The sequence below is a fragment of the Methylobacterium longum genome, assembly GCF_022179385.1.
In the GTDB taxonomy this organism is placed as follows: domain Bacteria; phylum Pseudomonadota; class Alphaproteobacteria; order Rhizobiales; family Beijerinckiaceae; genus Methylobacterium; species Methylobacterium longum.
On sequence record NZ_BPQS01000042.1, the window covers coordinates 1 to 44571 of the forward strand.

General features: G+C 71.0%; 31 protein-coding genes, 1 tRNA gene, 1 rRNA gene and 1 pseudogene. 20 read left to right on the forward strand and 14 right to left on the reverse strand.

Going from position 1 to position 44571, the window contains the following annotated elements; genetic code table 11:
• Positions 1 to 95, forward strand: a 5S ribosomal RNA gene (gene rrf, locus MFF58_RS24400); the annotation flags it as partial.
• Between the two features lie 107 nt (positions 96 to 202).
• Positions 203 to 279, forward strand: a tRNA-Met gene (locus MFF58_RS24405).
• A 595-nt stretch (positions 280 to 874) separates the two neighbouring features.
• Here MFF58_RS24405 and MFF58_RS24410 read toward each other — a convergent pair.
• On the reverse strand, positions 875 to 3019 hold the full coding sequence (locus MFF58_RS24410; RefSeq protein ID WP_238291617.1) for a helicase-related protein: 2145 nt from the start codon (positions 3017 to 3019) through the stop codon (positions 875 to 877).
• A 123-nt stretch (positions 3020 to 3142) separates the two neighbouring features.
• Positions 3143 to 4030, reverse strand: a complete 888-nt coding sequence (gcvA, locus tag MFF58_RS24415; protein WP_238291618.1) for a transcriptional regulator GcvA — start codon at positions 4028 to 4030, stop codon at positions 3143 to 3145.
• A 93-nt stretch (positions 4031 to 4123) separates the two neighbouring features.
• Here gcvA and MFF58_RS24420 point away from each other — a divergent pair, with 93 nt between their 5' ends.
• Positions 4124 to 5347 (forward strand): MFS transporter, encoded by a 1224-nt coding sequence (locus MFF58_RS24420; RefSeq protein WP_238291619.1) that lies wholly within the window; start codon positions 4124 to 4126, stop codon positions 5345 to 5347.
• 43 nt (positions 5348 to 5390) lie between these two features.
• Here MFF58_RS24420 and MFF58_RS24425 read toward each other — a convergent pair whose 3' ends face one another.
• Entirely contained in the window at positions 5391 to 7121 is a 1731-nt protein-coding gene (locus MFF58_RS24425) for an adenylate/guanylate cyclase domain-containing protein (protein ID WP_238291620.1), read from the reverse strand.
• 251 nt (positions 7122 to 7372) lie between these two features.
• Between MFF58_RS24425 and MFF58_RS24430 the strand changes: the two genes are divergently transcribed.
• Positions 7373 to 7930, forward strand: coding sequence for a DNA-3-methyladenine glycosylase (locus tag MFF58_RS24430; RefSeq protein WP_238291621.1), 558 nt, complete (start codon positions 7373 to 7375; stop codon positions 7928 to 7930).
• Between the two features lie 6 nt (positions 7931 to 7936).
• On the opposite strand, the gene MFF58_RS24435 is transcribed toward MFF58_RS24430, so the two are convergent.
• The 3 genes from MFF58_RS24435 to recD2 all read right to left on the reverse strand — a co-directional run bounded on the left by MFF58_RS24435 (position 7937) and on the right by recD2 (position 13004).
• Positions 7937 to 10099: a molybdopterin-containing oxidoreductase family protein gene (locus MFF58_RS24435; RefSeq protein ID WP_238291622.1), complete on the reverse strand. Its 2163-nt coding sequence runs from the start codon at positions 10097 to 10099 to the stop codon at positions 7937 to 7939.
• Positions 10100 to 10266: 167 nt separating this feature from the next.
• On the reverse strand, positions 10267 to 10587 hold the full coding sequence (locus tag MFF58_RS24440) for a DMT family transporter (protein WP_238291624.1): 321 nt from the start codon (positions 10585 to 10587) through the stop codon (positions 10267 to 10269).
• A gap of 221 nt (positions 10588 to 10808) precedes the next feature.
• Complete coding sequence (gene recD2 / locus MFF58_RS24445; protein ID WP_238291625.1) at positions 10809 to 13004, reverse strand: SF1B family DNA helicase RecD2; 2196 nt, start codon at positions 13002 to 13004, stop codon at positions 10809 to 10811.
• A 459-nt stretch (positions 13005 to 13463) separates the two neighbouring features.
• On the opposite strand from recD2, the gene MFF58_RS24450 reads away from it, so the two are divergent.
• The 11 genes from MFF58_RS24450 (at position 13464) to MFF58_RS24500 (ending at position 24275) form a co-directional block, all read left to right on the forward strand.
• Positions 13464 to 14618 carry a transporter substrate-binding domain-containing protein gene (locus MFF58_RS24450; RefSeq protein ID WP_238291626.1) on the forward strand — a complete coding sequence of 385 codons (1155 nt, stop codon included), beginning with the start codon at positions 13464 to 13466 and terminating at the stop codon, positions 14616 to 14618.
• Positions 14615 to 15241 (forward strand): ANTAR domain-containing response regulator, encoded by a 627-nt coding sequence (locus MFF58_RS24455; RefSeq protein ID WP_238291627.1) that lies wholly within the window; start codon positions 14615 to 14617, stop codon positions 15239 to 15241. The genes MFF58_RS24450 and MFF58_RS24455 overlap by 4 nt, the downstream gene beginning before the upstream one ends.
• A gap of 172 nt (positions 15242 to 15413) precedes the next feature.
• Complete coding sequence (locus tag MFF58_RS24460; protein WP_238291628.1) at positions 15414 to 16259, forward strand: nitrilase family protein; 846 nt, start codon at positions 15414 to 15416, stop codon at positions 16257 to 16259.
• Between the two features lie 44 nt (positions 16260 to 16303).
• The gene (locus MFF58_RS24465) at positions 16304 to 17458 is read left to right on the forward strand and encodes a substrate-binding protein (protein WP_238291629.1); all 1155 of its coding nucleotides are present in this window, start codon (positions 16304 to 16306) and stop codon (positions 17456 to 17458) included.
• Positions 17459 to 17698: 240 nt separating this feature from the next.
• Entirely contained in the window at positions 17699 to 18532 is an 834-nt protein-coding gene (locus tag MFF58_RS24470) for a branched-chain amino acid ABC transporter permease (protein WP_238291630.1), read from the forward strand.
• Positions 18525 to 20327 carry a branched-chain amino acid ABC transporter ATP-binding protein/permease gene (locus MFF58_RS24475; RefSeq protein WP_238291631.1) on the forward strand — a complete coding sequence of 601 codons (1803 nt, stop codon included), beginning with the start codon at positions 18525 to 18527 and terminating at the stop codon, positions 20325 to 20327. The genes MFF58_RS24470 and MFF58_RS24475 overlap by 8 nt, the downstream gene beginning before the upstream one ends.
• Positions 20320 to 21063, forward strand: coding sequence for an ABC transporter ATP-binding protein (locus tag MFF58_RS24480; RefSeq protein WP_238291632.1), 744 nt, complete (start codon positions 20320 to 20322; stop codon positions 21061 to 21063). The genes MFF58_RS24475 and MFF58_RS24480 overlap by 8 nt, the downstream gene beginning before the upstream one ends.
• A 17-nt stretch (positions 21064 to 21080) precedes the next feature.
• Positions 21081 to 22010, forward strand: a complete 930-nt coding sequence (locus tag MFF58_RS24485) for a DUF1028 domain-containing protein (protein ID WP_238291651.1) — start codon at positions 21081 to 21083, stop codon at positions 22008 to 22010.
• Positions 22003 to 23403, forward strand: a complete 1401-nt coding sequence (locus MFF58_RS24490) for an amidase (RefSeq protein WP_238291633.1) — start codon at positions 22003 to 22005, stop codon at positions 23401 to 23403. The genes MFF58_RS24485 and MFF58_RS24490 overlap by 8 nt, the downstream gene beginning before the upstream one ends.
• Before the next feature lie 165 nt (positions 23404 to 23568).
• A complete protein-coding gene (locus MFF58_RS24495) occupies positions 23569 to 23814 on the forward strand; it encodes a hypothetical protein (RefSeq protein ID WP_238291634.1) in 246 nt (81 codons plus the stop codon).
• Between the two features lie 44 nt (positions 23815 to 23858).
• Positions 23859 to 24275 carry a DUF1236 domain-containing protein gene (locus MFF58_RS24500; protein WP_238291635.1) on the forward strand — a complete coding sequence of 139 codons (417 nt, stop codon included), beginning with the start codon at positions 23859 to 23861 and terminating at the stop codon, positions 24273 to 24275.
• 252 nt (positions 24276 to 24527) lie between these two features.
• On the opposite strand, the gene MFF58_RS24505 is transcribed toward MFF58_RS24500, so the two are convergent.
• Both MFF58_RS24505 and MFF58_RS24510 read right to left on the reverse strand, forming a co-directional pair.
• Positions 24528 to 24917: a response regulator gene (locus tag MFF58_RS24505; protein WP_238291636.1), complete on the reverse strand. Its 390-nt coding sequence runs from the start codon at positions 24915 to 24917 to the stop codon at positions 24528 to 24530.
• An 18-nt stretch (positions 24918 to 24935) separates the two neighbouring features.
• Complete coding sequence (locus tag MFF58_RS24510; protein WP_238291638.1) at positions 24936 to 26792, reverse strand: PAS domain-containing HWE histidine kinase family protein; 1857 nt, start codon at positions 26790 to 26792, stop codon at positions 24936 to 24938.
• 315 nt (positions 26793 to 27107) lie between these two features.
• Between MFF58_RS24510 and MFF58_RS24515 the strand changes: the two genes are divergently transcribed.
• Entirely contained in the window at positions 27108 to 28082 is a 975-nt protein-coding gene (locus MFF58_RS24515; RefSeq protein WP_238291639.1) for an HWE histidine kinase domain-containing protein, read from the forward strand.
• Positions 28083 to 28165: 83 nt separating this feature from the next.
• On the opposite strand, the gene MFF58_RS24520 is transcribed toward MFF58_RS24515, so the two are convergent.
• The 5 genes from MFF58_RS24520 to MFF58_RS24540 form a co-directional block, all read right to left on the reverse strand.
• Positions 28166 to 28570: a response regulator gene (locus MFF58_RS24520; protein WP_238291640.1), complete on the reverse strand. Its 405-nt coding sequence runs from the start codon at positions 28568 to 28570 to the stop codon at positions 28166 to 28168.
• A gap of 23 nt (positions 28571 to 28593) precedes the next feature.
• A complete protein-coding gene (locus MFF58_RS24525) occupies positions 28594 to 31845 on the reverse strand; it encodes a GAF domain-containing protein (RefSeq protein ID WP_238291641.1) in 3252 nt (1083 codons plus the stop codon).
• A gap of 151 nt (positions 31846 to 31996) precedes the next feature.
• A complete protein-coding gene (locus MFF58_RS24530; RefSeq protein WP_238291642.1) occupies positions 31997 to 34426 on the reverse strand; it encodes a hybrid sensor histidine kinase/response regulator in 2430 nt (809 codons plus the stop codon).
• A 367-nt stretch (positions 34427 to 34793) separates the two neighbouring features.
• Positions 34794 to 38264, reverse strand: coding sequence for a chemotaxis protein CheB (locus MFF58_RS24535; protein ID WP_238291643.1), 3471 nt, complete (start codon positions 38262 to 38264; stop codon positions 34794 to 34796).
• A complete protein-coding gene (locus MFF58_RS24540; RefSeq protein ID WP_238291644.1) occupies positions 38245 to 38805 on the reverse strand; it encodes a PAS domain-containing protein in 561 nt (186 codons plus the stop codon). Before MFF58_RS24540 ends, MFF58_RS24535 begins: the two co-directional genes overlap by 20 nt.
• An 833-nt stretch (positions 38806 to 39638) precedes the next feature.
• On the opposite strand from MFF58_RS24540, the gene MFF58_RS24545 reads away from it, so the two are divergent.
• From MFF58_RS24545 to MFF58_RS24560, 4 genes are read left to right on the forward strand one after another with little or no spacing between them, the layout of a single operon-like run.
• Positions 39639 to 42128 carry a methyltransferase domain-containing protein gene (locus tag MFF58_RS24545; RefSeq protein ID WP_238291645.1) on the forward strand — a complete coding sequence of 830 codons (2490 nt, stop codon included), beginning with the start codon at positions 39639 to 39641 and terminating at the stop codon, positions 42126 to 42128.
• 17 nt (positions 42129 to 42145) lie between these two features.
• Positions 42146 to 42892, forward strand: a complete 747-nt coding sequence (locus MFF58_RS24550; RefSeq protein WP_238291647.1) for a class I SAM-dependent methyltransferase — start codon at positions 42146 to 42148, stop codon at positions 42890 to 42892.
• Positions 42843 to 43487: an HAD-IB family phosphatase gene (locus MFF58_RS24555; RefSeq protein WP_238291649.1), complete on the forward strand. Its 645-nt coding sequence runs from the start codon at positions 42843 to 42845 to the stop codon at positions 43485 to 43487. The genes MFF58_RS24550 and MFF58_RS24555 overlap by 50 nt, the downstream gene beginning before the upstream one ends.
• Positions 43463 to 44143 (forward strand): NTP transferase domain-containing protein, encoded by a 681-nt coding sequence (locus tag MFF58_RS24560; protein ID WP_238291650.1) that lies wholly within the window; start codon positions 43463 to 43465, stop codon positions 44141 to 44143. The genes MFF58_RS24555 and MFF58_RS24560 overlap by 25 nt, the downstream gene beginning before the upstream one ends.
• Positions 44144 to 44449: 306 nt before the next feature.
• Here MFF58_RS24560 and MFF58_RS24565 read toward each other — a convergent pair.
• Positions 44450 to 44571: pseudogene (locus MFF58_RS24565) on the reverse strand (electron transfer flavoprotein subunit alpha/FixB family protein); the annotation flags it as partial.

Below are 44571 nucleotides of genomic sequence, written 5' to 3' on the forward strand. Positions count from 1 at the left end.
CCCAGAACCCGATCCCATCTCGAACTCGGCCGTTAAACACGCCAGCGCCCATGGTACTGTGTCTCAAGACACGGGAGAGTCGGTCGCCGCCAGACCCGCCCATCGCAACCCATCCCTCCTCACGAACACCGATCCGGCCCCGGATACCGCGCCCGCTGCACCCCAGCCCGCGCCGCACCCGGGACCAGCCGCACAGACTTGGCGCGGGGTGGAGCAGCCCGGTAGCTCGTCAGGCTCATAACCTGAAGGTCACAGGTTCAAATCCTGTCCCCGCAACCAAACACAAGCCCGTCGTTCCCATGGAATGGCGGGCTTTTTGCTGTCCGCTGTCTGGCCCGCCCCGTGCCGTTCAAAGCGCTGGCCTACTGCGAGAAGGCCGCCACGCTGGGTCAGATCGGTGCGCTCAATATCCTGGACCTTGGCGGCGGCACGGCACCATCCGAACGCATCGGACGCGCTACGACGGGTAAGCGCTCAGCTTTCCTAAGAGGAGATCCTGAAGGCGCAGGCCGAAGCGAAATCGTGGAAGGCCGAGGGCCGAACGGGAGCGGCCATGGGTGGCCGGACTCGGTCACGTCCTCCCAATCCTTCACGTGTCCGTCGTGATCTCGTGGACGTGTCGTGGACGGGTCTCGGCGAACGGCAGGGCGAACAGGGCCGTCGCGCAAGCTGGGCTGAAGAACCGGCGAGTACAAACGACGGCGACGGATGATCTAAGAATCGACGGCCGTCTTTGGCTGTACCGGAGTCTGGCGCGGTATGCGGGGAAAGATCTCATAACCGGAAGGTCGGGGTCCACGGCCTGCCCCCGGCACCGACACCTTCCCTGAAGCCGGTCCGCGTCCCGCGGGCCGGCTCTTTTTTTGCCTGACCCTCAGCGCGCCCCGCCGGTCCGCCGGCTCCGGCGCTCGGCCTTGCGGGTGGCAGTCTCGCGCAGGTGCTGCTCAATGGCGTCGTTGGCCCGCCCGCGCATGTGGCGGATGGCGTCCACGTCGTCGAAGGTCTCGGGGAAGCGGCGCGACAGCCACAGATAGGCGCTGGCGAGCTTCACGGTCCGCTCTTGGTAGTCGAGCTCGCCCGCGAGGTTGCCGCGCAGCGCCGGGACCGTGAGGCCGGCGGCCCGCGCCTGGCACCAGCGCTCCAGCAGGCCCATGGCGATCTCGTCGCGCCGGTCGATCGGGCAGACCGAGAAGGCGAACTTCTCCTCGATCGGCAGCCGCGCCCGGTCGACCGTGCGGGCGACCTCCAGCACCTCCTCCAGGGCCGAGGGCTGAAACGGCGAGCCGGCGTAGAAGGTCGCGCGGGCGAAGTGGGTCAGCACCTCGTACAGGCTGTGCGTGCGCATCTCCTCCGCCACCGAGCGGATCGCCCCGAGATCCGGGCGGACGAAGAAGCGCGTGTCGGCCGCGGGCGCCGTCGGGGCGCCCGAGAGCGCCGTGCGGATCGGCTCCGCGGCGTACGGGTCGGTCGCCGCCACGTAGCCGACATCCTGGTGGCCGTAGCGGCCCGCCCGGCCGGCGATCTGCCGGATCTCGGAATGGGTCAGCGCCCGCTCGGCGGTCCCGTCCCACTTGCGCACCGCCGAGAACACGATCCGCTTGAGCGGCCCGAGGTTCAGGCCCATGCCGATCGCGTCGGTGGTGACCAGCACGTCGGCCTCGCCGGAGCGGAAGCGCGCGGCCTCGGCGCGGCGGACCTCCGGCGACAGGGCGCCGTAGATCGTCGCCACCCGGTGGCCGCGGGCGACGAGGATCTCGCGGTTCTCGTGCACGGCCCGGCGGGAGAAGGCCACGACGGCGTCGCCGGCCTCGACCTTCTCCAGGGGCACCGGCTCCTCCAAGAGCAGGAGCGGTGATTTCCGGGTGAAGGGGATGACCTCCAGGGACTCGTTGGCGGCCTCGGCGGCGCGGCGGACATACGAGAGCGCGTCGTCGGAGCCGCAGACGATCACGGTGCGGGCGGCGACGCCGAACAGGGCGTTGGTCCAGGCCCAGCCGCGATCGGGATCCGACAGCATCTGGATCTCGTCGATCACCGCGACGTCGATGGGGCGCGTCAGGTCGGCGGTCTCGATGGTGCGCGCCGTGTGGGTGGGGTTGGCCTCGCCCAGCACCTCCTCGCCGGTGATCATGCCGGCGCGCAGCCCCCGCTCGCGCAGGGTCTCGTAGTTCTCCAGCGCCAGGAGCCGGAGCGGCGCGAGGTAGGCGCCGGTCTCGGCCGCCGTCAGGTGCTGGAGCGCCGCGTAGGTCTTGCCGGAATTGGTCGGCCCCATGTGGAACAGGATTTTCCGGTTGAGGCGCCGGGCGGCGGTGAAGCGCTCGATATAGGCGCCGAAACCGACCTGATCGCGCAGGCGGCGCAGGCGCGAGCCCTCGCGGGCCACCGCCTTGGCGTGGCGGCGCACCGGCGTCAGCGTGTCGTTGAGGGCGCGGGCGAGCTTCGGGCCGTAGGTGAACACCCGGGACCGGAGCGACCGGTCCATGTGGGCGATGTAGGCGGCGGCGTCCGCCCCGACCTCGCGCAGGTCGACGAGGAGCTGCGCCCGCAGCCGGTCGACCGGCTTGTGCAGGGCGCGGGTGGCCTGGAGCGCGGTGCGCGCCACGGCGTCGCGCAGGGCCTCCAGGCGGTGAGCCGGGTCGTTCCGGGCCGCCATGCGGGCGAGGATCTCGGCCGCCTCCGGCTCGGGGGCCATGTCGAGCCGCAGGTCCAGGCGGCCGCTGTCGAGGAGCGGGATCTCGGTCCGGATCAGCCAGGTGATGCGGTGGTCCTTGGTGACCACGGCCCGGAGGCTGGGGATCGCCGTCCGGATCGCCGGAATGCCGGCCTCCGCGAAGGCGCGGGCCGCCTGCATCTCGCGCACGGCGCGGGCGACGCGGTCGTCCTCCACCTCGGCGCCGTAATCGGGCAGTTCGAGATGGACGAGCAGCCGGTCGAGGTCGACCGTGTCCGGCGAGAGGCCGAGCCGGCCTAAGGAGTCGATCAGGCTCTCGATCGTCGGGCGGAGACGCTTGCGCGCCATGCGGTCACCTTCGGCAGAAGCGTCTCACGCCAACCCGGACGCGGTCGGGGGCGTTCCGAATCCGATCCCTGCGCCGGGCGGAGGCGGCGCGCCATCCCCGAAGGCGCGTCGGCGCTCCTTGCCTCACGGCCGCCGCGCCGCCTCCGCGAGCCAGCCGCAGAAGGCGCGGACCGCGGGGTCCTCCGCGCGCGGCTCAGGGACGTAGGTGTAGTAGCTCCGCGCCGGCAGGGCGGGACCCGCGAAGGGCAGGGTCAGGCGGCCGGCCGCCACGTCGTCGGCGATCAGCCGCTCGGGACCCATGGCGACCCCGAGCCCGTCGAGGGCGGCCTGAAGGGTCAGGTAGAAGTGCTCCAGCGTCACCGTGGCCTGCGGCTCCAGCTCCGGCACGCCCGCCGCCCGCAGCCAGTCCGGCCAGACCCGCGGGAGCGTCGCGGCGTGCAGCAGCGTGTGCTGCCGGAGATCCTCGGGCCGGTCGAGGGGACGGCGCCGCCGCAGCGCCGGGCTGCAGACGGGGATGCGCCGCTCGGACAGGAACGGCTCCGCGCGGTGGCCCGGGCGGCTGTCCGGCCCGCCGCGGATCGCGACATCGAACGGGTCCGCGAGCTGCGCCAGGGGCACGTTCGAGGTCGTCAGCCGCACCTCGATCGCCGGGTTGGCCACCTGGAATCCGGACAGGCGCGGGATCAGCCAGCGCAGCGTGAAGGTGGCCAGCGCGTTCACGTGCAGCAGGCGCGGCCGGCCGCGCTCGGCCTGGCGGGCGGTGGCCAGGGCGATGCGGTCGAGGCCGGCCCCGATCTCGATGGCGTAGGCGCTGCCCGCCTCGGTGAGGACCACGCGCCGGTTGTGGCGCTCGAACAGGGGCACCCCGAGCCAGCCTTCCAGCATCTGCACGTGCCGGCTGACCGCGCCGTGGGTGACGAGCAGCTCCTCCGCCGCCCGGGTGAAGCTCCCGTGCCGGGCCGCCGCCTCGAAGGCTTTGACGGCGTTGAGCGGCGGCAGGCGACGGTGCATGGGTCAGGTTTCCTCACGCGAGCGTCAGCATAAGTCGTTTGTCAGCCACGCACCAGGTCGCCATCCTGGCGTGCTACCACGAAGGATGGCTGGATGTCCGTCGCGTCCGTTCCGACCGCGTCTTCCGAACACGTCCCCCTGCCGGAGGCCCGGCGCACCCTGGTGGCCGCCGGGGTCAATCACGCCCTGCACGACGGCTACACGGACCTGATCTACGTGCTGCTGCCGGTCTGGCAGGCGGAGTTCGGCCTCGACTACGTCGCCCTCGCGTTCCTGCGCTCCCTCTACAACGGCGCCCTGGCGGCGCTGCAGATGCCGGCGAGCCGTCTCGCCCAGGCCTGGGGGGCCCGCACCGTGCTGGTGCTCGGCACCGGCCTCAGCGCGGCCGGCTACGCGGTCGCGGGCGCCTCGGGCGGCCTCGTCGGGCTCGGGATAGGCCTCCTGCTCGGCGGCGCCGGCAGCAGCACCCAGCATCCCCTGGCCTCGGCGGTGATCGCCCGGGCCTACGGACCCGGCGCCCGCGGCCCCCTCGGCACCTACAATTTCACCGGCGATCTCGGGAAAGCGGCGGTCCCGCCCCTGGTCGGCCTCCTGCTGACCCTGACGGGGTGGCGGCACGCGCTCTGGGTGATCGCCGGGGCGGGCGTCGTCGTGGCGGCGGCGGTCGGACGCCTGCTCCCGCGTGAGCCGGAGTCACGCGGAATCCGCAAGGCCGCCGGGCCGGCGCCCCATCGGGCCGCCGGGGGATCGACGAGTCCCACGGGGTTCCGGCTGCTCGTCGCCATCGGGATGCTCGACAACGCCGCCCGTCCGGCCTTCCTGCTCTACCTGCCGTTCCTGCTGCAGGAGAAGGGCGCGGCCCTGACCACGGTGGGCCTCGCGCTCTCCCTGGTCTTCGTCGGCGGCGCGCTCGGCAAGGCCGTGTGCGGGCGCCTCGGGGAGCGCCTCGGCGTGACCCGGACCGTCATCGTCACCGAGACCGGGACGGCGCTCGCGATCCTGGCGGTGATCGTGTTGCCGCTGATCCCCGGGCTGATCCTGCTGCCGCTGCTCGGCGTGATGCTGAACGGCACCTCGTCGGTCCTCTACGGGACGGTGCCGGAACTGGCCCCGGGGGGCCGGGTCGAGCGGGCCTTCGCGGTGTTCTACACCTGGACGCTCGGCGGCAGCGCGCTCGCGGCGCCGCTGCTCTACGGAAGGCTCGGGGACGCGGCCGGCCCGCACTGGGCGGCCGTGGCGGCGGCCGGGACGGCGCTCGCCGTGGTGCCGCTGATGCTGGCCCTGGCGCCGCGCCTCGGGGCGTCGCGGCCGGCCTGAGGCGCGGCCCCGGACGGCGGGACCTCCCGCGAAGACGGACGCCTCAGAGGCTGCCCAGCGCGCTGACCCGGACGGCCTCGGACCGGCCGTCCACCGCCACGTCCCGGATCGCCTCCGGCGCCACGCGGGCCGCCGCGTAGACCGCCTCCGACACCACGGCCACGCAGCCCAGCCCCTTGGTCAGCCCCTGGAGCCGGGACGCGACGTTCACGGTGTCGCCGAGCGCGGTGAAGCGAGCATCGGTGGCGTCGCCCATCGCGCCGACGATCGCCGGGCCGGCATGGAGGCCGATCCCGTACCGGAGGGTGTGCTCCAAGTCGGCGGCGAGCAGGCCGTTCAGGGTGTCGACCGCCTCGGCGATGCGGTCCACCGCCCGCAGGGCGTCCCGGGCCGCCGCCTCGGGCTCGCTCTCCAGGCCGAAGAGCGCGAGCAGCCCGTCGCCGAGGAACTGGTTGGTCGAGCCCCCGGCCTCCCGCACGGCGTCGCCCACCGCGCCGAGGAAGCGGTTGATGATGAACACCGTGTCGTAGGGCAGGCGCTCCTCGGCGAGCCGCGTCGAGCCGCGGAGATCCACGAACATCGCCACGATGAAGCGCTCCTCGCCGGACTGCGCCCGGTCGAGGAGGTCGGCCTGCCGGGCGCGGGGCTGCGGCGGCAGCAGCGGCACCACGGCCATGTTGGTCTCGGGCCGGAACTGGCAGGCGAGGCGTACCCCCGGCCCGGCGCCGATGCGCTCCAGGACGGCCCGCTCGGTGCGGCCGGGGCTGGGCGCGCCGTCACTGCCGTCCGTCACCCGGATCCGGCAGGTCGAGCACCGGCCGCGTCCGCCGCAGACGCTGGCATGGGGGATCCGGTTGCGCCGGCTCGCGTCCAGCACGCTGGTGCCCCGGGGCACCCGCACGACCCGGCCGTCCGGGTAGCTGAGCCGGACCGTGCCGCGCTTGACCTCGGCGAGCGTCCGGGCGCCGCGGGCCGCGACGACCGCCGCCACCAACCCCGCATAGGTGGCCAGCATCCCGTTCCGGATGGCGACGAGCCGCGCCACCTGATCGGGCAGACCGACATGGACGGGCCGCAGGGCCTCGGCCCGCCACGCCGGGTCCTGCGCCAGGGTCAGGATCATCCGGCCGCCCTGCGCGAAGCCCAGCAGCGACAGGACCGGCACCAGGACGGCGAGCGCCAGCAGCCAGGGTGCCGCGCGCCCGAAGGCGGATTTCAGCCGGAGCCAGAAATACAGGCCCATGCAGCCGTGGATCCAGGCGACGACCAGGACGGCGACCTGCATCAGGCCCAGCGGCGGCGAGGCCACCCAGAAGGCGTAGAGTTCCTGCGCGTAGCCCTTGTCGAGCCCCTCGGTGACGAAGGAGACCCGGGTGCCGACGACGTGGCTGATGAGCAGCGGCGGGATCAGCAGACCGGAGACGAGCTGCAGGGTCTCGGACGGCCGCCAGCGGAAGAAGCGGGCCGCGTAGAGGGCCTGGAGCCCGAGCAGCAGGTGGATCAGCAGCGCGCCGTACAGGAGCGACAGGCCGACGGGGTTGAGCCACAGGGCCGTGACGACGTCGAGGCCGTCCTCCATGGCGTCGAGGGACACGTTGCCCAGCGCGTGGTTGATCAGGTGGGTCAGCACGTAGCCGAACAGCACGAGGCCGCTGCCCAGCCGGAGGCGGCGCAGGGTCAGGAGGCCGCGCGCCCGGGAGACGGGCGCGGCCGCGCGGTCGGGCGCGCCGGGCTCGGCGGAACGCAGCGGCGCGATCGGTAGGGTGCGCATCATGCTGGGAGGTCCGTTGGGATCGGCCGCTTGCCCGCCTGTTGGCCGGCTCTCGTACCAGCAAGACTTCGGCCGCGTCCGATTTATTTCGCTTCGCCCCTTCGTGCGCGCGCTCCGGCCGGTCCTCGGGACGCCGAAGACGTTCCGCCTTGCCCTTCCCCATGGCCGACCGGATGCACACGTCCCGGTTCGGAACTCGGCGCGGGCGGCCTTCCCGCGCGGGATCCGGTCCCCGCCCCGAACCCGGAAAGCCGATGCTGGAATCCTTCTTCGCCCGCAGCGCCGCCGCGGTGGCCGCCGAGCTGATCGGCGCCCGGCTGTTCGTGGGCGACGCGGGCGGGGTCATCGTCGAGACCGAGGCCTACGACCGCACCGATCCGGCCTCCCACAGCTTCGCCGGGCCGACCCGGCGCAACGCCAGCATGTTCGGGCCGCCGGCCCACGCCTACGTCTACCGCTCCTACGGGATGCACTGGTGCCTGAACCTCGTCTGCGAGCCCGGCAGCGCGGTGCTGCTCCGGGCGCTCGAGCCGACGGAGGGCCTGACCGCCATGGCGGCGCGAAGGGGCACGGAGGCGCCGCGGCTGCTCTGCGCCGGGCCCGGTCGCCTCGCCCAGGCCCTCGGCGTCTCCGACGCGCTGGACGGGGCGCCGCTGGCGCGGGCGCCGTTCCGGTTCGAGCCCCGCGCCGCGCCGGCCGCGGTGGTGAGCGACCGGCGCATCGGGATCAGCCGCGGCGCCGAGACGCCGTGGCGCTTCCTGCTGGCCGGTTCCCGGTTCGTCAGCCGGCCGGCGCGTCGGGTCGCCCCCTGAGCCGGCTCAGTTCGCCCGCGCCACCTCGACGAGGTTGTCGGAGAACGAGGGCGCGTGGCCCATGTCGGTGAAGGCGCCGGACGAGATGCTGTTGACCGTGCCCTCGTTGAGCTGACGCCAGTAGCCCAGCGTCGCCACCACGATGCCGGCCTTCACGTCGTCGGTGATGCGCGCCACGCCCTTGAAGGCCCCGCGGTCATTGGCGACCTGCACCCGGTCGCCGTCCCGGATGCCGCGGGCATCGGCATCGGCTTGGTTGATCATCACGAACTGCTCGCCCTGACCCTTCTGCTTGTCCTCCATGTTGGCGTAGCAGGAGTTCAGGAAGTAGTGGCTCTTGGGCGAGACGATGTTGAGCGGGAAGCGCTTGGCCAGCTCCGGGTCGTTCGTATGGCTCTCGCGCGGGCCGAGGTAGTCGGGCAGCGGATCGAGCGCCTCGCCGGGCTGGAAACCCTCGTACATCTGCCGGAACGGCGGGGCGACGAAGTTGGTGGCGCCCTCGACCTTCAGCATGCACTTGCCGGTCGGCGTCGGGAAGTTCCCCTCCCGGTGCGGCGCGCGGTCGTCCGGCGTGCCGACCTTCAGGCGCGCGAAGCCGTGCTCGCGCATGTACTGGAGGTCGATGCCCTCGCAGGCCGGGGCGTTCCAATCGACGTAGTGCTCCAAGCACTCGCTATCGGTCCACTTGAAGTTCTCTTCCTCGAAGCCGAGCCGGGCGGCGAGCTGCCGGAAGATCTCGTTGTTCGGGATCGCCTCGCCGGGGGCTTCCGCACACTTGGTGTTGTAGGTCAGGTAGAGGTGGCCCCAGGAGAGGATCATGTCCTCCATCTCGGCGCCCATGGTCGCCGGCAGCAGGATGTCGGCGTAGGAGGCCGTGTCCGAGATGAAGTGCTCGGCCGAGACCATGAACAGGTCCTCGCGCATCAGGCCTTCGACGATCTTGTCGGTCTCGGGCGCCTGCGTGACGGGGTTCGAGTTCCAGCACATCATGGACATGATCGGCGGATCGAGCTGCATCTCGCCGGTCAGCGCGCGGCCGATCTGCAGATTCGAGACGACGCGGGTCCCCTCCGGGATCAGATCGGGCCGGCACATCACGTCGAACTTGTAGGGGTGCTCCCACACGCCGAACTGCGTGACGCCGCCGCCGACATGGCGCCACGCGCCGGTCAACGCCGGAATGCAGGTCACGGCCCGGATGGTCTGGCCGCCGCCGTAGTGGCGCTCCAGCGCCACGCCCATGCGGATCGCGGCGGGCTGCGCCGTCGCGAGTTCGCGGGCCAGCGTGCGGATGTCGTCGGCCGGCACGCCGGTGATCTCTGAGGCCCATTCGGGCGTCCGGGGAGCGGCCCGCTCCTTCAGCTCCTCGAAGCCGACCGTGTGGTTGTCGACGTAGTCCTGGTCGACGAGCCCCTGCGCGATGATCGAGTTGATCAGCGCCATGGCGAGCGCCCCGTCGGTGCCGGGCTTCGGGGCGATGTGCCAGTCGGCCGCCTTAGCGGTGCGGGACGCGTAGGCGTCGATCACGACGACCTTGGCGCCCTTCTTCTGGGCGTCCTTGACGATGGCCCAGTGGTGCAGGTTCGTGCTGACCGAGTTGCAGGCCCAGATCACGATGTACTTGGAGTGGATGTAGCTGTCGGGGTCGAGGCCGGCGGTCGGCCCGACGGTGAGGAGCCAGGCCGTGCAGGAGCCCTCACCGCAGAAGGTCCGCTCGGTCACGGTGGCGCCCATCCGGTTGAAGAAGGCATCGCCGCCGTTCAGCCCGTGCACCAGCCCCTGGTTGCCGAGGTAGCTGTAGGGCGCGATGGCCTGCGGACCGTACTGGTCGATGATCGCCTTCCAGCGCGACACGATGGTGTCCAGCGCCTCGCCCCAGGTGATCCGCTCGAACTGCTTCGACCCCTTCGGGCCGACCCGCTTCATTGGATAGAGCAGCCGATCCGGGTGGTAGTGGCGCTTCTCGTAATCCTTCAGCTTCACGCAGAGACCGCCGCGGGTCATCGGGTGGTCCGGGTTGCCGCGCACGCCCTGGAGCTGGCCGTCCTTGACGTCGAACAGCATGGAGCAGGTGTCGGGGCAATCGTGCGGGCAGCCCCCGAAGAAGGTCTCGGTCAGGCTCTGGGCCTCGGCCATGATCAGGGAGTCGGGCTTGACGATCTCGTTCATGGGTCCTCCGGGGGGAGCGTGAAGCCTCTTTGTCCGGCGGACTTCGATCGCTGACCCCCCTGTTGCGTACAGCAGGAGGAACAAAATTACCAATCTCGCCGCGTTGTCGCCGGTGAGTTCGGAGATACGCAGTCTAGTCCTGCGTCATAGTTCGGATCCTGGGCGCGTCAGGCATCGCCCGCCAGCTTCATGGTGACGAGGCCGGCGACGATCAGGCCGGCGGCGGCGAGCCGGGCGGGCGAGGCCTGCTCGCCCAGGACCGTGACGCCCACCGCGAAGGCGCCGACGGCGCCGATGCCCGTCCAGATCGTGTAGGCGGTGCCGAGGGGGAGGGTGCGCATGGACAGGGCGAGGAGGCCGACGCTGCCCACCATCGTGGCGACCATGATGGTGGTCGGCCAGGGGCGGGTGAAGCCGTCGGATTGCTTCATCGCGTAGGACCACGCGACCTCCAGCAGGCCGGCGGCGACGAGACAGATCCAGGCCATGGCGGCCCTCCTGAAAGGGCCGGGCCGTCCCGGGCTTGTGCTCCGCGCGCTGGCAGGCGCGGAGGGAGGACGTGGCCTCGCACGGCCTAGCTGGTGCTGCAGCGCCGGCGTTCAAGGCCGCCGGCGGGTCGATGGTCCCGTGAGGCTGAACGGCGGAATCCGCCCCGCGCCATCACCCGCGGAGGGGAGGGCGAGAAGCGGCTCCTTCCGCGCCCGGGCCTTCACCCGCCCAGCCACTCCCGCAGCTTGGTCCAGCGGGGCTTCATCGTGCCGCCGCGGACCGCCACCGCCACGGCCTTGCGCTGCCCGAGCAGCACCACCAGCCGCTTGCCACGGGTCACGCCCGTGTAGAGGAGGTTGCGCGCCAGCATGGTCCAGTGCTGCATGGCCACCGGGATCACCACCGCCGGGTATTCCGAGCCCTGCGACTTGTGGATGGTGGTGGCGTAGGCCGGCACCAGCGTGTCGAGCTCGCCGTAGGGGTAGATCACCTCCCGCCCCTCGAAGTCGACGATCACCGCGCCCTCGTCGGCGTCGATGCGCGCCACGGTGCCGAGGTCGCCGTTGAAGACCTCGCGGTCGTAGTCGTTCTGGCTCTCCATCACCCGGTCCCCGGGGGAGAAGCGCCAGCCGAACCGCTCCACCGAGACCGGCGGGTTCGGGTTCAGCACCGCCTGGAGGGCGTGGTTGAGGTTGCGCGCGCCGAGCACGCCGCGCTGCATCGGGGTGAGCACCTGCACGTCGCGCACCGGGTCGAGGCCGAAGCGGGCCGGGATGCGCCGCGTCACCACCTCGATCAGCGTCTCGACGGCCGGCTCGGGATCGTCGATCGCGATGAGGTGGAAGTCGCTCTCCGCGCCGCGCGGGGCCGGCTCGGGCATCCGGCCCGCGTTGATCCGGTGGGCGTTCACGACGATCCGGCTCTCGGCCGCCTGCCGGAACACCTCCGTGAGCCGCGCCACCGGCACGGCGCCGGAGGCGATCACGTCGGCGAGCACCTGTCCCGGCCCGACCGAGGGCAACTGGTCGACGTCGCCGACCAGCAGCAGCGCCGCGTGCTCGGGCACCGCCTTGGTCAGGGCGTTCATCAGCGGCACGTCGACCATCGAGGTCTCGTCGATGACGAGGAGGTCGCAGGGGAGGGGGTTTTCCGCATTGCGCGAGAAGCCGCCGTGCTTGGGGTCGATCTCCAGCAGCCGGTGGATCGTCCTGGCCTCCAGCCCGGTCTGCTCGCTCATGCGCTTGGCGGCCCGGCCGGTGGGGGCGGCGAGCAGCACCCGCACGCCCTTCGCCCGCAGAATCCGCAGGATCGTGTCCAGGGTCGAGGTCTTGCCCACCCCCGGCCCGCCCGTCACCACCGCGAGCTTGGCGCCGAGCACGCGCCGCACCGCCTCTTCCTGCGAGGGCGAGAGCGTCTTGCCGGTCTTCTCGGTCACCCAGGGCAGGGCCCGGGCGAGGTCGATCTCGGGCCAGGGCGGCGCGCCGGTCGCCCGCCGGAGCAGCCTCTCGGCGATGGCGCGCTCGGCGGCGTGCAGGCCTGCGAGGAAGATGCAGGCCTTGTCGCCCACGATGTCCTGCACGACCGCGCCGGTCTCCAGAACCTCGAGCAGCGCCGTGCGGATCAGGGGCGCCTCCACGCCCAGCAGCTCCCCCGCCAGCGCGACGAGCTCCGCCACCGGCAGGGCGCAGTGGCCCCCGTCGGTGGCGGTCTGCAGCGCGAAGGAGATCCCGGCCCGCAGGCGTTGCGGGGCCTCCGGGGCCAGCCCGAGCTTCATCGCGATCGCGTCGGCGGTCTTGAAGCCGATCCCCCGGATGTCCTTCGCCAGCCGGTAGGGATCCTCGGTCATGACCGCGATCGCCTCGTGGCCGTAGGTCTTGAAGATCCGCACCGCCCGCGCCGTTCCGACCCCGTGGGCGTGCAGGAACAGCATGATCTCGCGCACGGCCTTCTGCTCGGCCCAGCCGGCGACGATGCGGGCGGCGCGCCTCGGCCCGATGCCGCCGACCTCGGTGAGGCGGCCGGGCTCGGCCTCGATGATCTCGAACGTGCCTTCCCCGAAGGCCGCCACGATGCGCTTGGCCATGGCGGGGCCGATGCCGCGCATGTGGCCCGAGGCGAGGTACTTCTCGATACCGGCGATCCCGGTCGGCGGCGTGACCTTGAGGGTGTCGGCCTTGAACTGAAGGCCGTGCTGACGGTCCGTGTGCCAGATGCCGGTGGCGGTGATCCACTCGCCCGCCCCGATGGCCGGCGCGTGGCCGATCACCGGCACGAGGTCGCGCTTGCCGCGCGCCTGGACCTTGAGCACGCAGAAGCCGGTCTCGGGGCTGTGGAAGGTGACGCGCTCGATCGTCCCGGCCAGCGCCTCGACGGGCTGGCCGCGCTCGGAGGGGTGTGGCGTCGCTCGCTGGTTCATGCCTTGGCGTCGGGCCTTGGCGACGGGCCTCGGCTTCGGGCCTCGGCCGGCGCGGATGGGCCCGGTGTGGCACATCCTGACGTTGAAGATCGGACCTGCCGGGGAGCGGAGCAACGGCGGCGCGGCCCTGCGGCCGGACTTGCCGCCGCGACGCGTCGTCACGCGCCCTCGTCGACGCGCCCTGGTTCCCGCGCCCTGGTTCAAGCGTCCCGCGGAGCCCCGATGGAACCCGGATCCGTCCGCCTCCGTGCCGGCGGCTTCGTGCCCCGAACACCCGATCTGCCGGTCCTCCTCCGCCGCGGCGCCGTCCAGGCGGCGGATCCGGGCCGGACCACCGTCGTCCGGACGGCGCCGACGCGCCGCCGCGACTCTATCGGCTTCCACCGGGGGTTGTCCGTCGGGTAGGACGGTTCGTCACGCAGCCGCCGCCCGGGGGCCTGCGGCGAGCCCGGAGGGACCATGGCGGTCAAGGATGAGGCGACGTGGCGGGTCGGCGTCCTGTTCTCCCGCAGCGGGGTGAGCGGCGTCACCGAGACCGAGCACTTCCTCGGCACGGCACTTGCCATCGAGGAGATCAACCAGGCCGGCGGTGTCCTCGGACGTCCGATCGCACCGGTCTGCTACGACCCCGCGGGCGACAACGACGCCTACCGCAATCTCGCCCGGCGCATGCTCGCCGAGGACGGGGTCGAGGTGGTCTTCGGGTGCTCGCTCTCGGCCAGCCGCAAGTCGGTGCTCTCGACCGTCGAGCGGCACAACGGCCTGCTCTGGTATCCGTCGATCTACGAGGGCTTCGAGTATTCGGAGAATATCATCTACACCGGCGCGACCCTCAACCAGAACGTCTTCGCCCTGGCCGACTACCTCCTGCAGGAGCACGGCCCGCGGATCTTCGTGATCGGTTCCGACTACATCTACCCGCGCGAGTCGAACCGGGTCATGCGCGACCTGATCGAGGCGAAGGGCGGGACGATCGTCGGCGAGCGTTACGCGCCGCTGGACGCGGATGATGCGGCCCACGCAGCCATGATCGCGGAGATCCGTGGCGCCGCGCCGGATGCGGTGTTCTCCACGGTGGTGGGGCGCGGCGCCGAGCGGCTCTACCGGGCCTACGCGGAATCCGGGATCGACCGCGCCCGCTGCCCGATCGCCAGCCTGACCATGGCGGAGGGGCAGATCCGGGCGATCGGCCCCGAACACTGCGCCGGCCATGTCCTGGCCGCCCCGTATTTCGGCGCCCTGGCGACCGAGGAGAACCGGCGCTTCGTGACGGCCTTCCAGGCCCGGTTCGGGCTCGATCGCCCGACCAGCATGTGGTCGGAGACCGCCTACGCGCAGGTCCACCTCTTCGCCCGGGCGCTGGCGGAGGCCGGCACCCTCGATGCCGAGCGCCTCGGCGCGGCGGCCCTGCGGCAGCGCTTCGCGGCGCCGGAGGGCGAACTCGCCTTCGACGGCGAGACGCGGCACCTCTGGCTCACCCCCGGCATCGGCGTCGCCCGTGCGGACGGGCAATTCGACGTCGTCTGGCGGGCGCGCCGGCCGGTGCGGCCCGACCCCTACCTCGCGTGGTCCCGGTTCGAGACGAACTGGCTGGAGGAGGGGCTCGCCGCGTGACCGCCTCAGCCCGCAAGATCCTGGACGACCTCAGACGGGCCCGCGCCCTCGTCATCCACCCCAAGGACGAGGAGGGCGCCGCGCTCCTCGAGCAGCTGCGGCGCCTCGGCTGCGCGGTCTCCCTGGCCTGGCCGCCGCCGGCCGCCCTGCCGCCGGAGATCGACACGCTGTTCATCCAGCTCGACGACGCGCAGGTGATGCACCTCCTGCCCTCGATCGAGGAGACCGAGCCCGCCGTCATCGCCATCGTGGCCTACGAGAGCCCGACCTCGCTGAAGGCGATCGCCGACGTGAACGCCCACGGGGTGCTGAACAAGCCGCTCCACCCGCGGGGCGTGCTCACCCAGTTCGCCCTGGCGCGCTACCGGCGCGGCTACGAGGGACGGCTCACCAGCAAGATCAACCGCCTGGAGGAGACCATGAAGGGCCGCCGCACCGTCGAGAGGGCGGTCCGGCTGCTCGTGGAGCTGAACCGGATCGACGAGGATGCCGCCTACAAGATGCTCCGGGATCGGGCCACCGCGTCCCGGGTGCCGATGGCGAGCGTCGCCGAGGGCGTGGTGTCGGCCCACGAGGCGATGAGCGGTCTCGGCCTGCGCATCGCGTTGGCCGAAAAGCCCTGATCGCGGCAGCGTGCCGCAAATATGGCCTTGCGGTCCGTATCCTGAGGCGTATCGTCCTCGGATAGGGCAAGGTTGCCCGGCTGCAGCGCTGCTGCAGCGCATCTCGGCTTTGGAGCCTCTGGTCCGCGGCGTACCGTCCGCGTCCAGGGGCTTTTTGCGTTTTGGAGCCCGCATGATCCCAGCGAACGCGACCGCACGGCCGCCCATACGGGTGTCCTGCATCCAGTTCGAGCCGCAGCTCGGCGCGGTCGCGGACAACGTGGCGCGCGCATCGGACCTCGTCCGCGCGGCCGCCGCGGAGGGCGGTCGGCTGATCGTCCTGCCGGAACTCGCCAGCACCGGCTACGTGTTCGAATCCGCCGCGGAGGCCGCCGCGCTGGCCGAACCGGTGCCGGACGGCCCGACCACCCGGGCCTGGGCGGCGCTCGCCGCGGAACTCGGCGTCCACATCGTGGCGGGGATCGCGGAATCGGCCGGCGACGTCCTCTACAACGCCGCCGTGATCGTCGGGCCGGAGGGCTATATCGGCACCTACCGCAAGGCGCATCTCTGGGACCGGGAGAACGTGTTCTTCGCGAAGGGGGATCTCGGCTTCCCGGTCTTCGACACGGCCCTCGGCAAGGTCGGCGTCGCCATCTGCTACGACGGCTGGTTCCCCGAGACCTTCCGGCGGCTGGCACTGGGCGGGGCCGAGATCGTCTGCATCCCCACCAACTGGGTGCCGATGCCCGACCAGCCCGAGGGCGAGGCCGCCATGGCCAACACCCTGCACCGGGCCGCCGCCCACACGAACGGGCTCTTCATCGCCTGCGCCGACCGGGTCGGAATCGAGCGCGGCCAGCCCTTCGAGGGCCAGAGCCTGATCATCGGCGCCACGGGCTGGCCGCTGGCCGGTCCGGCCAGCCGCGACCGGACCGAGATCCTGTCGGCGCTGGTCGACCTCGACGCGGCCGGCCGCAAGGACCTGAACGCGTTCAACTCGCTCCTGCGCGACCGCCGCACCGACATCTACGGCTGAGCCGAGATCCGCACCCGCCCCTGTCCGTCCCAAGGAGTTCGTTCATGGTGAAATGGTCCCTCGTCGGCGCCGCGGCGCTCGCCCTCGCCGCCACGGCCGGGCAGGCCGCCGACGGCAAGCCGATCGTCATCGGCATCCCGATCGGCCTGTCGGGCGCCAACAGCGTCGTCGCCCCCTCGGTGGTGCAGTCGGCCGAGCTCGCCGTGGAGGAGATCAACGCCAAGGGCGGCGTGCTCGGCCGCAAGCTCGTCCTGGAGGTGGCCGACGACGCCTCCGGGGCGGCCGGCGCCCAGAAGGCCTTCGACAGCCTGATCTACCAGAAGAAGGTCGACGTCCTGATCTCCATGGAGACGAGCGCGGCCCGCAACGCCGGCCTGCCCGCCGTCACGAAGGGGAAGGTGCCGTACATCTACACGTCGTTCTACGAGGGCCATTCCTGCAACAGGAACATGTTCGTGAACGCCTGGGTGCCGGAGCAGCAGGTGCCGCCGGTGGTGGACGCGTTCAAGGCGAAGGGCGCCAAGACCTACTTCCTGATCGGCAGCGACTACGCCTTCGGCCGCGGCATGCTGGGCTTCGCCAAGAGCTACGTCGAGAAGACCGGCGGCAAGGTTCTGGGCGAGGAATACCTGCCGATGGACGGCAGCGACTGGACGGCGATCATCTCCAAGCTGAAGGAGGCCAAGCCCGACGCGCTGATCACCTCGACGGCGGGCGGCGCGCCGAACGTGACGCTGACCAAGCAGTTGCGCGGCGCGGGCGTGACCCTGCCCTTCGCCAACCTCGCGCTGGACGAGGGCACCGCCAAGAGCATGGGCGCCGACGCCGAGGGCGTCTACCTCTCGGCCTCCTACGTCACCGGGATCGACAGCCCGGAGAACAAGGCCTTCCTGGCGGCGATGCAGAAGAAGTTCGGCGCGGAGCTGCGCACGCCGAACGACCTCTCGGTGCCGGAATACGAGGCGATCTACCTCTACAAGGCCGCCGTCGAGAAGGCGGGCGGGACCGAGACCGCCAAGGTGCTGGAGGCGCTGCCGACGGTGAGCGTCACCGGGCCGCGGGGCACGATCACCATGAGCAAGCAGCACCACGCGCCGCTGACCATGTATCTCGGCCAGATCCAGAAGGACGGCACCGTGAAGGTCGCCGGGACCTTCACGGACGTCGATCCCGGCGCGCAGTGCCCGAAACTGCCGTGACCGGAGGGGATTGAGGGCGCCGCGCATCGCCCTCCCCCTCCGCGGGGGAGGGGGCGACGGTGCAGGATCGGGTTCCGCCCGCCCTGCGAGTCGCATCCCTCCCGGCCACGTCTCTCCCGGCCACGTCGCGCCCCTCTCCCGACCCCGGCCGACGCCGGGGTCGCTTTCCCCCCGCTGCGGGGAGGGGGGCGCATCGTCGCCCGCCGTGCCTTCCCGTTCCCGCGCACCCGGACCGCCCCGATGCTGCTCACCCTCGACATCCTGACCACCGCGGCGATCCTGTTCATCGTCTCGATCGGCCTCCTGGCAATCTTCGGCGTGCTCAAGATCATCAACTTCGCCCACGGGGCGTGGCTGACGGTCGGCGCCTATTGCGCGGTGGTGACCGCCAAGCTCGGACTCAATCCGTGGGCAGCGCTGCCGCTCGCCTTCGCGGTCGGCGCGGCGTTGGGCGGCCTCGCCGAGCACTTCATCATCCGCCCGCTCTACCGCAGGCCGCTGGACGCGATCCTCGCCACCTGGGGACTCGGCATCGTGGTCGGGCAACTCGTCACCCTGGCCTTCGGCCGGGACGTCCAGCTCACCCCGAACCTCTACGCCGGCACCGTCGAGATCCTCGGCGTCGACTACTCCGCCTACCGCCTCGTGGCCTTCGGCATCGCGCTGGCGATCGGCACGCTGTTCGCGCTGATCATCGAGCGGACCCGGCTCGGCCTCTCGGCCCGGGCGGTGATCATGAACGAGACCCTGGCGCGCAGCCTCGGCATCGACACCGGCCGGGTGCGGCTCGTCGTGTTCATGATCGGCGCCGGCTTCGCGGGCCTCGCCGGCGTCCTGCTGACGCCGCTCACCAGCGTCGATCCGAACATGGGCGTCTCCTGGCTGATCGGCGCCTTCATGCTGGTGATGGTCGCCGACGCCTCGTACCTGGCGCTCGCGGCGGCCTGCCTCGTCTTCGGGGCCGCGCAGGTCCTGATCAGCACCTTCGTGAGCCCGATCCTGGGCAGCATCGCCATCGCGGTCCTGGCCGCCCTGGTGCTGCGGATCAGCCCGAAAGGTTTCTCCCGTGCTTGAGACCCTGCCCGTGACCGAGCGCGCCGCCGCGGCGCCCGGACGCCGCCTGTCCCGCGCCGCGCCCTTCGTGGTCGCGGCCCTGGCGGCACTGGCCCTCTGGATCGCGCCGCTCTTCCTCGACACCTTCGCGGTCAACGTCCTGACCCGCTCGATGATCTACGCGGTGCTGGCCGTCACGGTGGACCTGCTCTGGGGCTTCGCCGGGATCCTGACCTTCGGGCAGGCGGCGTTCTTCGGCATCGGCGCCTACGCCACCGCGATGATCCTGGCCGCCTACGGGGCGACGCCGCTGGGGATCGCCGCGGCGGTCGCGGCGGCGCTCGTCGCGCCGGCGCTCCTCGGCCTCGCGGTCGGCTGGCTGTCCTTCTACCACCGCTCGACCCCGCTCTACGCCTCGGTGATCTCGCTCGTCGTCCCGATCGTGGTGGTGCAGCTCATCTACTCGGGCGGCGAATGGACCGGCTCCAGCAGCGGCCTCGTCGGCTTCGACGTGCTGCCCTTCGAGATCGAGGGCTACTTCCGTCTGGCGGCGCTGTTCCTGATCGTCGTCACCCTGGCGGCCTGGATCCTGGTCCGGGCCGATGCCGGGCGCGCCCTCGTGGCGCTCCGGGACAACGAGGCGCGCTGCGCCTATCTCGGCCTCAACCCGCGGCGCCTGCAGATCCGGCTGACCGCGGCGCTCGCCGGGATCGCGGGGCTCGCGGGCTTCCTGTTCGCCAACGCCTCGGGGGTGGTCGCGCCCGAGAATGCCGGCTTCCTGTTCGGCACCGAGCTTGTGATCTGGGTGGCGCTGGGCGGCCGCGGCACCCTGCTCGGCCCGGTGCTCGGCACCATCGCGATCGACTACCTCGCGGCGAACCTGTCCGGCGACCTGCCCTTCCTCTGGCAGCTCCTCCTGGGCACGGCCTTCGTGGCCATCATCATCCTGCTGCCCGGCGGCCTCGCCGACCTCGTGGGCCGCCTCTGGCGGGCGCTGCCGGTGGGCCGGCGGGAGCCTGCGCCGCCGCGCCTCGTCGCGCGGGTGGCCGGGACGGAGGCGACCGGGACCGGGATCCCGATCCTCAAGGTCGAGAACCTCGCCAAGGCCTACGGCGCGCTCACGGTGCTGGAGGGCATCGACCTGGAGATCCGGGCGGGCGAACTCGTCAGCCTCGTCGGGCCCAACGGCGCCGGCAAGACCACGCTGATGCGCTGCCTCAGCGACGGCACCGAGCCGTTCAAGGGCGCCATCGCGGTCGGCGGCACCCCGATCACCGGGCTGACGCCGAACCGGATCGTCGGCCTCGGCGTCGGGCGCAAGTTCCAGGTGGCGAGCGTGTTCGAGAGCCTGTCGGTGGCCGATTGCCTGCGGCTGGCCCGGGCGCCGCATGACGGCCTGAACCCGGTCGGGCAGGCCGAGACCCTGGGCCTGCCGCAGGCGGCCCTCGACGTCCTGCGCATGACCGGCCTCGACCGCCTGCTGACCCGGCCGACGCGGCTCCTGTCGCACGGCCAGAAGCAGGCGCTGGAACTCGCCATGGTGGTGGCGCTGGAGCCCCGGCTGATCCTGCTCGACGAGCCCACCGCGGGGCTGACCAAGGCCGAGCGCACCACCATCGGGACCGTGCTCAAGGCGCTCACCGCCGGGGGCCGGATCGCCGCCGTGCTGGTCGAGCACGACCTCGACTTCGTGCGCGAGATCTCCTCGCGGATCGTGGTGCTGCATCAGGGCCGCCTCGTCCTCGACGGCACCGTCGAGGATGTCGTCGGCTCCGAGCTGGTCCGGACCATCTATTCGGGAGGGGCCCATGGCTGAGGCAGCGGCTCAGGCAGGTCGGCGGATCGAACCGGCGGGCGCCGCCCTCGCCCTGGAAGGCGTGTCGAGCGGCTACGGGGCCGTCTCGATCGTGAAGGGCGTGTCCCTGTCGGTGGGGCGAGGTGAGATCGTCGCCCTGCTGGGCAAGAACGGCATGGGCAAGACCACCCTGCTCAAGACCATCCTGGGGATGGTCGCCCTGCGCGGCGGCCAGATCACGATCGGCGACCAGGCCCTCGCCGGCCTGTCGCCCGCCCGGCTCGTGGCGCTGGGCGTCGGCTACGCCCCCCAGGAGCAGCCCCTGTTCCAGGACCTGTCGATCCGCGACAACCTGCGCCTCGCGGTGCCCTCCGACCGGATGCTGCCGGAGGCGCTGGAGCGGCTGTTCGGCCATTTCCCGTTCCTGAAGGACCGGCTCGCCCAGCGGGCCGGCACCCTGTCCGGGGGCGAGCAGAAGATGCTGATCCTCGGGCGCGCCCTGATGCTGCGCCCGCGCCTCCTGCTGATCGACGAGATCTCCGAGGGCGTGCAGCCCTCGATGGTCGAGCGCCTGCGTGGCGTGCTCCAGGCCGAGCGGGATTCGGGCGTGTCCATGCTGGTGGTGGAGCAGCACGTCGCCTTCGCCCTGGCGCTCGCCGACCGCTACGCCGTCCTGAAGCTCGGCGAGATCGTCGACAGCGGAGCCGCCAAGGCGCCGGACGCGCAAGCGCGCGTCATCGACCACCTCGCGGTCTGAATGCGGCGGTGTCCGACATGATGGAACTCAACACCTTCTCGATCGCGGCCCGCTGCCCCCGGACCGGCCATCTCGGCGTCGCGGTGGCGAGCGCCGTCCCTGCGGTGGGCGGGCTGTGCCCGTTCCTCAGGGCCGGGATCGGGGCCGTCACCACCCAGTCCTGGGTGAACCCCTACCTCGCCGCCCGCATCCTCGACGGGCTGGCCGGGGGGCAGGCGCCCGACGCGGCGCTGGCGGCGGCGCTCGCCACCGACGACCGGCCGGACCTGCGCCAGGTCGGGCTGGTCGACGCCCACGGGGCCGGCGCGGCCTGGACCGGCGCCGGCTGCACGCCGGCCGCCGGGCACCGCACCGGATCGGGCTACGCCGTCCAGGGCAACATGCTCGCCGGGCCCGGCGTCATCGACGCCATGGCCCTGGCCTTCGAGGACGCCGCCGCCTGCGCCCTCGACGAGCGGCTCATGCGGGCGCTCGAGGCGGGCGACGCCGCGGGCGGCGACAGGCGCGGCAAGCAATCGGCGGCGCTCCGGCTCGTCGCCGGCGAGGATTACCCGCTCCTCGACCTGCGCGTCGACGAGCACGGGGCCCCCGTGGCGGAGCTGCGCCGCGTCCTGGAGGTCGCCCGCCGGCAGCTCGTGCCCTTCGTGGCCGGCATGCCGCGCAAGGACGGCCCGGCCGGCGCTCTGCCGGACGACGTCGTGGCGATGCTCCTCGAAGCGCCCGGGACGCGGCCGGGCGCGGCGCCGGCGGTCCCCGACCCGGTCCGCGATGTCATGGGCCTGCACCAGGAGGCGGGGCGGATCGCGCATCTGCTGGCCCAGTTCGCGCCGGTGCTCGCCGAGATCGAGGTGCTGCGCACCCTCGATCTCGCGCACATCCATCCGCCGCTCGTCTTCGATCCGAGCCTGCCCTACCGCGACGTGCCCCTGCCGGTGCCCCATGACTGACGCCGTCTGGCAACGGCCGATCACCGAGCTGGCCCGGCGGGTCGCGGCGCGCACGCTGTCGAGCACGGAGCTCGTGGACGCCTATCTGGACCGGATCGCGCGGCTGGACGGCGATCTGAAGAGCTTCGTGTGCGTGTCGCCCGCGGTCCGCGACGCGGCGCGCGCCGCCGATGCCGAGATCGCCCGCACGGGCCCGCGCGGCCCGCTGCACGGCATCCCGATCGCCATCAAGGACAATTACACGACGGCCGACCTGCCCACCCGGGCGGGCACGTCGGTGGACGCCCTGACCTTCCCGCGGGAGGACAGCCACTGCGTGGCGCGGCTGCGCGCCGCCGGCGCCGTGATCCTCGGCAAGCTGCGCATGCACGAATTCGCCTGGGGCATGGTCTCGCCGCCGACGCGCAACCCCTGGGACCTCGCCCGGGTGCCCGGCGGCTCCAGCGGCGGCTCGGGCGCCGCGGTCGCGGCCCGCCTCTGCCCCGCCGCCCTCGGTTCGGACACCGGCGGCTCGATCCGCATCCCGGCCGCCCTCTGCGGCGTGGTCGGCCTCAAGCCGACCTTCGGGCGGATCGGGCGGTCGGGAATCGTGCCGCATTCCTGGTCCCTCGACCATGCCGGGCCGCTGACCCTGACGGTGGCCGACGCGGCGCTGCTGCTCGAGGCCCTGGCCGGTCCCGATCCCGGGGACCCGGCGGCGCACGCCGCGCCCGTCGCCGCCGTCGCGGCCGGACTGGATCGGCCGATCCGCGGATTGCGGGTGGCGGTGATCCGCGACCACTTCTTCGACGGGCTCGACGGCGCGGTCGGCGCCGCCGTCGAGGCGGCGATCGGGTTCTTCGCCGGGCAGGGCTGCACGGTCCGGGACGTGGCGGTTCCGTCCCTGCGCTACGGGCTCGGCGCCATCTACGCCATCGAACTCGCCTCCTCGGCCGCCTATCACGACCGCAGCGTCGCGGCGGGGCACACGGCGGGGTTCGCCGAGGACGTCCGGGACCTCGTGGAGATGGGCCGGCTGGTGACCGGACCGGACTACCTGCGGGCCGAGCAGGTGCGGGCGCTGATCATGGCCGAGATGGCCGCGATCCTGTCCGAGGCGGACGTGATCGTCGGCCCGGCCTCGCCGCTGACCGCGTGGCGGACGGAGGAGGCCAGCGTGGCGCTCGCCGGCCGGTCGGAGAGCGTGCTGGCGGCCTCGTGGCGCCTCACCTACCCGTTCAACCTCACGGGCCTGCCGGCGATCGCGCTGCCCTGCGGCTTCGACGGGCGCGGGCTTCCGATCGGCCTCCAGATCGCCGCGCGGCCCTTCGGCGAGGCCGTGATGCTGCGCATGGCCCACCAGTATGAGCGGGCGCACGCGTGGTGGCGCCGAGTACCGCCCTTCGCCGGCTGAGGCGCTCGGCGCGTCCGCCGCAGCTCTCCGGCGCCGCGGCGAACGATTGTCCCCATTCAAGACCGGCCTTCATCGCGGCCGTTACCGTCCGGCTCGTATAATTTTGAGTGGAACGCTTCTGGGCGCTTGCCGTTACTGCCTTCGATTGAAGTCAGGAGGCTACTCATGCGGAACATCGTATTGTCCGGCGCCCTGTTGGCTGCCCTGTGCGGCGCGGCCGTGCCGGCCAGCGCCGAGGACACCACCGTCATCCGTCGCGACAGCGGCCCGGGCGTTTCCGTCGAGCGGCGCGAGGGCGTCGTCGAGCGCCGCGAAGTGACCACCGGCAGCGTCGATTGCGGCTCCAAGACCGTCCACAAGGAGGACGGCATGGGCAACTCCAAGACCGTCCACAAGGAAGGCTGCAACTGAGATCCCCCGGCCCCGCGCGTTCTGACGTCCCTGGAGGTTTGACCATGACCAACAAGCTTCTCCTGTCGGTGGCGGCGGCGGGCCTCCTGGCCCTCCCGGTGGCCGCGCAGGCGCAGGGCACCCTGCGCGGCGCGGCCGAGGGGGCCGAGGCCGGATCGGCGGCGGCGGGCCCGGTCGGCGGCATCGTCGGCGGCGCGGTCGGGGCGGCCACCGGCACGGTCGGCGGCATCCTGGGCGTCGACGACCGCCCGCGCTTCCGCAGCTACGTCCGCGAGCGGGGTGCCCGCTCGTACAGCTGGGGCGGGCCGGTCCAAGTCGGCACCGTCCTGCCGGAGGACAGCGTGACCTACTACGACGTCCCCACCGATTACCGGGTGCGGCCGGGATATCGCTACACCATCGTGAACGACCAGCCGGTCCTGGTCGATCGCGGTCACCGCATCGTCGAGGTCATCGACTGATCGGAGCCATCCGATCGCCGAACCTGAGCTGCGCGAGCGGACCCCCGGGGGCCGCCTCGCAACAGCCTCGCGGGAAGAAGGCCGCTCCCTCCCGGGGCGGCCTTCTTTCTTCGCCTGTCTCGGGATTGGGGCGCGCCGTCGCGAACCGGGATGTTTGTGACGGGTGGAACGTCGCGCGCCGTGCCGGGCGGACATGTCCCGACCGGGCCGTCGCCGGATCGTGGCCCGGCCAATGGCCCCGAGCCTCGGCGGCTAGCGCGTGATCTCCGCGGCGATGCCGTTGAGGGCCTTCACGATGTCGTCCGGCGGGTACGGCTTGGCGAAGAAGAGCCCGTTCTCGGGCAGGTCCTCCTTCATCACCTTGCGCCTTCCCGACGTGATCAGGATGGCGACCGGCGGCCAGCGCTCCCGGACGGCATGCGCCAGCCTCAGGCCGTCCATCGACCCTTCCATCTCGATGTCGGTGAACAGCACGCGGATTTCGGAGTGGCATTCGAGGATACGGATGGCCTGGTCGGCGTTCCGCGCCTCGTAGGCGGTGAAGCCCGCCTCGATGCAGAGGTCGACCGCCTCGGCGCGCAGCAGGGCGTCATCCTCCACGACGAGGACGGCGATGCTGCCCGGGTTGAATGATTGTCCCATCTTACGCGACCCGAACCCTCACGCCTCACCCACCGCGCCGCCGGGCATGCCCGTCAGCCTGAACCTGATGCCGGACGGATCGAAGTCCACGCGGCCCTCGCCCTCGAAGTAGGACGCCACGATCCGCTCGATCAGCTTCGAGCCGAAGCCGCGGCTTCCGGGCGGGGTGACAGGGGGCCCGCCGGACTCGACCCACTCGAAGGCGAACGCTCCGTCCTCCACCCGCCACGTCATCGCGACGCGCCCCGTGTCGTTCGAGAGGGCGCCGTACTTGGCCGCGTTGGTCGCCAGTTCATGGGTCGCGAGCGAGAGCCCGAGCGCCTGCTGCGAGGTGAGGATCAAGCGCGGGCCCGCCCATGAGATGCGGTCCTCGGTCACGCGATGCGGGTCGATGGCCGCCGCGATGACGTCGTGGATGTCGGCCTCGGTGAAGTTTGAGCGGGTGAGGATGTCCTGAGCCCGGCCGAGGGCCGACAGGCGCTGTCCCACGGCCGTGCGCCCTTCCTCCATGGATTTGGCTTGGCGCAGCGTCTGGGTGACGATGGCCTGGACCATGGCCAGCGAGTTCTTCATGCGGTGGGCCAGTTCCTGGGCCAGCAGCGCGCGCGCTTCCTCCGCCACCTTGAGGTCGGTGATGTCGCGCGAGATCGACAGGATGCGCTCCGGCTTCCCGTCGGCCCCCATGATCGGCGAGACCTGTACGTCCCAGTACCGCCGATTGCCCTTCATCGTGTCGGAGTAGCCCTGGAAGCTCGAGGCGACCCCCGCCCGGGCCGCGGCGATGGCCCCCTTGGCGGCGAGATTGCCCGCCCCCTCCCAGAAACTCGGCCAGGGGCACCCGGCCACGGCGTTGAAATCCGAGACCTCCATGACGCGCTTTCCGCCTTCGCTCATGAAGGCGAGCTTGGCATCGAGGTCGAGCACCTTGATGCAGTCGTTGGAGGAGGCGAGCACCCCGCGCATGAAGGCCTCGCTGTCGCGCAGCTGCTCCACGGCCCTTTGCCGCGCCGTCACGTCGGCGGCCATGCCGAACCATTCCGTGACGCGCCCCTCCTTGTCCCTCACCGGGATGGCCCGCGAGAAGATCCAGCCCGCGCTCCCGTCGGCGAGGCGCACCCGGTGCTCCATCTCGAAGGGCTCCGTGCGCGCGACCGCCTCATCGATCCTGGCGCGAACGTCGGCTTGGTCCTCCGGGAACAGGTAGCCGTCCATCCAGCGCACGCTCGGCGCGTCGGCGTTCGCGATGAACCCGCGGCCCTGGAGGGTGCGCATCTCCTGCCAGTCGGGGCTCATCGTGTAGAGGCTGTCCGAACTGGCCTCGACCAGGGCGGCCAGGCGCCCCTCGCCGGCCCGCAGCCGTTCGATGGCCGCGTCGCGCTGCCGCTGCGCGCTCACCCGGGCCGTGCAATCGGAGGTCACGTTGAGCAGGCCGACGACCTCGCCCCGCTCGTCGCGCACGGGGGAATAGGCGAAATCGTACCAGACCTGCTCCTCGAAGCCGTTGCGCGTCATCGTCAGCGGCTGGTCGCGGAAGGCGAAGCTCTCCCCGCGGAAGGTCCGGTCGATCAGCGGGGCGAGCTCGTCCCACAGTTCCGGCCACACGTCCTCGGTCGGCAGGCCCAACGCGCTCGGGTGCCGCGCCCCGAGGATCTCCGCGTAGCCGTCGTTGTAGAGGAAGATGCGCCCGGGACCCCACATGACGCACATGGGGTGCAGCGACGCGAGCATCATCTCGACCGTGGTGCGCAGGACCGCCGGCCACGTCTCGCGCCTGCCCAAAGGGGTCGACGCCCAATCGTATCGGCGGACCAAGTCCGCCATCCGCAGGGAATCGGTCCGCCCGACATCTGCGCCAAGCTTGGCGTGCAGCGTCATTCCTCGTCTCGCCACCTACCTCGTTCGGCGAGCCCCCCGCCTTGCCGCACCCTAAACGGTCGCGGAAGACGCAGGAAGAGAGCCCCGGTGACCTCTGCGTGAGGCTTGTTCACCCGCCACCCCTCGGGCGCGCCTCCGCCCGCTCCGAAAGCCGCGTCACATCACGCACCTTGCCGCCGGGCGGAAACAGAGCCTCGGCGCGGAGGTTGTCCGTTGAGTTAGGGCCACCTGGCGGCGGATAGCCCTGGGCAGCGAGCCGTGTGGCGGGACCTGAAGAGGGCTGGCGTGTCGCGTCGGGACGAGACAAGGCGGAGCTTGGCCGATCTCAGGCTCCTCCAGGCGGCGGTCGAGGCGACCGGCGAGGCCATCCTCATCACCACCGCAGACCTCGACGAGCCCGGCCCGGTCGTCGTCTATGCCAACCCGGCATTCACCCGCCTGACCGGGTACGAACTGGACGAAGTGGCCGGGCGCAGCCCGCGCTTCCTCCAGGGGCCCGGCACCGACCGCGCCGTCCTGGAGAGGGCCCGCGCCGCCCTCTCGGCCGGTGAGCCGTTCCAGGGCGAGGCCCTGAACTACCGGAAGGACGGGTCTACGTACCGGGTCGAGTGGCTGATCACGCCGGTCCGGGACGCGGACGGGCGCATCTCCAACTGGGTCTCCGCCCAGCGCGACGTGACCGAGCGGCGCTCCTTCGAGGACGGGCAGGCGCTGATGGTGCGCGAGCTGCACCATCGGGTGAAGAACACCCTCGCGACCGTGCAGGCCGTGCTCAACGCCACCCTGCGCTCCTCCGTGACGATGCACGAGTTCTCCCGGGCCTTCACCGGCCGGATCACCTCCCTGGCCCGGACGCACGCGTTGATCACCGAGGATGAGGCTCAGGTCGCCTCGTTCGAGGGCCTGCTCCGGTCCGAACTCGACCCGTACAACGAGCGCGGCCGCATCACCCTCGAAGGCCCGAGGCTCAAGCTGCCCTCGGAACTGGCCGTGCCCGTCAGCATGGCCCTGCACGAGCTGACCACCAACGCGCTCCGCCACGGCGCCTTGGCGCATCCTGGGGGCCGGATCGCCGTGACCTGGCTGGTGGAGGACGGCGCGAGGGGCCGGTGCCTGACCTGGACCTGGAACGAGCACGACGGCCCCCCGCCGGCACTGCCGACGCGCGAGGGCTTCGGCATGCGATTGCTCAACAAGATCCTGACGGTCCAGACGGCCGCGGAGGTCGACGTCACCCGCGACGCCGACGGCTTGCGGATCAACGTCCGCGTCCCGCTCGCGCAGACCTGAGGCGTGGCGGCTGCGCCCCGCGGCCGGAAGCGCGGGCCGGGGCGGGCGAACGCCGTCCGGGCCGGGTGGAACGTGACGCTGCGTCAGGCTGCGGGAGCATGCCCCGCGAAATCCCGTATGGCCGAGACCATCGCCCGGCCGTCGAACGGCTTGCCGAAATACAGCCCGCGGGCCGGCATCGCGCCCGCCCGGGGCGCGCGCGGCGCCGACGATGTCAGGATCAACTCGATGGGCGGCCAGCGGTCACGGATGTGGGCTGCGAACGTGAGGCCCATCACCGACCCGCGCGTGTCGAGATCCGCCACGACGATGCGGATGTCGGTCCGATCCTCCAGGACCCGGATGGCCCATTCCGTGGTGTTGACCTGGACGACCTCGCAGCCGGCGGCGTCGATGTAATCGGACAGCGTCATCGCCAGCAGCGGCTCGTCCTCCAGCAGGAGGACGACGGGGCGGCGTCCCGCCCCTTCGTCTTGCGAATGTACCACGGTGCACCCCGATGCCGCCCGCATCAGGACGCTTGAATGTGGGTAAGCGGGGCGCGGAACACCGCCGCAAACCCCTCGGTCATGTAATCGAGGTCGGCATCGCGGGCGCCGACCAAGCCTGTGCGGATGAGCCGCGTGCCGAACCCGCGCCTCGCCGGCTCGACCGCCGGCGGGCCGCCGTGCTCCCGCCATCTCAATTCGAGGACGGCCTCGTCCCCCGGCAGGACGGCCCACGACAGCGCGACATGGCCGCCCTCCACCGAGAGCGCGCCGTACTTGGCGGCGTTGGTGGCGAGCTCGTGCAGCAGCAGCGAGAGGGACAGCACCGCCGAGGGCGCCAGGCCGATCTCCCGGCCCGAGAGGACGAAGCGGTCCATGGCTGCGTGCGGCCCGAGCACGCTCGTCGCGACCGCCCGGAGCGAGGCCGGCGCCCAGGCATCCTGCAGCAGGACGTCGTGCGCCCGCGACAGCGCCATGATGCGCCGCTCGAACGCCTCGACGGGCTCTCGCTCGGAAACGGAGCGCAGGGTCTGGCCGGCGATGCTCTGGACGACGGCGAGGGTATTCTTCAGGCGATGCGACAGCTCGTGGTTCAGGAGATCCTGCCGTTCCTCGGCGCGCACGCGCGCGACCGCGAGGCGCAGCCGGGATCCCACGTCGCGGATGAACGCGAGTTCCGGCGCGGTCCAGTCCCGCTCCACCCCGGTGCAGACGAAGAGCAGCGCCACGAAGGCCCCGCGCTCGAACACCGGCGCGTTGACGAAGGCGCGGGCCCTGTGCGCCTCCAACGCCGTCGCGTTGGCCCGGGTCCGCGGATCGGTGCGGCAGTCCCGCACCACGACGGTCCTGCCGCGCTTCAGGTCCTCGACGTACGAGCCGTAGTCGCGGAAGTGCAGGGTCCCGGCCAGGGATCCGGCGCCCCCCGTGGTCCAGTCGCGGGCGACCGTGACCGTCTCCTGTTGGGGGTCGACGTCGCCGTAGCCCACCAGCATGGCGTCGAGCGTCTTGCCGAGGATCTCGCTGGTGACGTGCGTCATCTCCTCGACGTCGTCGAGGTCGCGCAGCCGGTCACCCAGCGCGATGAGGGCCGAGCGGCGCGCCTCCGCCTGCACCCGGTCGGTGATCTCCAGGAAGATCACCCCGAACTGGCCGCCGCCGAGCGGGAAGGCACGGCCCTCGTACCAGCGGGCCAGCGTCCCGACCTGGCGGGTGAAGGCGATGGGCTCGCCGGTCTCGACGACCGCGGCGAACTCGTCGACCCAGGCGTCCTCGATGCCCGGCAGCACCTCGCGGATGGTGCGTCCGATCACTGTGGCCGGATCCATGGACACGAGTTCGGCCCAGGCGGCGTTGACGTCGACGTAGCGCCAGTCCCGGATCGCCCCCGCGGCGTCACGAATGACCTCGCCGACCATGAAGCCCTCGCTCAGGCGCTCGAACAGGCCGCGCCAGTGCGCCTCGCTGGCTTGCAGGTCACCCTGAGCCGCGTGCCGGTCGCTCACGTCGGTGAACAGCACCGCCACCTCGTGGCGGGCCGCCGGTTCGACGCGGTGCACCGAGACCTCCAGCCGCCGACCGGTCGGGCTGAATGCGCGCTCGAACCGAACGGGCACGCCGGTGCGCCACACCTCCAAGTAGGTGTTCAGCCATTCCTCGGGGTTGTCGGTGACGATGTCGCGCAGCGTCTGGCCGACCACGTGCGGGATACCGAGGTGGTGCTCGAAGGCCGGGTTCGTCTCGACATGCACGTAGTCGCTCATCGGCCCGTGCGGCCCGGCGACGAAGCGGATGACGCAGAAGCCCTCGTCGATGTTGTCGAACAGCGCGCGGTAGCGCTTCTCGCCCTCCGCGAGCCGTTCCTCGGCCGCCCGGCGCTCGGTGACGTCCTGCACCGTGCCGATCATCTGGACGACGCGGCCGTCCCCGTCGAGGATGACATCGGCCCGACGCGCGATCCAGCGCAGCGCGCCGTCCTCCGCCCGACGAATGCGGTACTCGACGCCCCCGGCCCCCCCGGCATCCTGCCGGGTCTGCTGGCCGGAGGCCGTCGGCCGGTCCTCCGGGAGGACGAGGGCCTCGAAGGTCTCCGCCGTGTACAGGCCGGTCGGCGGCACGCCGAACAGGCGTGCGAAGACCGGCGAGACGCTCATCAGGCCGGTGTCGATGGCGAGCTCGAAGGTGCCGATGCCGCCGGCTTCCTGGGCGAGACGCGAGCGCCGGTCGCTGTCCCGCAGGGCCTGCTCGCCGTCCAGGCGCTCGTAGACCGCCGACATCAGCCGCGCGACGGTGGCGAAGAACGTCAGGATTTCCTCGTCGAAGGCGGGCTGCTGGGTCGACGCGAACGAGATGACCCCGCGCAGCGAGCCCCGGCTCATCACGGGATATCCGGCGTAGGCGTCCAGGCCCATGGCGCGCGCGGTCGCGTAGGCCTCCCCGCCGGATGTCTGCAGGCTGGCGAGCACGAGGGGCTGCCGCCGCTCGGCGACGATCCCGCACAGGGGCGCACCGATGGGCAGGCGCTGCAGCAGCTCCTGCACCTCGGCCGTCGCGTTGAGGGAATGCGTCAGGTGCAAGTCCCTGCCGCCGGGCCCGAGGTCGTAGGTGTAGCTTCGGTCGAACCCGAGCGTGCCCGCGCTCGCCGATAGGATCGGGGCGAGGACGGCGGCCGGGTCGGTGGCGTTGAGGAGCGCTTGGGAGCTCCGCGCCAGGATGTCGAGGTGGCGCACCCGGCGTAGCTTGTCCCGCTGGTGCTCCAGCAACGCGTCGCGGTGCTCCACCGCTCGCCGGGTGGACAGCAACTCCGTCACTTGGCGGGCCAGGGCACGCAGGTCGTCGGCCTGCTCCTGCGACAGGCCTTCGGGCCGGGGCATGGTGTCGATGACGCACAGGCTGCCGAGCACGTGCCCCTCGGGCGTGCGCAGCGGCGCGCCCGCGTAGAAGCGGATGTGCGGATCGTCGGTGACCAGCGGGTTGGCGGCCGTGCGCAGGTCGGCGCTCAGGTCCGGGATGATGAGCAGATCCGGCTCCGGCAGCGCGAACTTGCAGACCGAGCGGTCGAGATCCGTCTCGCAATGGGGGAAGCCGACCTTGGCCTTGAACCACTGCCTGTCGGCCGCGACCAGGCTGACCAGGGCAACGGGGACGGCGCACAGGCGCGTGGCCAGGCGCACGATGTCGTCGAACCCCTGTTCGGGGAGCGTGTCGAGGATCGAGTAGGCGTCGAGGGCCGATAGGCGTGCCGGGTCGAGGACGGGGCTGCTTGGATCGGGCTGCATCGCGCTGGCGGGTTCGTGCGGCAGGCCCTCTCAAGACCTTGAGCGTGTCTCTACTGATGAATCGGCTTTTTGCGAGGCAATTCCACATCGTCGACGACGTCGAACCGGGGACGGGATGCCGCATGTCAGGGGCGTCCCGGCGCGGACGTCGCTATCCGGCGAGCGGGTCGTGTCCCCGGGGCACCTTCTGGACGGCGCGGCGGAGGATGCGGGACAGGTCGGCGACCGAGTAGGGCTTGCGCAGCAGGTCGAACCCGTGGGTGCCCTCGGCCGCGAGCACGTCGCTGTACCCGGAGGTGAGGACGACCGGCAGGTCCGGCCGGCGCCGACGGATCTCGCCCGCGAGCTCAACGCCGTTCATGCCCGGCATCATCACGTCGGAAAACACCACCTCGAAGCGGAAGGGGACCCGCTCGATCTCGGCCAGCGCCTTCGTCGCATCCGTCACCCAGACCGTCGAATAGCCGAGTTCCCGCAGGGCCTGCTCGGCGAAGGCGCCGACGTCGATGTTGTCCTCGACGACGAGGACGCAGGTGCCATGTCCCTCGGCCAGCGGCTCCGGTTCGACCGTCACAAGACCGGACGCAGCGGTGTCGACGCGCGGGAGGTAGACGGTGAAGGTGCTGCCGTCGCCGAGGGCGCTCTCGACCGTGATCTCGCCGCCGGACTGCTTGGCGAAGCCGAACACCTGGCTCAGGCCCAGCCCGGTGCCCTGGCCGACGACCTTCGTCGTGAAGAACGGCTCGAAGATGCGCTCCAGGTTCTCGGGCGCGATGCCGGAGCCGGTATCCGAGACCGAGACCGCGACGAAATCGCCGCGCCGTCTCGGGTGTGCCCGCACGGCCGGGATCAGGGTGGCTCTGCGGAGCTGGATGCGAAGGTGCCCCTCGCCGCCCATCGCGTCGCGGGCATTGACCACGAGGTTCACCAGCGCGGTGTCGAACTGGCTCGGGTCGGCGTTCACGTGCAGGTCCTGCCGGTCCTCGCCGGGCAGGTCGAGCTCGACCCGGATCCGCGCGCCCGTGAGCGTGCCCACCATGTCGGCGACCGCGGTCACGGCGTGGTTCACCGCGAAGGTCTCGGGCCTCAGCGCCTGCCGCCGGGCGAAGGCGAGGAGTTGGCCGGTGAGCTTGGCGGCCCGGTCGACCGTGTCGGAGATCGCCCCGATGTATCTCTGCCGGCGTTCCTCGGCGAGATCGCGCCGTTTCAGCAGGTCGGTGGAGGACTTGATGACGGTCAGGAGGTTGTTGAAGTCGTGGGCCACGCCGCCCGTGAGTTGCCCGACCGCCTCCAGCTTCTGCGACTGACGGAGTTGCTCCTCCAGTGCGCGCCTGTCGGTGACGTCGCGGCCCGCCGCGTAGAAGCGGTCGCCGGTCGGGATGGCGTTCCACGAGAACCAGCGGTGGCCGCCGTCCCGCGTCCGGACGCGCACGTCGACGTCGGCGAGCACGCCGCCGCCGCTGACCCGCTCGAAGGCCGCCGAGACGGCATCCAGGTCGTCGGGGTGGACGAAGGTGTCGAAGCGGGCACCCTCGACCTCGGCGATGTCCCACCCGAGCGTCTCGGTCCAGGCATCGTTGGCCGTCTGGAACAGGCCGTCGAAGCCACAGACGACGAGGAGGTCGCGGCTGGCGCGCCAGACGAGGTTGCGCTCGGTGGTCTTCTCCTCCGCGGTCGCCTGGAGCGTGGTCTCGGCCCGGCGGCGGTCGGTGATGTCGTTGAACAGGACGGCGACCCGATGCTGCTCGGGCTCGCCGACCCGCAGGGCATGCACGTCGAACCAGCGGCCCATCGCGACCGCGCCGCTCTCGAACCGCACCGGCCGTCCGGTGCGCGCGACCTCGCCGTAGGTGTCGAACCAGAAGCGTTCGTGGCCCGGTACGATCTCGCTCATCCAGCGCCCGACGACGTCGTGCAGTCCGGTCTGGGCCCCAAAGGCCGGGTTGACCTCGACGAACCGGTAATCAGCCGCCCGGCCCGCCGCGTCGAACCGCATCTCGACGATGCAGAAGCCGCTGTCGACGGCGTCGAACAGGGCCCGGTACCGGGCCTCGCTCTCGGCCAGCACCCCCTCGGCGGTGCGGAAGCGGGTGACGTCGAGCTGGCTCGCGAAGAAGTACCGGAGCTCGCCCTCCGGGCCGAAGACCGGGCTGACGTAGAGTTCGTTGCGGAACGGCGTGCCGTCGCGCTGGTAATTGAGGATCTCGACGACGACGTCGCGCCGGCCGGTGATGGCGTCGCGGACCTTGGCGATGTCGGTCGGATCGGTGCCGGGCCCCTGGAGGAAGCGGCAGTTGCGCCCGATCAGCTCGGCGGCGTCGTAGCCGCACAGGTTCTGGAAGGCCCGGTTGGCGAAGACGATGGGATTGTCGGGCTGGCCGGGGTCGGTGATGATCTGCGGCATGCGGGTCTTCTCCGCCGCCGTGAACAGCAGGTCGGCGGAGGCCGCGGAGGTCTGCTGCCCCTGGCCCGGCCGGCGCAGGCCATCGCCGCGCGCGGCCTCCAACCGCGCCTCCAGATGCGCCACGCGCTCTTCGAGTTCGCGCTCGCGCCGTCGCAGCCTCTCGTTCTCTGCGTCCATGGCCCCCTCGGTCGGCCGCGTGGATAGCGGCGGCGGCGGCGGGGGACAACGCGGTACGGCCCGGCCAGGGCCGTCGCGATGACGCAGCAGGCCTCGGATCCGGCGGCGGTGATGCGGGGTGCCTCACCCCGCGAACCGGTGACGCCGGTGCGCTGGCCGCGCCATTGGCGAGGGCGCGCGGCGGCGCGCATCCGGTTCTGCGGAGCGCCGGGCGTGTGCGACATGACGGAACCACGGATCGGGACCGCCGCGTATCGGCCGTCCGGCAGGGGCGCCGCCCGGGCCTCGCAGACCGCAACCGCGGCAGCCCGCACACGCGCGGTTGCCGGCACCCCTCGGCGGAATGGGGAGGCCCTGAACGGTTGGATCAGGTGCGCGCGAGCGCCGCCTCCGGCAGATGCAGCGTGATCCGGTACTCGGACGCGTCGTGGCTGCGCGTCACCGTCGCTTCGAGCTGACGCAGGGACATGTCCACCAGCAGCGTGCCGAAGCCGCGGCCGGGCCTCGGCTCCGGGATCCGGGCCATGCGCTCGCGCCATTCCAGCACGAGCCCGTCCTTCCGCTCCCAGGTCACCGACAGCGAGCCATCCTCCGATCCGAGGGCGCCGTACTTCACCGAGTTCGTCGCCCACTCGTGCAGGATCATCGCCAGCGACGACACGTGCCGCCAGTTGATCGTCATGAGCGGCCCCTCGATCGTGGTCGGGACGTGGTCGCGGTAGGGCCGGAGCGTCGCGCCGACCAGGCCGGAGAGATCGCTCATGCCCTGGCCGTCGCTGGGATCCGCCAGGGAATGCGCACGCCCCAGGGCGGAGATGCGGTCGCGCATGTCGGAGGCGAAGATGCCGATGTCCCGGTGCGTGCGGGCGCCCGCCGAGATCATGCCGCCGATGATGGCGAACAGGTTCTTCACCCGGTGGTTCATCTCCCGCAGCATCAGGTCGCGGGTCTCGGCCAGGGCGTATTCGGGCGAGACGTCGATGCAGACGCCGACGATCCGCTTGCGGTCGCCGCCCCGGGTCAGGCGCCCGTAGCTCCGGACGTGCCGGAGCGTCTGCTCCGCCCTGCGGATGCGGATGCGGGCTTCGAACTCGTCCAGCCCGTGCGCGGCCTGGGAGAGCGCCGCCTCGAGGCCGGGGCGATCCTCCGGCGTCACGCAGGCGATCAGGGTCGCCGTCGGGTGCGGCGTGTCGGGCGCGAGGCCGAACATCGTACCGGCGGTGCTGTCGACCAGGATGGTCCCGGCATCGGGACTGTACTCCCAGACGCCGATCCCGCCGGCCTTGACGGCCAGTTCCAGGCGCTCCCGCTCCGCCGCGAGCTGGCGCTCCAGGGACAGGGCCTCGGTGATGTCGGTCAGCACCAGGGTGGCGCCGTCGATGCTCCCGTTCTGCAGGCGGTAGGGCAGGACCCGCAGGGACAGCGTCCGGTTCCCGTCCCGGGTGGTGATGCGCCGCTGGATCACCGAGCCGCCCGCACAGACCTCCTGCGCGTCGTGCAGGTAATCCTGCCCGGCGAGCCGGCTCGCGACGTCGGCGAGCGGACGGCCGCGGTCGCCCGGCTGCAGGGGGAAGATCGTCGTGGCCGCCGCGGTGAAGCTGCGCACCCGCAGGTCGCGGTCCAGAACGATCACGGCGAGGTCGGTCGATTCGAAGAAGTTGCGCAGGTCTGCGTTGGCGATGGTGAGCTGCTCGACCTTCGTCTTCAGCTCGTCGTTGACCGTGGAGAGCTCCTCGTTCGTCGACTGGAGCTCCTCGTTCATCGACATCATTTCTTCGTTGGAGCTCTTCAGCTCCTCGTTCGTCGTCTCCAGTTCCTCGACGGCCGAGCGCAGCTTGTAGCGCGTGCGCAGCAGCTCATCCTCCAGCGCCTCGACGTGATCGTCGCCCGCGTCCATCTCCACGAGGTCGAGGTCGTCCGACGGCTGGAACGTACCGGTCTCGCGCAGGATCAGCAGCATCGCGCCGTCCGGCAGGGGATCGCAGACCAGCTCGACCGTCTGCGTGCCGTAATCCGAGCGGATCGCCACGTCCCGCACGACGACGCGCTTGCGCGCGTCCCGGGTCTGGCGGAGCAGGGGGCCGATCACGTCGCGCAGGCCCGGCCGCGCCAGCGTGATGGCGCTGGTGCCGCCGGTCCGCGTCACCGGGAAGTCGAAGTAGCGGCTCAGGCGCCCGTAGGCGGCGATGATGCCCCCGTCCTCGTTCAGCACCATGCTGGGCGGGGCGTAGCGTTCGACCACCCGCCGCACCGCCACGGTCTCGTCGGCGATCGACGGGTCGCCCCGGCGCTCCTCGCGTCCGCCGGGACGGGGTTCGCCGCGCCGGGCGCTTCCGGGCAGGTCGATCGGGTAGTGCGGCGCGCCCGGCGGCCGCTCGAACAGGCGGGCGTGCTGGTCGATGGTGGGGAAGAGCTGCTCGAACCGGCTCACGCTCTCGGAGGGGCCCAGGAACAGGTAGCCGCCGGGCCGCACCGCGTAGTGGAACAGCGGCACGACCGATTGCTGGAGCCGCTCGTCGAAGTAGATCAGCAGGTTGCGGCAGGAAAGGAGGTCCACCCGGGAGAACGGCGGATCCTTCACCAGGCTGTGGCTGGAGAAGCGGATCAGGTCCCGGATCTCGGCCGCGATGGTGAAGCGCTCGGCGTGGAGGACGACGTAGCGCTCGCGCAGGGGCGCCGGGATGTCGGCCAAGGCCGCCGCCGGGTAGCTCGCCTCCCGGGCGATCTGGAGCATGCGCTCGTCGATGTCGGTGGCGAAGATCTGCACCGCCAGCGGCACGTCGAGGCGGCGGGCCGCGTCGGCGAACAGCATGGCGATGCTGTAGGCCTCCTCGCCGCTGGAGCATCCCGGGATCCAGACCCGGATGTCCTCATCGGGGTTGCGGGTGCGCAGCAGGGGCTCGACCGCCCGCTCGCGGAGGATCTCGAACAGCTCGGTGTCGCGGAAGAAGCGGGTGACGTTGATCAGCAGGTCGCGGAACAGGGCCTCGCACTCGACCTGGTCGGCGCGGACGCGGGCGAGATAGGCCCGCCCGGAATCCAGGCCCAGCACGTGCATGCGCCGCTCGACCCGGCGCACCAGCGTGGTCCGCTTGTAGCCGGCGAAGTCGTGGCCGACGGCCGTGCGGAGCACCCGGCACAGGTCGTCCAGGTGGTCTGCGACCGGGCCCGATTCCTCGCCGCCGGCATCGGTGCCGCGGCGGCGGAAGAAGGCCGCGAGGCACTCCACGATCTCCCCCGGCGGCTGCACGAAGTCGACGAGCCCGGTCCCGACCGCGGAGAGCGGCATGCCGTCGTAGCGGGCGGTGTCGGGCTGCTGGACCACGCAGACGCCGCCGTGCTCCTTCACGGCGCGCAGGCCGGTCGTGCCGTCGGCGCCCGTGCCCGACAGGATCACGCAGGCGGCATTGGCCTGCTGGTCGACGGCCAGCGACAGGAAGAAGTCGTCGATGGGCCGCCGCAGCCCGCGCGGCTGGACGAACTTCGTGAGTTCGAGCACGCCGTTCTGGATGACGAGGCCGCGCCCGGGCGGGATGATGTAGACCGTGTCGCCGGCGATCCGCTCGCCGCCCTCGCACTGGAGCACCTGCAGCTCGGTCTGCCGGTCGAGGAGCTGCGCCAGCATACTCTCGTGATTGGGGTCGAGGTGCTGGACGATGACGAAGGCCATCCCGGTCGGGGGACGGGCGCGCGCCAGCATCTCGCGCAGGGCCTCAAGCCCGCCCGCCGAAGCGCCGATCCCCACCACCGGCCCGGCGAAGGGGGCGGGCACGATCTGCCCGCCGCCGAGGGCCTCGGAGGCCTCGCCTCCGGCCTCGTTATGGAAATCCTGGTGCATTGAGATCCGCGAGCGTGAGCTTGGCCTGCGCGACGGTGGCGACAGTGTTGGCGATCGTCCTCAGGGACCCCTCGATGACGAGGCCGCTCTCGGCAAGCGTCGGACTCAGCCGGGACAAGGTCCGGCCGAGCTCGGCATCGTAGGCGGAAAGTAACTCCGGTTGCGAGCGGCTGACGTCGAATTGAGATGCGAAAAGAAAGCGCACCTCGCCCGACAATGCCTTCAACTTGGACATGTACAGCAGATTGACGAACGGCCGCCCGTCCTTGCGGAAATTCACGATCGACGTGCGCACCGCATCCACCCGCTCATCCTCCAGGAAGGCGTGGATCTTGACCCGCGCCTCCCGGTTCTCGGCGTCGCGCTGCAGGAGGCGGCAATTCAGCCCGATCACGTCGGCGTTGTCGTACCCGGTAAGCCGATGGAACGGGCTGTTCACCAGCAACAGGGGGTTGTCCGGCGCAACGGAGGCCAGCGCGAGGGCGATGTGCGAGCTCTCGAAGTAAGCGTGGAGTTCGGCCGGGATGTTCTGCGTGTCCACGTCGGATCCCCGTCGCCTCCGTCCGTTCCGCCGCCGCGCGTCCGGTCCGTCCATCCTCCGGTCCGCCACCATGACGGACGCCACCGCCCTCCGGTTCCCGCGCCGGGCGCTGAGACGGCGGCCCGTCATGGGCGCCCCGGTCGCGGAAGGCAATGACCGGCCGGGCCGTACCGTGCCGGGACCCGCGCCCGAGCCTCGCCCGTGACGGTGCTGCCGAAGCGGGCCGTCGAAGCGGGCCGTTGCGCCTCCGGCGCGCCGGGCCTCGTCATCCCCGGCGGGCCCGGGCCGCGGTGGCCGCGGTCGGGCGGGGCGTTTCCCCGGGGCGGGCGATGGCCGGGATCGCCGCATCGGGCAGGGCGCCCCGCATCGGGCGTCCGGCGTCGTGGGGGGCGTCCGCCACGAGATCTTCCACGGCCCGCCACGCGACGAGTGCCGGAGGCGGGACACGTCCAGCCGCTGGAAGACGCGCAGGCCGTGACCAGTCCGAGGTCGACCGCCTCCAGCGGTGTCCGACCACAATCGGCCCTGCGCGGTCGGCCACCTGCGCCCGCCACCGTGCCGGATTCGGCATTCCGGCTACCAATCGCCGCCGCCATGCATTAGAGTTCCTCGCGATCCGGGCCAGGATCCCGGTTCTGCGAGGCAATCGCGGTCGATTCGCAGCCAATACCGGTACAATGTGGAATATTCGCGTGCAATAAAGCTTATTCGTTCGGGATAATTATGTTTTTAAACATGAATGCAGGTCGTTTTTCGGCGGAACTGCGATGCGTATACAATTCCATCTACAGAATGATGGATCGGAGATCTCATGAGGCGGTTTTGGAGTTGAGGTGCGGCGATTGTCTTTAGCGGATGAGACGGCCACGACGCGTTCTGATCAATCGGGTCGCCTTACTGATAGCTGGCATGCTGTTGTTGAAGCGGTTTCCGGCCGGTACAGCGAGCTTCTGTTCGCGCTGAAAGCCTCCGAGCAGGCTGTCGCGGCGCGCCTCGACGACCTCACGGAAAGCGTCCGGGGAGCGTCCGAAGGCGCACAAGGGGGCCGCGACGACGTCGCGGAAGCGGTTGATCGCCGCGTTGAGGATCTCGCAACTTTGCTGCGCGACCACGGGGCTGCGATTCTACAGGCTCAATCCCAGGTGCGGGACAGCCTCGCCGACGCCATCGCCGGCCGCTTCGGCGATCTGGCCTATCTGCTCCGCGAACACGAAGCGTTGGTCTCCCGGCAGCAATCGGAGGTGCGGGAGGGCTTCGCGGAGGCCCTGTCCAGCCGGTTCAACGACCTGGCGTACCTGCTTCGCGAGCAGGACGCCGCCTTCCGTGAGCGTCAGAACGCCGCCCGCGCTGACCTCCAGGACCTCGCTTCGCGGATCGATCGCATCGTTCCCCTGATCCAGGACGGGCACGCGGTTGCCGAGTCGCGTGCCGCATCGGCCCGCTTCCAAGCCGCGAGCTATCGGGCCGCGCTGGGGCGCGTGAAGGTCGTGTTCATCGCCCAGACGGCGGAGACGTGGCCGTCCTTCCACTCCGTCGTTGAGGCGTTCCGGCACGATCCGAGGTGCGAAACAACCGTCGTCGTATCGCCCTTTCTGCAAGGCGGCTATCCGTCGGCTCGCCTCCGCGATTTCCTCGTCCAGCGCGACATCCCGTTCACGACGGCGGAGGCTTACGACCTCGAAGCGGAGGCGCCGGACGTCCTCTTCTACCAGAATCCGTACGATTCGACGCGGCCGGCTTCCCTGCATGTCGGCTCGGTCGAGCGGGTCGTGCCGAGGATCGCGTACATTCCCTACGGTCTCGAGATCGGCGGCGGGGACGAGAACCGGCGCTACCAATTCGATCTCAACGTGCAGCAGCGATGCTGGCGTATCTTCGCGCGCTCGGAGCGGCACCGTCGGATGTTCGGCCGGTACTGCCGGGCCGGCGATAACCACGTCGTCGTATCGGGGCATCCGAAATTCGACTGGGCTCAAGGCTTCACCGCGGACGATCTCGATCCGTCGCTGGTGCGGGCTGTCGACGGACGGAAGGCGTTCTTGTGGAACCCACATTTCGCCATCTCGTCGGAATCGCAATGGTCGATGTTCTTCATCTGGAAGGACGTTCTCGTTGACCTCTTCGCGAGCCGGGAGGACATCGTACTCCTGCTCAGGCCGCATCCGTCCTTGTTCACGACGATCCTGCAACACGGGGTCATGACGCAGGCGGAGATCGATGCTTTTCTCCAAGGCGCCCGGGACCGGGGCGCACTCATCCTCGACGAGCGTCCCGACTATCGGCACAGCTTCACCGCATCGGTTGCCCTGATGTCGGACGTGTCGTCCTTCCTGCTGGAATACCTGCCGACGACGAAGCCGATCCTCTATCTGCGCAACGAGGCCGGGCCGGGGCTCAACGACGATGCGGAGATCATCAACGCCTACGCGCTCGGTGACTCCGACCACGCGATCAGACGATTCATCGACGACGTATCGGCGGGGCGCGATCCGTGCAGATCGGCTCGTCTCGGTCCCCTGAGCGAATACCTGTTCGGCACGGACGGGCTGGCCGGCCAGCGGATCAAGGATCACGTGGTCGCGGCGGTCCTCCACGAGGGTGCGCGGTGGCCGAGATCGCGCGCGCGCGACGAAGCGCCCGGAAGCCCCGACCTGGGACGCGGGCTGAGCACGGGACCCGGGCTGACCAGGCCGGTCGATCCAAGCGCTGCCCAGTCGGCGGCCTCGGCCTTCTGGATGGCGTGCAACAACACGTTCCTGGCCTCGCCCGAATACTATATGCGCCAGGAGGCCATCCTCCAGGCCCACGTGCTGCCGCTCATCGAGACGACCTGGAGCATCCTCGACATCGGCTGCGGCAACGGCCGATTCACGCTTCTCATGGCCGCGTGCGCGAACTCGGTCCGTGGGTTCGACCTCTCCCGGAAGCTCGTCGACCAGGCGCGGGCCGAGGCGGCCCGGCGAGGCATCGCGAATGCTCGGTTCGATCAACGCGATCTGAGCGAATACCGTGATGAAGACGTGTACGAGATGGTGTCGTGCATGGGCGTCGTATCAACCCTGATCGAAGACGAGCGTTTTGACGCCCTGCTGGGGATCCTGCGGGGGGCCGTTCGTCAGCAGGGCCTGCTGGTCCTGAAAGACACCGTAGCGGTGGGAGCGAACGACGTTTTCGTCTCCACCGCGGAGTACACGTCCCTGTATCGCGCGGAAGCAAAGTATCTCGGCGCGCTTGCGGCCTGCGGATTCGACGCAATCGAGGCCATCGAGATGGGGCGCGACCAGGGTCTCGTGAACAAGATGTTTATCTTTCGGCGCGCCTGAAGGGTTGGGGGTGAACGATGAGCCGCGTGGTCGGATCCCGTGTATCGCTCGACTACGAGGCGATCGAACGATTCTTCCGTGACCGGGGCGCGGTCGCGAATCGTCAATGCGACTACTCGGCGACGATGTACCAGGACCGTTCTCCGGACCTCGTGACGGCGCGCGATCGTCACGAGAAGAGCGCCGTGCTGCCCTTGATCGGCCACGGCGCCGGATTGCGGGTTCTCGACATCGGCTGCGGCGTCGGGCGGTGGGCCGACGCTTTCGTCGGGCAGGCCGCGGCGTATCTCGGCATCGACTTCAGCGAGGAGCTCATCCAGATCGCGCGGCGCCGGGTACCCGAGCGCCCCGATTTCGCGTTCCAGAGGGGCGCGGCCCAGGATCTGGCGACGGCCGAACTCGCGATAGCGCCGCCGTTTGACGTGTTCCTCATCGCCGGTGTCTTCGCCTACCTGAACGACGACGATGTTCTGGCCTGCTTGCGAGCCCTTCCTCCCCTGGCCGCCGCGACCGCGACCGTCTGCATCCGGGAGCCCGTCGGGATCGAGGCCCGCCTGTCCCTGATCGGCGAGTTCTCCGAGGAGCTCGATTGCAACTACAGTGCTGTCTACCGGACAGTCCCGGAATACGCTGAATTGATCGATAGAGGTCTGTCATGCGGTTTCACCCTGACCAAGCAGCAGCGTCTGCTACCCTCGTCTTTGGAGAACAGGCGTGAAACAACGCAGCATGTCTTCCTCGTCACCCGATCCGAAAAGCGGTAGGTCGTCCCTGGCGTTTGACTTGGACGGAACGGTTACGCGGGAGGAGATACTGCCGGCGATCGCGCGCGAACTGGACCTGTTCGACGAGATGTCGCTGTTGACCGATCTCACCCTGCGCGGAGAGATCTCCTTCGAACGGTCGTTCCGGCTCAGGTTCCAGATCCTGAGAAACGTGCCGCTCGCGCGCATCCAGGACATAACCGGGAGCGTGCGGCTCGACCCCGACATCGCCGCCTTCATCAGGGCTGAAGCCGACAGGTGTTTCATCGTGACGGGGAACCTCGATCTCTGGGTCGCGCCGTTGATGACCGTGCTGCCTTGTCGCTGGTTCTGCTCGAAGGGCCATCTCGGGCCGACGGGCGCCGTCGAACTGGGCGAGGTTCAACTGAAGAGCAGGGCGATCCGCGAGTTGCGGTCCAGTGGCAGCGACGTCGTCGCGATCGGCGACAGCAGCAACGATGTGCCGATGTTCGAGGAGGCGGATGTCGGCATCGCCTATGGCGGCGTGCATGAGCCGGTCGCGGCGCTCCACGAGATGGCCGATTACGTGGTGTACGATGGAGCGACGCTGTGTCGATTGTTGGCCACGCTGTGATTGCGGCCGCCGGCGTGGGGAGCCGGCTGGGGCATGGGATACCCAAGGCGCTGATCGACGTCTGCGGCCGCCTGATCATCGAATACCAGCTTCATCTGCTGCGCGATGTCGAGGACGTCCGCGTCGTCGTCGGCTATCACGAGCGCGCGGTCATCGCTGCCGTGCGACGGGTTCGCGCCGACGTCATCTTCGTGCGTAATCCGGCCTACCGTCACACGACCACGCTGCAGAGCCTCCACCTGGCCGCCAGAGATCTCCGGGGCAAGTCCGTACTGATCCTGGACGGCGACACCGTGTACGGCGCGAGAAGCTTCGCGACCTTCCTGGAGACGTGCCGCGAGCGATCGAGCCTTGTCAGCATCGCCGACGAGATCTCGGAAGATCCTGTTTACGCGAATACAGCCGAAGACGCCGACGGAATCACGGTGACCGGTTTCAGCAGAACGGTACCGAGTCACTACGAGTGGGCCAATCTCGCGCTCGTCCCCGCAGACTATCTGACGAACGACGAGACGCCGGTGTTCGAGAGGCTGTCCGCATTCGCCCCCCTACCGGCATGCCGGGTGGAACGGCTGGAGGTCGACACGGAGAAGGACCTCGCCGCCTGCCGAGCGCGCCTGGAACGGGATCCAGGCTTTGCCGGAGACCTCCCGTGAAAGCCTTCCCGATCGCGGATCCTGACGACGCATCGGGCCGGAGACGCTGCTCCGCCGGCCGCCGATCCGCTCCCCGCGGGCGGGGGGCTCTCGGTGGGGCCTCCGAGCCTGAGACGGCGCTGCGGTTTGTGGTTCGGGACCGGAGCCGCACGGCTGTCGGTCCGACAAAGCGCTCCGATACCGCTGGCCCGCCCCGGGCGGGTTCGCGCCGGCCTCAAGCGCCGGGCCGGCCGCGCCGGCCGCGATCGCCACGGCCGGCCCGGCGCCCCGAGATCGCCGAGCCTCCGCTCCACCCCGGATTTGGGTTCAGCCGCGCGCGATCTCGGCCTGGAGTTCTGGCACGACCTGGAACAGGTCGCCGACGAGGCCGTAATCGGCGACCTGGAAGATCGGTGCGTCCTCGTCCTTGTTGATGGCGACGATGACCT

What these genes read in the sequence shown, in the direction of transcription:
- MFF58_RS24440 (WP_238291624.1), bottom strand. Translation starts at nt 10,587, where the DNA reads ATGGCCTGGATCTGTCTCGTCGCCGCCGGCCTGCTGGAGGTCGCGTGG.
- MFF58_RS24420 (WP_238291619.1), top strand. Translation starts at nt 4,124, where the DNA reads ATGTCCGTCGCGTCCGTTCCGACCGCGTCTTCCGAACACGTCCCCCTG.
- MFF58_RS24495 (WP_238291634.1), top strand. Translation starts at nt 23,569, where the DNA reads ATGCGGAACATCGTATTGTCCGGCGCCCTGTTGGCTGCCCTGTGCGGC.
- MFF58_RS24535 (WP_238291643.1), bottom strand. Translation starts at nt 38,264, where the DNA reads ATGCACCAGGATTTCCATAACGAGGCCGGAGGCGAGGCCTCCGAGGCC.
- MFF58_RS24480 (WP_238291632.1), top strand. Translation starts at nt 20,320, where the DNA reads ATGGCTGAGGCAGCGGCTCAGGCAGGTCGGCGGATCGAACCGGCGGGC.
- MFF58_RS24450 (WP_238291626.1), top strand. Translation starts at nt 13,464, where the DNA reads ATGGCGGTCAAGGATGAGGCGACGTGGCGGGTCGGCGTCCTGTTCTCC.
- MFF58_RS24425 (WP_238291620.1), bottom strand. Translation starts at nt 7,121, where the DNA reads ATGATGCGCACCCTACCGATCGCGCCGCTGCGTTCCGCCGAGCCCGGC.
- MFF58_RS24465 (WP_238291629.1), top strand. Translation starts at nt 16,304, where the DNA reads ATGGTGAAATGGTCCCTCGTCGGCGCCGCGGCGCTCGCCCTCGCCGCC.
- MFF58_RS24530 (WP_238291642.1), bottom strand. Translation starts at nt 34,426, where the DNA reads ATGGACGCAGAGAACGAGAGGCTGCGACGGCGCGAGCGCGAACTCGAA.
- gcvA (WP_238291618.1), bottom strand. Translation starts at nt 4,030, where the DNA reads ATGCACCGTCGCCTGCCGCCGCTCAACGCCGTCAAAGCCTTCGAGGCG.
- MFF58_RS24525 (WP_238291641.1), bottom strand. Translation starts at nt 31,845, where the DNA reads ATGCAGCCCGATCCAAGCAGCCCCGTCCTCGACCCGGCACGCCTATCG.
- MFF58_RS24500 (WP_238291635.1), top strand. Translation starts at nt 23,859, where the DNA reads ATGACCAACAAGCTTCTCCTGTCGGTGGCGGCGGCGGGCCTCCTGGCC.
- MFF58_RS24410 (WP_238291617.1), bottom strand. Translation starts at nt 3,019, where the DNA reads ATGGCGCGCAAGCGTCTCCGCCCGACGATCGAGAGCCTGATCGACTCC.
- MFF58_RS24550 (WP_238291647.1), top strand. Translation starts at nt 42,146, where the DNA reads ATGAGCCGCGTGGTCGGATCCCGTGTATCGCTCGACTACGAGGCGATC.
- MFF58_RS24485 (WP_238291651.1), top strand. Translation starts at nt 21,081, where the DNA reads ATGATGGAACTCAACACCTTCTCGATCGCGGCCCGCTGCCCCCGGACC.
- MFF58_RS24430 (WP_238291621.1), top strand. Translation starts at nt 7,373, where the DNA reads ATGCTGGAATCCTTCTTCGCCCGCAGCGCCGCCGCGGTGGCCGCCGAG.
- recD2 (WP_238291625.1), bottom strand. Translation starts at nt 13,004, where the DNA reads ATGAACCAGCGAGCGACGCCACACCCCTCCGAGCGCGGCCAGCCCGTC.
- MFF58_RS24510 (WP_238291638.1), bottom strand. Translation starts at nt 26,792, where the DNA reads ATGACGCTGCACGCCAAGCTTGGCGCAGATGTCGGGCGGACCGATTCC.
- MFF58_RS24470 (WP_238291630.1), top strand. Translation starts at nt 17,699, where the DNA reads ATGCTGCTCACCCTCGACATCCTGACCACCGCGGCGATCCTGTTCATC.
- MFF58_RS24435 (WP_238291622.1), bottom strand. Translation starts at nt 10,099, where the DNA reads ATGAACGAGATCGTCAAGCCCGACTCCCTGATCATGGCCGAGGCCCAG.
- MFF58_RS24460 (WP_238291628.1), top strand. Translation starts at nt 15,414, where the DNA reads ATGATCCCAGCGAACGCGACCGCACGGCCGCCCATACGGGTGTCCTGC.
- MFF58_RS24490 (WP_238291633.1), top strand. Translation starts at nt 22,003, where the DNA reads ATGACTGACGCCGTCTGGCAACGGCCGATCACCGAGCTGGCCCGGCGG.
- MFF58_RS24505 (WP_238291636.1), bottom strand. Translation starts at nt 24,917, where the DNA reads ATGGGACAATCATTCAACCCGGGCAGCATCGCCGTCCTCGTCGTGGAG.